This is a genomic window from Bacillus sp. SYZHCR11 (assembly GCF_057196865.1).
Genome location: NZ_JBXUND010000006.1, coordinates 1 through 54,800, shown reverse-complemented (window position 1 = coordinate 54,800; position 54,800 = coordinate 1). Strand labels below are relative to the sequence as shown.

Annotated in this window: 70 protein-coding genes, 1 rRNA gene, 1 pseudogene and 2 other annotated features (1 of these 74 running past the window's edge); of the genes and pseudogenes, 1 reads left to right on the top strand and 71 read right to left on the bottom strand. The window is 44.7% G+C overall.

Features of this window, described 5'->3' with window-relative positions; translation table 11 throughout:
• A protein-coding gene (locus AC2CGA_RS18390; protein ID WP_014304222.1) for a DinB family protein crosses the window boundary here: on the top strand, window positions 1-310 show its 3' portion. The gene continues 164 nt to the left of window position 1, outside the view; 310 of the gene's 474 nt are visible here — the last part of the coding sequence; its start codon lies beyond the left edge, outside the window; its stop codon occupies window positions 308-310.
• A gap of 13 nt (window positions 311-323) precedes the next feature.
• On the opposite strand, the gene AC2CGA_RS18385 is transcribed toward AC2CGA_RS18390, so the two are convergent.
• The 71 genes and pseudogenes from AC2CGA_RS18385 to rrf form a co-directional block, all read right to left on the bottom strand.
• Entirely contained in the window at window positions 324-1,091 is a 768-nt protein-coding gene (locus tag AC2CGA_RS18385) for a class I SAM-dependent methyltransferase (RefSeq protein WP_014304221.1), read from the bottom strand.
• Window positions 1,092-1,228: 137 nt separating this feature from the next.
• On the bottom strand, window positions 1,229-1,621 hold the full coding sequence (gene rpsI, locus AC2CGA_RS18380) for a 30S ribosomal protein S9 (protein WP_003156557.1): 393 nt from the start codon (window positions 1,619-1,621) through the stop codon (window positions 1,229-1,231).
• Window positions 1,622-1,641: 20 nt separating this feature from the next.
• Window positions 1,642-2,079, bottom strand: coding sequence for a 50S ribosomal protein L13 (gene rplM, locus AC2CGA_RS18375; RefSeq protein WP_003156556.1), 438 nt, complete (start codon window positions 2,077-2,079; stop codon window positions 1,642-1,644).
• 159 nt (window positions 2,080-2,238) lie between these two features.
• Window positions 2,239-2,982 carry a tRNA pseudouridine(38-40) synthase TruA gene (gene truA, locus AC2CGA_RS18370; protein ID WP_015388779.1) on the bottom strand — a complete coding sequence of 248 codons (744 nt, stop codon included), beginning with the start codon at window positions 2,980-2,982 and terminating at the stop codon, window positions 2,239-2,241.
• A 12-nt stretch (window positions 2,983-2,994) separates the two neighbouring features.
• On the bottom strand, window positions 2,995-3,792 hold the full coding sequence (locus tag AC2CGA_RS18365; protein ID WP_014304219.1) for an energy-coupling factor transporter transmembrane component T family protein: 798 nt from the start codon (window positions 3,790-3,792) through the stop codon (window positions 2,995-2,997).
• The gene (locus tag AC2CGA_RS18360) at window positions 3,789-4,658 is read right to left on the bottom strand and encodes an energy-coupling factor ABC transporter ATP-binding protein (RefSeq protein WP_003156552.1); all 870 of its coding nucleotides are present in this window, start codon (window positions 4,656-4,658) and stop codon (window positions 3,789-3,791) included. Before AC2CGA_RS18360 ends, AC2CGA_RS18365 begins: the two co-directional genes overlap by 4 nt.
• Window positions 4,634-5,479, bottom strand: a complete 846-nt coding sequence (locus AC2CGA_RS18355) for an energy-coupling factor ABC transporter ATP-binding protein (protein ID WP_007615256.1) — start codon at window positions 5,477-5,479, stop codon at window positions 4,634-4,636. The genes AC2CGA_RS18360 and AC2CGA_RS18355 overlap by 25 nt, the downstream gene beginning before the upstream one ends.
• Window positions 5,480-5,610: 131 nt before the next feature.
• Window positions 5,611-5,973 (bottom strand): 50S ribosomal protein L17, encoded by a 363-nt coding sequence (rplQ, locus tag AC2CGA_RS18350; protein ID WP_003156550.1) that lies wholly within the window; start codon window positions 5,971-5,973, stop codon window positions 5,611-5,613.
• Window positions 5,974-6,050: 77 nt separating this feature from the next.
• Window positions 6,051-6,995, bottom strand: a complete 945-nt coding sequence (locus AC2CGA_RS18345) for a DNA-directed RNA polymerase subunit alpha (protein WP_003156549.1) — start codon at window positions 6,993-6,995, stop codon at window positions 6,051-6,053.
• Between the two features lie 176 nt (window positions 6,996-7,171).
• Entirely contained in the window at window positions 7,172-7,567 is a 396-nt protein-coding gene (rpsK, locus tag AC2CGA_RS18340) for a 30S ribosomal protein S11 (RefSeq protein ID WP_003156547.1), read from the bottom strand.
• Window positions 7,568-7,587: 20 nt separating this feature from the next.
• On the bottom strand, window positions 7,588-7,953 hold the full coding sequence (gene rpsM, locus AC2CGA_RS18335) for a 30S ribosomal protein S13 (protein ID WP_003156545.1): 366 nt from the start codon (window positions 7,951-7,953) through the stop codon (window positions 7,588-7,590).
• A gap of 22 nt (window positions 7,954-7,975) precedes the next feature.
• Window positions 7,976-8,089, bottom strand: coding sequence for a 50S ribosomal protein L36 (gene rpmJ, locus AC2CGA_RS18330; RefSeq protein ID WP_003156543.1), 114 nt, complete (start codon window positions 8,087-8,089; stop codon window positions 7,976-7,978).
• A gap of 33 nt (window positions 8,090-8,122) precedes the next feature.
• The gene (gene infA / locus AC2CGA_RS18325; protein WP_003156508.1) at window positions 8,123-8,341 is read right to left on the bottom strand and encodes a translation initiation factor IF-1; all 219 of its coding nucleotides are present in this window, start codon (window positions 8,339-8,341) and stop codon (window positions 8,123-8,125) included.
• A pseudogene (locus tag AC2CGA_RS18320) lies at window positions 8,319-8,601 on the bottom strand (KOW domain-containing RNA-binding protein). Before AC2CGA_RS18320 ends, infA begins: the two are co-directional and overlap by 23 nt.
• A gap of 64 nt (window positions 8,602-8,665) precedes the next feature.
• The gene (gene map, locus AC2CGA_RS18315) at window positions 8,666-9,412 is read right to left on the bottom strand and encodes a type I methionyl aminopeptidase (RefSeq protein WP_003156505.1); all 747 of its coding nucleotides are present in this window, start codon (window positions 9,410-9,412) and stop codon (window positions 8,666-8,668) included.
• Window positions 9,409-10,062 carry an adenylate kinase gene (locus AC2CGA_RS18310; RefSeq protein WP_007410407.1) on the bottom strand — a complete coding sequence of 218 codons (654 nt, stop codon included), beginning with the start codon at window positions 10,060-10,062 and terminating at the stop codon, window positions 9,409-9,411. Before AC2CGA_RS18310 ends, map begins: the two co-directional genes overlap by 4 nt.
• A gap of 51 nt (window positions 10,063-10,113) precedes the next feature.
• Window positions 10,114-11,409, bottom strand: coding sequence for a preprotein translocase subunit SecY (secY, locus tag AC2CGA_RS18305; protein WP_003156501.1), 1,296 nt, complete (start codon window positions 11,407-11,409; stop codon window positions 10,114-10,116).
• 1 nt (window position 11,410) lies between these two features.
• Window positions 11,411-11,851, bottom strand: a complete 441-nt coding sequence (gene rplO / locus AC2CGA_RS18300; RefSeq protein WP_003156499.1) for a 50S ribosomal protein L15 — start codon at window positions 11,849-11,851, stop codon at window positions 11,411-11,413.
• Window positions 11,852-11,881: 30 nt separating this feature from the next.
• On the bottom strand, window positions 11,882-12,061 hold the full coding sequence (gene rpmD, locus AC2CGA_RS18295) for a 50S ribosomal protein L30 (protein ID WP_003156497.1): 180 nt from the start codon (window positions 12,059-12,061) through the stop codon (window positions 11,882-11,884).
• Window positions 12,062-12,074: 13 nt separating this feature from the next.
• The gene (rpsE, locus tag AC2CGA_RS18290; RefSeq protein ID WP_003156493.1) at window positions 12,075-12,575 is read right to left on the bottom strand and encodes a 30S ribosomal protein S5; all 501 of its coding nucleotides are present in this window, start codon (window positions 12,573-12,575) and stop codon (window positions 12,075-12,077) included.
• Between the two features lie 24 nt (window positions 12,576-12,599).
• On the bottom strand, window positions 12,600-12,962 hold the full coding sequence (gene rplR / locus AC2CGA_RS18285; RefSeq protein WP_003156492.1) for a 50S ribosomal protein L18: 363 nt from the start codon (window positions 12,960-12,962) through the stop codon (window positions 12,600-12,602).
• A 34-nt stretch (window positions 12,963-12,996) separates the two neighbouring features.
• Complete coding sequence (gene rplF, locus AC2CGA_RS18280; protein ID WP_003156490.1) at window positions 12,997-13,536, bottom strand: 50S ribosomal protein L6; 540 nt, start codon at window positions 13,534-13,536, stop codon at window positions 12,997-12,999.
• A gap of 30 nt (window positions 13,537-13,566) precedes the next feature.
• Complete coding sequence (gene rpsH, locus AC2CGA_RS18275) at window positions 13,567-13,965, bottom strand: 30S ribosomal protein S8 (protein WP_003156489.1); 399 nt, start codon at window positions 13,963-13,965, stop codon at window positions 13,567-13,569.
• A 31-nt stretch (window positions 13,966-13,996) separates the two neighbouring features.
• On the bottom strand, window positions 13,997-14,182 hold the full coding sequence (gene rpsN / locus AC2CGA_RS18270) for a 30S ribosomal protein S14 (RefSeq protein WP_003156488.1): 186 nt from the start codon (window positions 14,180-14,182) through the stop codon (window positions 13,997-13,999).
• 22 nt (window positions 14,183-14,204) lie between these two features.
• On the bottom strand, window positions 14,205-14,744 hold the full coding sequence (gene rplE / locus AC2CGA_RS18265) for a 50S ribosomal protein L5 (RefSeq protein ID WP_003156487.1): 540 nt from the start codon (window positions 14,742-14,744) through the stop codon (window positions 14,205-14,207).
• A 26-nt stretch (window positions 14,745-14,770) separates the two neighbouring features.
• Window positions 14,771-15,082, bottom strand: coding sequence for a 50S ribosomal protein L24 (rplX, locus tag AC2CGA_RS18260; RefSeq protein WP_003156486.1), 312 nt, complete (start codon window positions 15,080-15,082; stop codon window positions 14,771-14,773).
• 36 nt (window positions 15,083-15,118) lie between these two features.
• Window positions 15,119-15,487, bottom strand: coding sequence for a 50S ribosomal protein L14 (gene rplN / locus AC2CGA_RS18255; RefSeq protein WP_003156485.1), 369 nt, complete (start codon window positions 15,485-15,487; stop codon window positions 15,119-15,121).
• Window positions 15,488-15,527: 40 nt separating this feature from the next.
• Entirely contained in the window at window positions 15,528-15,791 is a 264-nt protein-coding gene (gene rpsQ, locus AC2CGA_RS18250; RefSeq protein ID WP_003156484.1) for a 30S ribosomal protein S17, read from the bottom strand.
• Between the two features lie 22 nt (window positions 15,792-15,813).
• Window positions 15,814-16,014: a 50S ribosomal protein L29 gene (rpmC, locus tag AC2CGA_RS18245; protein ID WP_003156482.1), complete on the bottom strand. Its 201-nt coding sequence runs from the start codon at window positions 16,012-16,014 to the stop codon at window positions 15,814-15,816.
• Window positions 16,004-16,438 carry a 50S ribosomal protein L16 gene (gene rplP / locus AC2CGA_RS18240; protein ID WP_003156478.1) on the bottom strand — a complete coding sequence of 145 codons (435 nt, stop codon included), beginning with the start codon at window positions 16,436-16,438 and terminating at the stop codon, window positions 16,004-16,006. Before rplP ends, rpmC begins: the two co-directional genes overlap by 11 nt.
• Before the next feature lies 1 nt (window position 16,439).
• Window positions 16,440-17,096, bottom strand: coding sequence for a 30S ribosomal protein S3 (rpsC, locus tag AC2CGA_RS18235; RefSeq protein WP_003156476.1), 657 nt, complete (start codon window positions 17,094-17,096; stop codon window positions 16,440-16,442).
• Between the two features lie 3 nt (window positions 17,097-17,099).
• Window positions 17,100-17,441: a 50S ribosomal protein L22 gene (gene rplV / locus AC2CGA_RS18230; RefSeq protein ID WP_003156475.1), complete on the bottom strand. Its 342-nt coding sequence runs from the start codon at window positions 17,439-17,441 to the stop codon at window positions 17,100-17,102.
• Window positions 17,442-17,457: 16 nt separating this feature from the next.
• A complete protein-coding gene (rpsS, locus tag AC2CGA_RS18225) occupies window positions 17,458-17,736 on the bottom strand; it encodes a 30S ribosomal protein S19 (protein WP_003156472.1) in 279 nt (92 codons plus the stop codon).
• 57 nt (window positions 17,737-17,793) lie between these two features.
• Window positions 17,794-18,627 (bottom strand): 50S ribosomal protein L2, encoded by an 834-nt coding sequence (rplB, locus tag AC2CGA_RS18220; RefSeq protein WP_484480265.1) that lies wholly within the window; start codon window positions 18,625-18,627, stop codon window positions 17,794-17,796.
• A 31-nt stretch (window positions 18,628-18,658) separates the two neighbouring features.
• Entirely contained in the window at window positions 18,659-18,946 is a 288-nt protein-coding gene (rplW, locus tag AC2CGA_RS18215; protein ID WP_003156467.1) for a 50S ribosomal protein L23, read from the bottom strand.
• The gene (gene rplD, locus AC2CGA_RS18210) at window positions 18,946-19,569 is read right to left on the bottom strand and encodes a 50S ribosomal protein L4 (protein WP_003156466.1); all 624 of its coding nucleotides are present in this window, start codon (window positions 19,567-19,569) and stop codon (window positions 18,946-18,948) included. The genes rplW and rplD overlap by 1 nt, the downstream gene beginning before the upstream one ends.
• A 27-nt stretch (window positions 19,570-19,596) precedes the next feature.
• Window positions 19,597-20,226, bottom strand: coding sequence for a 50S ribosomal protein L3 (rplC, locus tag AC2CGA_RS18205; RefSeq protein ID WP_003156465.1), 630 nt, complete (start codon window positions 20,224-20,226; stop codon window positions 19,597-19,599).
• Between the two features lie 39 nt (window positions 20,227-20,265).
• Complete coding sequence (rpsJ, locus tag AC2CGA_RS18200; RefSeq protein ID WP_003156464.1) at window positions 20,266-20,574, bottom strand: 30S ribosomal protein S10; 309 nt, start codon at window positions 20,572-20,574, stop codon at window positions 20,266-20,268.
• 248 nt (window positions 20,575-20,822) lie between these two features.
• Window positions 20,823-21,788: an alpha/beta fold hydrolase gene (locus tag AC2CGA_RS18195; RefSeq protein WP_024084801.1), complete on the bottom strand. Its 966-nt coding sequence runs from the start codon at window positions 21,786-21,788 to the stop codon at window positions 20,823-20,825.
• Between the two features lie 103 nt (window positions 21,789-21,891).
• Window positions 21,892-23,082: an elongation factor Tu gene (tuf, locus tag AC2CGA_RS18190; RefSeq protein ID WP_003156451.1), complete on the bottom strand. Its 1,191-nt coding sequence runs from the start codon at window positions 23,080-23,082 to the stop codon at window positions 21,892-21,894.
• 119 nt (window positions 23,083-23,201) lie between these two features.
• Window positions 23,202-25,280, bottom strand: coding sequence for an elongation factor G (fusA, locus tag AC2CGA_RS18185; protein ID WP_007410399.1), 2,079 nt, complete (start codon window positions 25,278-25,280; stop codon window positions 23,202-23,204).
• Between the two features lie 52 nt (window positions 25,281-25,332).
• Window positions 25,333-25,803 carry a 30S ribosomal protein S7 gene (gene rpsG, locus AC2CGA_RS18180; protein ID WP_003156447.1) on the bottom strand — a complete coding sequence of 157 codons (471 nt, stop codon included), beginning with the start codon at window positions 25,801-25,803 and terminating at the stop codon, window positions 25,333-25,335.
• Between the two features lie 40 nt (window positions 25,804-25,843).
• Window positions 25,844-26,260, bottom strand: a complete 417-nt coding sequence (rpsL, locus tag AC2CGA_RS18175) for a 30S ribosomal protein S12 (RefSeq protein ID WP_003156445.1) — start codon at window positions 26,258-26,260, stop codon at window positions 25,844-25,846.
• A gap of 115 nt (window positions 26,261-26,375) precedes the next feature.
• Window positions 26,376-26,624 carry a 50S ribosomal protein L7ae-like protein gene (locus AC2CGA_RS18170; protein ID WP_003156443.1) on the bottom strand — a complete coding sequence of 83 codons (249 nt, stop codon included), beginning with the start codon at window positions 26,622-26,624 and terminating at the stop codon, window positions 26,376-26,378.
• Window positions 26,625-26,792: 168 nt separating this feature from the next.
• On the bottom strand, window positions 26,793-30,392 hold the full coding sequence (rpoC, locus tag AC2CGA_RS18165; protein ID WP_003156441.1) for a DNA-directed RNA polymerase subunit beta': 3,600 nt from the start codon (window positions 30,390-30,392) through the stop codon (window positions 26,793-26,795).
• Window positions 30,393-30,454: 62 nt separating this feature from the next.
• Window positions 30,455-34,036 carry a DNA-directed RNA polymerase subunit beta gene (gene rpoB, locus AC2CGA_RS18160; RefSeq protein WP_003156440.1) on the bottom strand — a complete coding sequence of 1,194 codons (3,582 nt, stop codon included), beginning with the start codon at window positions 34,034-34,036 and terminating at the stop codon, window positions 30,455-30,457.
• 244 nt (window positions 34,037-34,280) lie between these two features.
• Window positions 34,281-34,886: a class I SAM-dependent methyltransferase gene (locus AC2CGA_RS18155; protein WP_003156438.1), complete on the bottom strand. Its 606-nt coding sequence runs from the start codon at window positions 34,884-34,886 to the stop codon at window positions 34,281-34,283.
• Window positions 34,887-34,977: 91 nt separating this feature from the next.
• Window positions 34,978-35,349 carry a 50S ribosomal protein L7/L12 gene (rplL, locus tag AC2CGA_RS18150; protein ID WP_003156436.1) on the bottom strand — a complete coding sequence of 124 codons (372 nt, stop codon included), beginning with the start codon at window positions 35,347-35,349 and terminating at the stop codon, window positions 34,978-34,980.
• 41 nt (window positions 35,350-35,390) lie between these two features.
• On the bottom strand, window positions 35,391-35,891 hold the full coding sequence (gene rplJ / locus AC2CGA_RS18145) for a 50S ribosomal protein L10 (protein ID WP_003156433.1): 501 nt from the start codon (window positions 35,889-35,891) through the stop codon (window positions 35,391-35,393).
• A gap of 63 nt (window positions 35,892-35,954) precedes the next feature.
• Window positions 35,955-36,097: a sequence feature (ribosomal protein L10 leader region), on the bottom strand.
• A 48-nt stretch (window positions 36,098-36,145) separates the two neighbouring features.
• A complete protein-coding gene (rplA, locus tag AC2CGA_RS18140) occupies window positions 36,146-36,844 on the bottom strand; it encodes a 50S ribosomal protein L1 (RefSeq protein ID WP_003156431.1) in 699 nt (232 codons plus the stop codon).
• 94 nt (window positions 36,845-36,938) lie between these two features.
• A complete protein-coding gene (gene rplK / locus AC2CGA_RS18135) occupies window positions 36,939-37,364 on the bottom strand; it encodes a 50S ribosomal protein L11 (protein WP_003156430.1) in 426 nt (141 codons plus the stop codon).
• 167 nt (window positions 37,365-37,531) lie between these two features.
• On the bottom strand, window positions 37,532-38,065 hold the full coding sequence (nusG, locus tag AC2CGA_RS18130; RefSeq protein ID WP_003156423.1) for a transcription termination/antitermination protein NusG: 534 nt from the start codon (window positions 38,063-38,065) through the stop codon (window positions 37,532-37,534).
• A 164-nt stretch (window positions 38,066-38,229) separates the two neighbouring features.
• Window positions 38,230-38,409 carry a preprotein translocase subunit SecE gene (secE, locus tag AC2CGA_RS18125; RefSeq protein WP_003156422.1) on the bottom strand — a complete coding sequence of 60 codons (180 nt, stop codon included), beginning with the start codon at window positions 38,407-38,409 and terminating at the stop codon, window positions 38,230-38,232.
• 32 nt (window positions 38,410-38,441) lie between these two features.
• Entirely contained in the window at window positions 38,442-38,591 is a 150-nt protein-coding gene (rpmG, locus tag AC2CGA_RS18120; RefSeq protein WP_003156421.1) for a 50S ribosomal protein L33, read from the bottom strand.
• A gap of 85 nt (window positions 38,592-38,676) precedes the next feature.
• Window positions 38,677-39,333, bottom strand: coding sequence for an RNA polymerase sporulation sigma factor SigH (sigH, locus tag AC2CGA_RS18115; RefSeq protein ID WP_003156415.1), 657 nt, complete (start codon window positions 39,331-39,333; stop codon window positions 38,677-38,679).
• Window positions 39,334-39,395: 62 nt separating this feature from the next.
• Window positions 39,396-39,908 (bottom strand): ribosome-dependent mRNA decay endonuclease Rae1/YacP, encoded by a 513-nt coding sequence (rae1, locus tag AC2CGA_RS18110; RefSeq protein WP_003156414.1) that lies wholly within the window; start codon window positions 39,906-39,908, stop codon window positions 39,396-39,398.
• Window positions 39,909-39,914: 6 nt separating this feature from the next.
• Window positions 39,915-40,664, bottom strand: coding sequence for a 23S rRNA (guanosine(2251)-2'-O)-methyltransferase RlmB (gene rlmB / locus AC2CGA_RS18105; protein ID WP_139885654.1), 750 nt, complete (start codon window positions 40,662-40,664; stop codon window positions 39,915-39,917).
• Complete coding sequence (locus AC2CGA_RS18100; protein ID WP_003156412.1) at window positions 40,648-41,079, bottom strand: Mini-ribonuclease 3; 432 nt, start codon at window positions 41,077-41,079, stop codon at window positions 40,648-40,650. Before AC2CGA_RS18100 ends, rlmB begins: the two co-directional genes overlap by 17 nt.
• A 4-nt stretch (window positions 41,080-41,083) precedes the next feature.
• The gene (cysS, locus tag AC2CGA_RS18095; RefSeq protein WP_003156411.1) at window positions 41,084-42,484 is read right to left on the bottom strand and encodes a cysteine--tRNA ligase; all 1,401 of its coding nucleotides are present in this window, start codon (window positions 42,482-42,484) and stop codon (window positions 41,084-41,086) included.
• The gene (cysE, locus tag AC2CGA_RS18090; protein WP_003156410.1) at window positions 42,481-43,134 is read right to left on the bottom strand and encodes a serine O-acetyltransferase; all 654 of its coding nucleotides are present in this window, start codon (window positions 43,132-43,134) and stop codon (window positions 42,481-42,483) included. The genes cysS and cysE overlap by 4 nt, the downstream gene beginning before the upstream one ends.
• Window positions 43,135-43,209: 75 nt before the next feature.
• Window positions 43,210-43,443: a binding site (T-box leader), on the bottom strand.
• A 2-nt stretch (window positions 43,444-43,445) separates the two neighbouring features.
• Window positions 43,446-44,897 carry a glutamate--tRNA ligase gene (gene gltX, locus AC2CGA_RS18085; protein ID WP_015388783.1) on the bottom strand — a complete coding sequence of 484 codons (1,452 nt, stop codon included), beginning with the start codon at window positions 44,895-44,897 and terminating at the stop codon, window positions 43,446-43,448.
• 91 nt (window positions 44,898-44,988) lie between these two features.
• Window positions 44,989-45,465 (bottom strand): 2-C-methyl-D-erythritol 2,4-cyclodiphosphate synthase, encoded by a 477-nt coding sequence (gene ispF / locus AC2CGA_RS18080; protein ID WP_003156407.1) that lies wholly within the window; start codon window positions 45,463-45,465, stop codon window positions 44,989-44,991.
• Window positions 45,458-46,156, bottom strand: coding sequence for a 2-C-methyl-D-erythritol 4-phosphate cytidylyltransferase (gene ispD / locus AC2CGA_RS18075; protein WP_003156405.1), 699 nt, complete (start codon window positions 46,154-46,156; stop codon window positions 45,458-45,460). Before ispD ends, ispF begins: the two co-directional genes overlap by 8 nt.
• A gap of 12 nt (window positions 46,157-46,168) precedes the next feature.
• Window positions 46,169-47,269, bottom strand: a complete 1,101-nt coding sequence (locus tag AC2CGA_RS18070) for a PIN/TRAM domain-containing protein (protein WP_003156403.1) — start codon at window positions 47,267-47,269, stop codon at window positions 46,169-46,171.
• A gap of 113 nt (window positions 47,270-47,382) precedes the next feature.
• On the bottom strand, window positions 47,383-48,465 hold the full coding sequence (gene disA / locus AC2CGA_RS18065; RefSeq protein ID WP_003156401.1) for a DNA integrity scanning diadenylate cyclase DisA: 1,083 nt from the start codon (window positions 48,463-48,465) through the stop codon (window positions 47,383-47,385).
• A 3-nt stretch (window positions 48,466-48,468) separates the two neighbouring features.
• On the bottom strand, window positions 48,469-49,848 hold the full coding sequence (gene radA, locus AC2CGA_RS18060; protein ID WP_014304212.1) for a DNA repair protein RadA: 1,380 nt from the start codon (window positions 49,846-49,848) through the stop codon (window positions 48,469-48,471).
• A gap of 93 nt (window positions 49,849-49,941) precedes the next feature.
• A complete protein-coding gene (gene clpC / locus AC2CGA_RS18055; RefSeq protein ID WP_007410388.1) occupies window positions 49,942-52,374 on the bottom strand; it encodes an ATP-dependent protease ATP-binding subunit ClpC in 2,433 nt (810 codons plus the stop codon).
• On the bottom strand, window positions 52,371-53,462 hold the full coding sequence (gene mcsB, locus AC2CGA_RS18050) for a protein-arginine kinase McsB (protein WP_003156398.1): 1,092 nt from the start codon (window positions 53,460-53,462) through the stop codon (window positions 52,371-52,373). The genes clpC and mcsB overlap by 4 nt, the downstream gene beginning before the upstream one ends.
• Complete coding sequence (gene mcsA, locus AC2CGA_RS18045; RefSeq protein WP_003156397.1) at window positions 53,462-54,019, bottom strand: protein-arginine kinase activator protein McsA; 558 nt, start codon at window positions 54,017-54,019, stop codon at window positions 53,462-53,464. Before mcsA ends, mcsB begins: the two co-directional genes overlap by 1 nt.
• 13 nt (window positions 54,020-54,032) lie before the next feature.
• Window positions 54,033-54,497: a transcriptional regulator CtsR gene (ctsR, locus tag AC2CGA_RS18040; RefSeq protein ID WP_003156396.1), complete on the bottom strand. Its 465-nt coding sequence runs from the start codon at window positions 54,495-54,497 to the stop codon at window positions 54,033-54,035.
• Window positions 54,498-54,724: 227 nt separating this feature from the next.
• Window positions 54,725-54,800 (bottom strand): 5S ribosomal RNA (gene rrf / locus AC2CGA_RS18035); the annotation flags it as partial.

Here is a 54,800-nt window from a genome sequence, read left to right as displayed (position 1 = left end):
CATTTTAGGTAAAGATGATGTTTTACCCGCTGAGTCTGACTATACGAGCATTCAGGATCTCAGAAAGCTGTCTGAACAGTATCGGGAGGATGTCATTCATGCGGTCTCCCGCAAAGGACCGGATCTTGTTAAGCCGGACTGGATGGACCAAACCTTTCCTAAAGAAGATATTCTCCGCCATATCCTTGCGCATGAGATTCACCATATGGGACAACTGTCGGTTTGGGCCAGAGAGATTGGAATAGAACCGGTTTCGGCTAATGTGATCAGCCGTCCGCAGGAAAAAGCCGCAAAAAAACAGCACCTCTGACGGGATGCCGTTTTTATATTTTAATGCTTCTTGTTACGGAGTATGTATTAATGTATTCATCCAGCACGAGGCCGCCTTTGTCCTCGTAAAAACCGGCAACCATAAAGCCTGCGTCAATCTGACCTTTAATTTGATCCTCCAGCGTATGGCCGAATTCAAGCGCTTCATGATTATCAATAAGTTCCTTTACCTTTTTCTTACTCAGATCTTTTTCATCCGAAAACGGAATGGAATACTTTACTTTTAGTACGCCTTCCTGCTCTAAATCCATATCAAATAAGAACACGACGGGATTTACAAAACCGGAGACTAAAGACCCGCCTTTTTTCAATACGCGATGAGCTTCTTTCCATACCGGAAGAACCGTATCAACAAAGCAATTCGATACCGGGTGCACGATAAAATCAAATGACTCATCATCAAAACAGCTCAGATCATTCATGCTGCCTTTGACAGTCCGAAGCGTAAGACCGTCCCGCTCGGCTACCATTCTGTCTTGCGCAAGCTGTTTTTCCGAATTGTCAAAGATGGTGACGTCCGCTCCTGCAGCAGCAAGGACCGGCCCTTGCTGTCCTCCTCCTGAAGCGAGACAAAGAACCTTCAGACCGTCTATGGGCGGAAACCAATCCGCCGGCACATCTTTTCCGGGGGTCATTCTGATGCTCCAATTGCCTTTTTTCGCTTCACCAATTGTATGAGAATCAACCGCAACCGTCCATTCATTGCCTGTTTCGACTTTTTTATCCCATGCCTTGCTGTTATGTATGACTAACTTATTCATTATAACTGCGCTCCTTATTGGTAATGAATAGAGTATAACAAACAATTCTAGAAAAACATCGGATAACCTCTTCGATATGAGAAAAAAATACAAAAAAACCACAACCAAGAAGTTGTGGTTTTTGCCATCCAAAACGATTAACGTTTTGAGAACTGAGGTGCACGACGAGCGCCTTTAAGACCGTATTTTTTACGTTCTTTCATACGGGCGTCACGAGTCAGAAGACCAGCACGTTTAAGTGTTGCGCGGTATTCTGGATCTGCTTCAAGCAAAGCACGAGCGATACCGTGACGGATTGCTCCAGCTTGACCAGATAAGCCGCCTCCATGTACGTTTACTAAAACATCATAAGTACCAGCTGTTTCAGTTAAAGCTAATGGTTGTTTGATATCTTCGATTAGAGCCGGAGATGGAATGTGCTCGCTGATTTCACGATTATTAACGACGATACGACCTTCTCCTGGAACTAAGCGCACACGCGCTACAGAACTTTTACGACGGCCAGTACCGTAATATTGAACCTGTGCCAAATTGGTAACCTCCTTTTTAATTAACCGCGAAGTTCGTAAACTTCAGGTTTTTGTGCTTCATGTGGATGCTCAGAACCACGGTATACGTTCAATTTCTTGAACATTTGACGACCTAGAGAACCTTTTGGAAGCATGCCTTTGATAGCAAGCTCAAGCATTTTCTCAGGGTAGTTTGTACGCATTTCAAGAGCTGTTCTTGATTTCAGACCGCCTGGGTGCATTGTGTGACGGTAGTAGATTTTATCAGTTAACTTTTTACCAGTTAACTCGATTTTTTCAGCGTTGATGATGATCACATGATCTCCAGTATCAACGTGCGGTGTGTAAGTCGGTTTGTGTTTCCCGCGAAGGATAGATGCAACTTCTGTAGAAAGACGTCCTAAAGTCTTGCCTGCTGCATCAACAACTAACCACTTGCGTTCAATAGTACTTGCGTTAGCCATAGGTGTTGTACGCATTTAATTCCCTCCTAAATGATCTGTCATTTTTTCATAAACTTCTGTTACGTTCTATTTCACAACACAATAAGTTCCGGGGCTTATCGTGGGGTTGAAATACATACCATATGATATCTTATAACTTTATGCAGACTCTGTCAAGAAAATGTTACACCTGGTTTAGTTGTCATAGCAAACGCTCCATAAATACAGCCCGTGCCCCGGTGCGGTGCGCCCCGCGGCTTCGCGATCCTTCGCTTCGAGCATTGCTTTTACATCATCGGGAGAAAATTTTCCAGCTCCTGTATCCAATAACGTTCCGGCAATGATTCTGACCATATTATAGAGAAAACCGTTTCCGGTGATCCGCATCTGCAGGCCGTCTCCGGTCTCAGTCCAATCCAGCTCGTAAATCGTTCTGACCTTATCCTGAACCGCGGTATCAGCCGCGCAAAAGCTTGTGAAATCATGTGTCCCGATGAGGTGCCTTGAAGCTTCCCTCATTTTCTGCACATTAAGCTGATATGCAAAATGGTAAGCGTAATGTCGTTTAAATACGTCCGGGTGTTTCTCCGTATATACAAAGTAGCGATATTCCTTTTGGACTGCGCTAAATCGTGCATGGAACCCATCATCCGCAATCTCTGCTGTTTTGACGGCAATATCATCAGGCAGCAGGGCATTGAGCGCAAACGGCCATTTCTCAGCCGGGATGGACAGCGGCGTATCAAAATGAATAACCTGCCCGGCAGCATGAACATCGCTGTCCGTGCGGCCGGATGAGATGACAGGCACCCTGCCGTCCGTTTTATGGATGACGGCCAGCGCTTTTTCCAATTCACTTTGAACGGTCCGCTTTCCAGGCTGAACCTGATATCCGTTAAATAAATGCCCGTCATAAGCAATGGTACATTTCACTCTCATTCAGCAGCACCTCTAACTTCTTAAGAAAAACAATAACACGGCTAATACGATGATGAGCAGAATGGCTCCGGTATCCTTTCCGGTCCAGACGAGCTTTCTGTATTTCGTTCTCCCCTCACCGCCCTGGTAGCCTCTCGCCTCCATGGCGACCGCAAGCTCTTCCGCGCGTTTAAAGGCGCTGACAAACAGCGGGACAAGCAACGGAACAACCGCTTTGATTCTGTCTTTCACCGGGCCGCTTGTAAAGTCCGCACCCCTCGCCATTTGCGCCTTCATGATTTTATCTGTCTCTTCCATCAATGTCGGGATAAATCGCAATGATATCGACATCATCAATGCGAGTTCGTGTACGGGCAGCTTCACCTTTTTAAAAGGATTCAAGAGCTGCTCCATTCCATCCGTTATTTCAATCGGCGTTGTTGTCAGCGTCAGCAGCGTTGTCATAAAGATAAGGTAAACGAAACGGAGGGAGATAAAAATCCCCTGTATAAGTCCGCCCTCATACACTTTAAACCAGCCAAGCTGAAAAATAACAGATCCTTCATGCGTCATGAAAATGTGTAATAAAAAGGTAAACGCCACAATCCAGATAATCGGCTTAAGCCCTTTCAGCAAAAAGCTGAACGGCACTCGTGTTAAGGCGATCACCCCGAATGTAAACAAACCGAGCAAAGCATACGTTTGTACGTTGTTTGCCAAAAAAACGATACATACAAAAAGAAAGATGCTGACAAGTTTTGTTCGCGGGTCCAATCGGTGAATAAGCGATGATCCGGGAACATACTTTCCGATAATCATGCTGTCCATCATTGGTCCTTTTCCTCCTGAAAGAAAGCCTTAATTTCGCTCGCGGCATCCTGCAGGGTCAGCATGGGTTTTTCATACTTAACTCCGAGAGCCTCCTCAAGCCGTCTCTGAAACTTCACCGACTCAGGAAGATCCAGTCCCATTTCGGCCATCTCTTCACCTTTTACAAACAAGTCACGCGGACTCCCCGTCGCTTTAATGGTGCCTTTGTGCATGACGATCATTTCGTCAGCATAGCGGGCGGCGTCCTCCATGCTGTGGGTGACGAGAACGGTAGTCAGGTTTCCCCGCTGATGAAGCGCATAGAACATGTCCATAATGTCCTGGCGCCCTCTCGGATCAAGACCGGCTGTCGGTTCATCCAAAACCAGCACTTCCGGCTCCATCGCGAGAACGCCGGCAATCGCCACTCTGCGCATCTGGCCGCCGCTGAGCTCAAACGGTGAACGATCCAAAATGTCTTCCGGAAGGCCCACAAGCCCCAGCATTTCTTTTGCTTTCCGTTCAGCGTCTTCTTTTTTTACACCGAAATTCATCGGTCCGAATGCGATGTCCTTCAGCACAGTCTCTTCAAACAGCTGATGTTCGGGAAATTGGAAAACGATTCCGACTTTTTTTCGCAGAGTCTTAAGGTCTTTATTCTTTTTACCGGCTGCCAGAATCGTGCTCCCGAGCTCAAGCTGTCCTTTAGTCGGTTTCAGCAAACCGTTTAAATGCTGCAGGAGCGTCGATTTGCCCGACCCTGTATGTCCGATGACGGCAACGTAGCTGCCCTCTTTTATCACGGCATTGATATCATACAGAGCAAGCCGTTCAAACGGTGTCTTCATTTGATAGCGGTGTTCTACATCTTTGATTTTAATGTCCACAGCTCATTCACCAGCCCTTCCTGAGTCAGATGGTTTTTCGTTAACGCCAGTCCGCTTTCTTTCAAAAGCAGGCTGAGCTGGAATGAGAAAGGCAAATCAAGACCGATGCGAACCAAGTCTTCATTTAATTTAAAAATCTCTTCAGGCGTGCCCTCTGCATATTTCCTGCCGCCGTTCATCACAATGATCCTATCCGCCCTTGCGGCTTCTTCCAGGTCATGTGTTATCGAAATGACGGTGGCCATGCCCTGATCTTTTAAGCGTCTGACAGTATCAAGGACTTCTTCTCTCCCAATCGGGTCAAGCATGGATGTCGCTTCATCCAAAATCATAATATCAGGACGCGCGGCAATAATTCCCGCGATCGCCACTCTTTGTTTTTGACCTCCGGAGAGATGGTGCGGCTCTTGATCAAGAAAATCCTGCATATTGACTTGTGTGACAGCCCAATCTACTCTCTCAATCATTTCTTCGCGCGGAACACCATTGTTTTCTAAACCAAAAGCCACATCATCGCGAACAGTCGTTCCGACAAATTGGTTATCGGGATTCTGAAAGACCATCCCTATTTTTTTTCGCACATCCCACACGGTATCCTCAGTCAGCTTGATGCCGCCGACTTCAATTTCTCCGGCCTCAGGCAAAATCAGCCCGTTCAGCGCTCTGGCCAAAGTCGACTTCCCTGAACCGTTGTGACCTACGATAGCAAGCCATTCTCCTTCATATACCTCCAGACTCACACCGTCCAGCGCCGGTCTTTCTGCATCTTTGCGGTAGCGGAATAGAATGTCTTTTACGGATATAAGCTGTTTTTGATCCACGGGCGCCTGACCTCCTCTCAGCTATAGCTCTGCTTTTCTGTCTCATGATAAAAAGTTCTGATATCTAAAAAAAGGGCATAGATCCAGTTAGAAACTGTCCCGCCCTTCTTTAGATACACAAAAATATGTGATTAAACCAATTCGATGATTGCCATTGGTGCACCGTCACCACGGCGAGGACCAAGCTTCATAATACGTGTGTATCCGCCTTGGCGCTCCTCGTAACGAGTTGCAATGTCAGAGAATAATTTTTGAAGTGCATCTTGGTTATTTTCTTCATTAGCAACCTCGTTGCGAATGTATGCAGCAGCTTGACGACGAGCATGCAAGTCACCGCGCTTACCAAGAGTGATCATCTTTTCAACAACAGAGCGAAGTTCTTTCGCACGTGTTTCAGTTGTTTCAATTCTTTCGTTGATGATCAAATCTGTTGTAAGATCACGAAGCATAGCTTTACGCTGTGAACTCGTACGTCCTAGTTTTCTGTATGACATGTGATGTCCCCTCCTTTAATGGAATGCTGTTTCTAATTAAAAAACACACGAAAATCCTAGTTCACATGGAAACTAGATCAATCGTCTTTGCGAAGGCCGAGTCCAAGTTCTTCAAGTTTCGCTTTCACTTCTTCAAGTGATTTGCGTCCCAGGTTGCGAACTTTCATCATATCTTCTTCCGTCTTGTTCGCAAGTTCTTGAACCGTGTTAATGCCCGCACGCTTCAAGCAGTTGTAAGAACGGACAGAAAGATCAAGTTCCTCAATCGTCATTTCAAGAACTTTTTCTTTTTGATCCTCTTCTTTTTCAACCATGATTTCAGCATGCTGAGCTTCGTCAGTTAAACCGACGAATATATTAAGGTGTTCAGTTAAAATCTTTGAACCGAGAGCAATTGCTTCCTTCGGTCCAGTGCTTCCGTCAGTCCAAACATCAAGTGTAAGTTTGTCATAGTTTGCAACCTGGCCTACACGAGTGTTTTCTACCTGATAAGATAAACGAGAAACTGGCGTAAAGATTGAATCGATCGGAATCACGCCGATTGGCTGATCGTCTCTTTTGTTCGAATCAGCAGGTGTATACCCACGTCCTCTTTGTGCAGTAAGGCGAACTCGGAAACTCGCATTCTCACCAAGAGTCGCGATATGAAGATCCGGATTAAGGATTTCAACATCGCTGTCGTGTGTAATATCAGCTGCTGTGACAGTTCCTTCGCCCTGTACATCAATTTCAAGCGTCTTCTCTTCATCAGAGTAGATTTTCAATGCAAGCTTTTTAATGTGCAAGATTATCGTTGTAACATCTTCCACAACGCCTTCGATTGTCGAGAATTCGTGCAGTACACCATCTATCTGGATCGATGTTACAGCGGCACCAGGGAGTGAGGATAAGAGGATACGACGTAAGGAGTTACCCAGAGTTGTACCATATCCACGCTCAAGCGGCTCTACGACAAACTTACCAAATTTGGCATCGTCGCTGATTTCAACCGTTTCGATTTTTGGTTTTTCAATCTCGATCATTACTTAAAACCCTCCTTCAAAACGTCGAAACCTCGAATAGAATCATATGAGATTCCATCCGAAATTCCCCATTGTTTAGTCCCGTATGTGCTCAGGCAACGAGTCGGTGCATTCGTTTCATAAATAACTGTATCATAACCCATTATTGACAGGGACACAAAATCTATACAAACAAATTACACGCGGCGACGTTTTGGTGGACGGCATCCATTATGAGGAACAGGAGTTACGTCTCTGATAGCTGTAACTTCAAGTCCGGCAGCTTGTAAAGCACGGATTGCAGCTTCACGGCCAGAACCTGGTCCTTTAACAGTTACTTCAAGAGTTTTAAGTCCGTGTTCGATTGAACCTTTAGCAGCTGTTTCAGCAGCCATTTGCGCAGCAAAAGGAGTCGATTTACGAGAACCTCTGAATCCTAGAGCTCCGGCACTTGACCAAGAAATAGCATTACCATGAGTATCAGTGATCGTAACGATCGTGTTGTTGAAAGTTGAACGAATATGAGCGATTCCTGACTCAATATTCTTTTTCACGCGACGTTTACGCGTGTTTTGTTTACGAGCAGCAGCCATTGTTTAGGTACCTCCCTTACTTATTTTTTCTTGTTAGCTACAGTACGACGCGGACCTTTACGAGTACGCGCATTGTTTTTAGAGTTTTGTCCGCGAACAGGCAAACCTCTGCGATGGCGAATTCCGCGGTAGCTTCCGATTTCGATCAGACGCTTGATGTTAAGAGAAACTTCACGGCGAAGGTCACCTTCTACTTTCAGTTTGTCAATAACATCACGGATTTTACCAAGTTCTTCTTCAGTAAGATCACGCACACGAGTATCTTCAGAAACACCAGCCTCTTTCAAGACTTGCTGAGCCGTTGTGCGGCCAATTCCGAAGACATATGTTAAAGAAATAACAACACGTTTGTCACGTGGGATATCTACACCAGCAATACGAGCCATTCTCTGGGCACCTCCTTATTAATTATCCTTGTTTTTGTTTATGCTTTGGATTTTCACAGATCACCATTACTTTTCCTTTTCTGCGAATAACTTTACATTTCTCGCAGATTGGTTTAACTGATGGTCTCACTTTCATGTGTTTCCAACCTCCTTCAGTTTCCGGAGTGCTTTATTTGTAACGGTACGTAATCCTGCCACGAGTTAAGTCATATGGAGATAATTCTACCGTAACTTTGTCTCCAGGTAAAATGCGAATGAAGTGCATGCGGATTTTACCAGATACGTGAGCCAAAACCGTATGGCCATTTTCGAGTTCAACTTTGAACATCGCGTTTGGCAGTGTTTCGACAATCGTACCTTCCACTTCAATTACATCGTCTTTCGCCATTCAAGTGTTCTCCCTTCTTCAAATCAGTAACTTGCTCTCTGACAAATTTCAAAAGAGAAAATCTCAGTTATCCGTTTGTCACACGCCCTGTTTCGTTTATACTGTTCTGAACTTCCGGAGATACGCAATCATAAAGGGTGAATGATTGATATTCTTTTTCTAAGGAGAATGAAATGTACGCTTTTCTCCGTCTGCTTTAGTACACGATGATGAATCTTCCTTCCGATGACAGCAGCTAGCCGGTTTTTCTTCCGACCAATTGTAAACCTACAATCTGCCCAGGTGCGGAATGAAAAACATGTGTCATGGAATTCATTTCATCATCTAGACTTTTGTCAGTATATCAAAACCCGTTTCCGTAATCGCAATCGTATGTTCAAAATGAGCACACTTTTTCCCATCTACCGTTACAACCGTCCAGTTATCAGCCAATGTTTTCACATACCGGCTGCCAGCGTTAACCATCGGTTCTATAGCGAGAACCATACCAGGCTTCAGCCTAGGTCCTTTGTTTGGCGGACCGTAATGAGGAATTTGCGGATCCTCATGCAAGTCTTGACCAACACCATGTCCGACATACTCCCTAACAACTGAAAACTGCTCATTTTCGACATACGTTTGTATTGCGTGGGAAATATTCGACAAACGTTCACCTGGTTTTGCTTCCTTCAAGCCTTTATATAAAGACTCCTCTGTCACTTCCAGCAGTCGTTTATCATCATCACTGATGTTTCCTACCGGATATGTCCAAGCAGAGTCACCATGATAACCATTTAATTTAGCACCGATATCAATGCTGATAATGTCACCGTCACGCAAAACCCTTTTACCGGGAATTCCGTGAACGAGTTCTTCATTAACTGATACACAGATGCTCCCGCGAAACCCATTATACCCCTTAAAAGATGGGATTGCACCCTGCTTCTCAATAAAACGTTCGGCAATTTGATCCAATTCTTTTGTCGAGATTCCTGGTTTAATGTGCTTTTTCATCTCTTCATGAGTCAAAGCCACGATTCGCCCTGCTTCCCGCATGATGCTAAGCTCACGAGGGGTCTTACAGATAATCATTTGCTCAATCCTCCAAGAAGCTCTTTCACATCTTTGTACACGTCGTTAATGTCCTGCTGGCCATTGACGTTGACAAGATACCCTTTCTCAGAATAAAAATCGAGTAAAGGCTGAGTCTGCTTCATGTTGACCTCAAGCCGTTTTGAGACGGTTTCCTCATTATCATCTGCCCGTTGATAAAGGTCTCCTCCGTCTTTATCACAAACACCCGGCGTTTTCGGCGGATTGAAAACCAAATGATAGGTTGTGCCGCAAACACTGCAAATTCTGCGTCCAGTCAAACGTTCCATTAAAGAGTCTTTGTCTACTTTAATGTTAATGACATAATCAATCGGCTTGCCGTATTCCTCAAGAATGTTTTCAAGAGCTTCAGCCTGAGCGACTGTTCGCGGAAATCCGTCCAGAAGAAAACCTCTTTCACAATCATCTTTGCCGAGTCTTTCTTTGACAATGCCGATTGTGACTTCGTCCGGTACGAGCTCGCCTTTATCAATATAAGACTTTGCTTCGAGTCCGAGTGGTGTTTCTTCTTTCATAGCAGCACGGAACATATCTCCCGTTGAGATATGAGGTATCCCATAATCCTCAACAATTCGTTCTCCCTGTGTGCCTTTACCGGCTCCAGGAAGTCCCATTAAGACTAAGTTCATTCGGATTTCCCCCGTCCTCTCTTATTTAGAGGAATGGTTAAAACCAGTCCTCTAATTTTTCATAAATCCTCGGTAATTACGTTTCACTAACTGGCTCTCCAGCTGCTTCATTGTCTCCAAGGCTACCCCGACGACAATTAACAATGATGTTCCGCCAATCTGTGCACTTTGAGGCAATCCAGCGAATTGAATGAAAAAGATAGGAAGAATGGAAATCACGGCTAAGAATATAGAACCCACAAACGTAAGTCGATACAAAATGCTCGTAATTCTATCTTGAGTCATTTTCCCTGGACGAACCCCCGGGATATAGCCACCCTGTTTTTTAAGGTTATCAGCCATTTGTTCAGGGTTTACCTGCACAAAAGCATAGAAGTACGTAAAGGCGATAATTAATGCGACATAAACCGTCATGCCCACCGGATGTGTATTGTCAAAGTTGGCTTGAATCCACTTTGTCACATCGTTTTCTCCGAAAAATGACGCGATAGTACGCGGCGTAATAAGGAACGCAACCGCAAAGATTACCGGAATAACCCCTGCCGGATTCACTTTAAGCGGAAGGTGAGTTGACTGGCCTCCGCCAACAGGTGAACGACCTTGCCCTTTTGCATATTGAATCGCGATTTTGCGTACGGCCTGCTGAATGAAAATAACACCAACAATAACGGCCAAAATCGCAATCACCAGTAAAGCGATTTTCACAATATGAATAAACAGCTGATCGCTGCTGCCGACAAATTGAGTCTCATAAATCTGCCCAACAGTTTTCGGAATACTAGCCACAATCCCCGCGAAGATGATGATCGAAATTCCGTTACCTACTCCATTGGAAGTAATTTGTTCTCCCAGCCACATTAAAAAAGCAGTTCCTCCAGTGAGTACTAAAGCAATAATCAGATATGTCGATATGCCGGATTTTTCAATCAGCATACCGTTTGCCAGGTTGTTAAACCCGTAAGACATACCTAATGCCTGGATAAAACCAAGCACAATCGTAAAATATCTCGTGAACTGAGCTAATTTACGGCGGCCGACTTCACCTTGCTTAGACCACTCGGTAAACTTCGGCACAACATCCATCTGAAGCAGCTGAATGATGATCGAAGCAGTGATGTAAGGTGTAATTCCCATCGCAAAAATGGAGAACTGATAAAGCGCACCGCCGCCAAATGTGTTAAGGAGATCAAAAACCCCCATCGAACTTTGTGTCTGCAACGCCTGAGCATTTACATATGGCACAGGGATAAACGCACCTATGCGAAAGACGATAAGCATGAGTAATGTAAAAATGATTTTATTCCGAATATCACTCACACGCATAAAGTTGGAGATTGTCTTAAACAAGTTAGATCACCTCAGCTGTACCGCCAGCAGCTTCAACAGCTTCTTTCGCAGAAGCAGAGAATTTATTGGCTTTTACAGTTAATTTTTTCTCTAATTTACCGTTGCCAAGAATCTTTACTCCTGCATTAAGTTTGCTAATAACACCAGTCTCAAGAAGAAGTTCAGGAGTGACTTCCGTTCCTTCCGCAAAACCGTTCAATTTGTCTACGTTCACAATAGCGTATTCCTTACGGTTGATGTTTGTAAAACCGCGCTTAGGAAGACGTTGGAATAAAGGCATTTGTCCCCCCTCGAATCCAGGGCGTACACCGCCGCCAGAACGAGCGTTTTGACCTTTGTGACCTTTACCAGCTGTTTTACCGTTACCAGAACCAATACCACGACCTACGCGATTGCGTACTTTACGTGAACCTTCTGAAGGCTTTAATTCATGAAGTTTCATTAGGACACCTCCTTAGCCTATAATTTATTTTTATTGTTCTTTAACAGAAACTAGATGAGATACTTTATTAATCATACCGCGGATCGCAGCGTTATCTTCATGAACGACAGTTTGGTTTGTTTTCTTTAAACCAAGTGTTCTTACAGTAACGCGCTGATCTTCCGGGCGACCGATTACACTGCGTTTGAGGGTAATTTCTAATTTAGCCATTAATGTTCCCTCCTTATCCTAACAGTTCTTCTACAGATTTTCCACGAAGCTTCGCAACCTCTTCGGCACGTTTAAGCTCACTTAAACCTTGAAGTGTTGCACGGATCATGTTGATCGGTGTGTTAGAACCTAAAGACTTAGAAAGGATATCAGCAACGCCAGCAAGCTCAAGTACCGCACGTACAGGGCCTCCAGCGATAACTCCAGTACCTTCAGAAGCAGGTTTCAACAAGATATTGCCTGCACCGAAACGTCCGATGATTTCGTGTGGAATCGTAGTTCCAACCATTGGTACTTCAATCAAATTCTTTTTCGCATCTTCAACAGCTTTGCGGATTGCTTCAGGTACTTCTTGTGCTTTACCAGTACCGAAACCTACGTGACCGTTTTTGTCACCGACAACGACTAGAGCTGCGAAACGGAAACGACGACCACCTTTAACAACTTTCGCTACGCGGTTAACCGTAACTAAGCGTTCTTCTAACTCTAATTTGCTTGGGTCAATACGACGCATAATCATGTGTCCCTCCTTTTTTTATTAAAATTTCAGTCCGGCTTCACGAGCTGCATCGGCCAGAGCTTTTACACGTCCATGGTATAAGTATCCGCCGCGGTCAAATACTACGTCAGAAACACCTTTCTCAGAAGCGCGTTTCGCAACGAGTTCACCGACTTTAGCAGCAGCAGCGCTGTCACCAGTGCTTTCCACGTTCAAATCTTTATCGAGAGTAGAGGCACTAGCAAGTGTAACGCCATTTACATCATCGATGATTTGAGCATAAATGTGTTTGTTTGAACGGAACACATTCAGACGAGGTCTTTCAGCTGTGCCTGAAAGTTTAGCACGAACACGGGCATGTCTTTTTTGACGAGCAGCATTTTTGCTAGTTTTCGTAATCATCCTTAGGTCACTCCTTTCTTCACTTTAAGCGGTCTTACTTAGCAGATTTACCTTCTTTACGGCGAACAACTTCACCTTCGTAGCGGATTCCTTTACCTTTGTAAGGCTCTGGAGAACGTACAGCGCGGATGTTAGCAGCGATAGCTCCTACACGCTCTTTGTCTGTACCTTTTACAACTACTTTAGTTTGAGAAGGAACTTCGATTTCGATGCCCTCTTCAGGAACGATCTCAACAGGGTGAGAGTATCCAACGTTTAAAACAAGTTTGTTTCCGGATTTAGCCGCACGATAACCGACACCGACTAATTCCAAACCTCTTTCAAATCCTTTAGATACGCCTTCAACCATGTTTCCAAGCAGACTGCGAGTCGTACCATGCAGCGCACGGTGCTCTTTGTGATCAGAAGGACGAGTAACTGTAAGCACGTTGTCCTCAATTTTGATTTCCATATCAGGATGGAAAGTACGAGTTAATTCTCCTTTTGGTCCTTTTACAGCTACAGTGTTGCCTTCGTTCAGCGTTACTGTAACTCCAGAAGGGATCTCAAGCAGTTTTTTACCTACACGAGACATACTAAAACACCTCCATTCTTGTTAAACTTCTTACCAAACGTATGCTAGAACTTCTCCACCAGCTTGTTTTGCACGGGCTTCTTTGTCCGTTAAAACACCTTGTGATGTAGAAATAATCGCGATTCCAAGACCGTTAAGTACGCGAGGTACTTCATTTGATTTAGCGTATACACGCAAACCTGGTTTGCTGATTCTTTTAAGACCAGTGATAACGCGCTCGTTGTTTTGTCCGTATTTCAAGAAAACGCGGATGATACCTTGTTTGCTGTCTTCTACGAACTCAACGTCACGAATGAAACCTTCACGCTTTAAAATGTCAGCAATTTCTCTTTTCAATTTAGAAGCAGGAATTTCAAGCTTCTCATGACGTACCATGTTTGCATTGCGAATACGAGTCAGCATATCTGCAATTGGATCTGTCATAACCATTATATAATTACCTCCTTCCCATTCTTGGGGATTACCAGCTGGCTTTTTTCACGCCAGGAATTTGTCCTTTATATGCAAGCTCACGGAAACAAATACGGCAAAGTTTAAATTTACGAATGACTGAGTGCGGACGTCCGCAGCGTTCACAGCGAGTGTACTCTTGCACTTTAAACTTTGGTGTACGTTGTTGTTTCGCAATCATTGACTTTTTAGCCACGATTTCGCCTCCCTTTCATTGATTATTTCTGGAACGGCATACCTACTTGAGTTAATAGCTCACGAGCCTCTTCGTCAGAGTTAGCAGTCGTTACGATAACGATGTCCATTCCGCGAACCTTTGTTACTTTATCGTAGTCAATTTCAGGGAAGATTAACTGTTCTTTGATACCAAGAGTGTAGTTTCCGCGACCGTCGAAAGATTTCTTAGAAATCCCGCGGAAGTCACGTACACGCGGTAAAGATACAGAAATAAGTTTATCAAGGAAATCATACATGCGCTCTCCGCGAAGAGTTACTTTCGCACCGATAGGCATTCCCTCACGAAGACGGAATCCAGCAATTGATTTCTTCGCACGAGTAACGACAGGTTTTTGACCTGCGATAAACGTTAATTCTTCAACAGCACTGTCGATTGCTTTTGCGTTTTGAACAGCATCACCGACACCCATGTTGATTACGATTTTTTCGATTTTTGGCACCTGCATAACAGAGTCGTAGTTGAACTTCGTCATTAAAGCAGGTGAAATTTCTTTATTGTACTTTTCTTTAAGGCGGTTCATGAGATAGACCTCCCTTCCTTTAAATACTATTTATCTAAGACTTGCCCAGATTTTTTTGCAACACGAACTTTTTTGCCATCTTCCACTTTGTATCCTACGCGAGTCACTTCACCTGTTTTAGGATCGAGCGGCATAACGTTTGATACATGAATTGGCGCCTCTTGATTAGAAATACCGCCTTGAGGGTTTGCTTGAGTTGGTTTAGAGTGCTTCTTCACCATGTTTACGCCCTCAACTAGAACGCGGTCCTTTTTAGGGAAAGCAGCAAGGATCGTACCTTGTTTGCCTTTATCTTTACCAGAGATAACCATTACTTTATCGCCTTTTTTCACATGCATCCTGATCGCACCTCCTTGAGTAAGGCATTTATTTCATTAGATAACTTCTGGAGCCAGAGAAACAATTTTCATGAAGTTGTTTTCACGTAATTCACGGGCAACCGGTCCGAAGATACGAGTTCCACGCGGGCTCTTGTCGTCACGGATGATAACACATGCATTCTCATCGAAGCTGATGTATGATCCGTCAGATCTGCGTGCTCCGCTTTTTGTGCGAACGATAACAGCTCTTACGACTTCACCTTTTTTGACAACGCCTCCTGGTGTTGCTTGTTTAACCGTGCAAACAATTACATCACCAATGTTAGCCGTTTTACGTCCAGAACCGCCAAGAACTTTAATAGTAAGTACCTCACGCGCACCGGAGTTGTCAGCAACTTTTAAACGAGTCTCTTGTTGAATCATTATTTGTTACCTCCCTTCGGAAAAAGAATTCCGAACTTTATTAGATAATAACAGCTTCTTCGACAACTTCTACTAGACGAAAACGCTTAGTTGCAGATAATGGACGAGTTTCCATGATCTTTACGATGTCTCCGATTTTAGCTTGGTTATTTTCATCATGTGCTTTGAATTTCTTTGAGTATTTTACGCGTTTACCGTAAATAGGATCCTTTTTGTATGTTTCAACAACAACAGTGATGGTTTTATCCATTTTGTCAGAAACAACACGGCCTTGGTAAACTTTGCGTTGGTTACGTTCGCTCATGCTCACGACCTCCCCTCAGTGATTATTTGTTGGCAGCAATTTCTCTTTCACGAATCACAGTTTTCATGCGCGCAATAGCTTTGCGCACTTCACGAATGCGAGCAGTATTTTCAAGTTGTCCTGTCGCTAATTGAAAGCGAAGATTGAAAAGTTCTTCTTTAAGAGACTTTACTTTTTGTTCAATTTCAGCAGTGGTAAGGTCACGAATTTCATTAGCTTTCATTTGATTCACCACCAATTTCTTCACGTTTTACGAACTTCGTTTTAATTGGCAATTTGTGAGATGCAAGACGAAGAGCTTCACGAGCTACCTCTTCAGACACACCAGAAATTTCAAATAAAACTTTGCCCGGTTTTACAACAGCTACCCAGCCTTCAGGAGCCCCTTTACCGGAACCCATCCGTACCTCAAGCGGTTTAGCAGTGTAAGGTTTTGAAGGGAAAATTTTAATCCAAACTTTACCGCCACGTTTCATGTAACGAGTCATCGCAATACGTGCAGCTTCGATTTGGCGGTTCGTGATCCAAGAAGCTTCAAGAGCCTGGATACCGTACTCACCAAAATGTACTTCAGTACCGCCTTTAGCGCGACCGCGCATTTTTCCGCGATGCTCTCTGCGATATTTAACGCGTTTTGGTAATAACATATTATTTTCCTCCTTCCTCAGTTTTCTTCTTAGTAGGAAGAACCTCTCCACGATAGATCCAGACTTTTACACCAAGCTTACCGTAAGTTGTGTCAGCTTCAGATGTTGCATAGTCGATGTCAGCACGTAAAGTGTGCAATGGAACAGTTCCTTCACTGTAGTATTCAGAACGAGCGATATCAGCTCCGCCAAGACGGCCGGAAACCATTGTTTTCACACCTTGTGCTCCAGCACGCATAGTGCGTTGGATTTGTTGTTTCTGCGCACGGCGGAAAGAAATACGGTTTTCTAGTTGACGAGCGATGTTGTCAGCTACAAGCTGAGCATCAAGATCTGCTCTTTTGATTTCAAGAATGTTAATGTGTACACGCTTGCCAGTAAGGCTGTTAAGGGCTTTACGAAGTGCTTCAACTTCAGATCCGCCTTTACCGATTACCATACCAGGCTTAGCAGTGTGGATCGTAATGTTAACGCGGTTTGCTGCACGCTCGATTTCTACTTTAGAAACAGAAGCGTCAGAAAGGCGTTTGCTAATGAATTCACGAATTTTTAAATCTTCGTGCAGGAAGTCAGCGTAATCTTTACCAGCGTACCACTTAGATTCCCAATCACGAATGACTCCGATACGAAGACCGACTGGATTTACCTTTTGACCCACTACTTATCCCTCCTTCTTTTCTGATACAACGATTGTAATGTGGCTCGTACGTTTGTTGATTTGGCTCGCACGTCCCATAGCACGCGGGCGGAATCTTTTTAACGTTGGGCCTTCGTCAACAAATGCCTGAGAAATAACCAGATTGTTAGCGTCCATCTCGTAGTTGTGCTCAGCATTTGCGATAGCAGATTTTAAAACTTTTTCGATGATCGGAGAAGCAGCTCTCGGAGTTAGGTTCAAGATAGATACTGCTTCGCCTACTTGCTTACCTCGAATCAGGTCCATTACTAGACGTGCTTTACGAGGAGCAATACGGACTGTTCTTGCAACAGCTTTAGCTTGCATTTAAAAGCCTCCTCTCTTAGCGTCTTGTTTTTTTATCGTCACTGGCGTGGCCTTTGTAAGTACGAGTCGGTGCGAATTCGCCCAACTTGTGGCCTACCATGTCTTCAGAAATGAATACAGGCACGTGTTTACGTCCGTCATATACTGCGATAGTGTGACCGATAAATTGTGGGAAAATAGTTGAACGGCGAGACCAAGTTTTTACAACTTGTTTCTTGTCCGTTTCATTTAATTTCTCGATTTTTGTCATCAAGTGTCCATCGACAAATGGTCCTTTTTTCAAGCTGCGAGCCATTTTGGAACCTCCCTTCGTGATTGCACTACGGTCCGAAATGAACCGTAGACAACCCCGTTATTTATTTTTACGACGACGTACGATAAATTTATCAGATTTGTTCTTTTTCTTACGTGTCTTGAATCCAAGAGTCGGTTTGCCCCAAGGAGACATTGGTGATTTACGTCCGATTGGCGCGCGACCTTCACCACCACCGTGCGGGTGATCGTTAGGGTTCATTACAGAACCGCGGACTGTAGGGCGGATGCCTTTCCAGCGAGAGCGTCCTGCTTTACCAACGTTGATAAGTTCGTGCTGCTCGTTACCTACTTGACCGATAGAAGCGCGGCAAGCAGAAAGGATCATGCGAACTTCACCAGAGTTAAGACGGACAAGAACGTATTTGCCTTCTTTACCAAGAACCTGAGCAGATGTACCAGCTGAACGTACAAGCTGTCCGCCTTTACCAGGTTTTAATTCAATGTTATGCACAACTGTACCAACAGGGATGTTGATAAGCGGAAGTGCGTTACCTACTTTGATGTCAGCTTCAGAGCCGGACATGATTTCAGTACCTACTTGAATTCCTTTTGGTGCAAGAATGTAACGTTTTTCTCCGTCTACATAGTTGATTAGTGCAATGTTAGCTGAACGGTTTGGATCGTACTCAACTGTAGCAACGCGTCCAGGTATACCATCTTTATCGCGTTTGAAGTCGATAACACGGTATTGGCGTTTGTGTCCGCCACCTTGGTGACGTACAGTCAATTTACCTTGATTGTTACGTCCGCCTTTTTTGTGAAGGGGCGCAAGCAAGGATTTTTCCGGCTGGTCAGTCGTGATTTCAGCAAAATCTGAAGTTGTCATGCCACGACGTCCGTTAGAGGTCGGTTTATACTTTTTAATCGCCATTTTGAATTTCCCTCCTTCTTTTTACAGATAATTAAGCTTCAAAAATTTCGATTTCTTTGCTGTCTGCAGTAAGTTTTACGATCGCTTTTCTGCGACGGCTAGTCATACCAGTATAGCGGCCGACACGTTTTGATTTCCCTTTGTAGTTCATGATGTTGACTTTGTCAACTTTCACTCCAAAGATACTTTCAACTGCATCTTTCACTTCTGTTTTATTAGCTCTTACATCAACTTCAAAAGTATATTTCTTTTCAGTCATTAAATCAGCAGAACGTTCAGTAATGACGGGGCGCTTAAGAACATCACGAGGATCTTTCATTATGCAAGCACCTCCTCTACTTTTTCAACCGCAGCTTTTGTAATCAGAAGCTTCTCGTGGTTGACAACGTCTAACACGTTGATTCCGTTAGCTTGAACAACTGTAACTCCAGGGATGTTGCGTGCAGAAAGAGATACTGCTTCGTTTGCATCCGCAGTTACGATTAAAGCTTTTTTCTCAACAGATAATCCTTTAAGGACAGCTGCCATTTCTTTTGTTTTAACCGTATCAAGAGTAAGATCTTCAAGAACAATAATGTTGTTGTCGTTCACTTTAGAAGACAATACTGATTTGATTGCCAAGCGGCGAACTTTTTTAGGTAATTTGTAAGAATAGCTGCGTGGTGTTGGGCCGAATACGACACCACCTCCGCGCCATTGCGGTGAACGGATTGAACCTTGACGGGCACGACCTGTACCTTTTTGACGCCATGGTTTGCGACCTCCGCCGCGTACTTCAGAACGATTTTTTACTTTGTGAGATCCTTGACGTAAGGAAGCTCTTTGCATAAGAATAGCGTCGAATACTACGCTCTCATTTGGCTCAATTCCAAATACAGAAGCGTTTAATTCGATATCACCAGCAGTAGAACCGTTTTGGTTGTATAATGCTACTTTTGGCATGATCAATTTCCTCCTTTCCTAAGAGACTTATTTAGATTTAACAGCACTTTTAACAGTGATTAAAGCTTTTCTCGCACCAGGTACGTTACCTTTAATCAAAAGAAGATTGCGCTCAGCATCTACTTTTACGACTTCAAGGTTTTGGACAGTGATTTGATCTCCGCCCATGCGTCCAGGTAATAGTTTACCTTTGAATACACGGTTAGGATCTACAGGTCCCATTGAACCAGGACGACGGTGGTAGCGTGAACCGTGAGACATAGGTCCGCGAGATTGTCCGTGGCGCTTGATTGCACCTTGGAAACCTTTACCTTTAGATACTCCTGTTACATCTACGATTTCTCCTGCAGAGAAAATTTCAACCTTGACTTCCTGACCAATTTCATACGCATCCATATCCACGCCGCGTAATTCTTTAACGAAGCGCTTAGGAGCAGTTTCCGCTTTTGCAACGTGTCCTTTTTCCGGTTTGTTTGAAAGCTTTTCGCGCTTATCGTCAAAACCAAGCTGGATCGCTTCATAGCCATCATTTTCAGCTGTTTTCTTTTGAAGAACAACGTTTGGAGCTGCTTCAATAACAGTTACCGGGATAAGATCACCGTTCTCTGCGAATACTTGCGTCATACCAATTTTTCTTCCTAAGATTCCTTTGGTCATTCGTCACACCTCCTATTAAGATCATTCTATATTTTAGAATTAAAGTTTGATTTCGATATCGACACCAGATGGTAAGTCTAATCGCATGAGAGCATCAACAGTTTGTGGTGTTGGGTTCACAATGTCGATTAAACGTTTATGTGTACGCATTTCAAATTGCTCACGAGAATCTTTGTATTTGTGCACCGCACGAAGGATTGTGTAAACTGATTTTTCAGTTGGCAACGGAATCGGACCAGATACGCTGGCACCAGAACGTTTTGCCGTTTCAACAATCTTCTCTGCAGATTGATCAAGGATTCTATGATCATATGCTTTTAAACGAATACGAATTTTTTGTTTTGCCATTATTTTCCCTCCTTTTCGCCTACATCACGTTAGACAGTTCTCCGTGAGAAAAACCTGATCACCTTGCCATGGCAAAGCGGCCGGGTGTGTCAGCAACCTCTCACTTCATCGCAGTCAAAGACCAACATACACTATTATACAGAAAATAGACGCATGTTGCAAGGTTTATTTAAAGAACCTTGTGGTTTTCACACTTTGATTATTATACAGGTGATACCATGATTAATCAAGGATATGACTGTTTTCTTTCAGAGATGGAACGATGCGAACCGGCTGACAACTTCGGCAAAGCGATCCGGTTCCTCCAAGTGAGGCGAATGGGCTGAGTTCTCAAACCAATGCCATTCTTTATACGGCGCATCAACCTTCTGATAATATTCATAAGACGTCGTCCCCGGAACCGTCAAATCGTATCTCCCTGACATAAAACAGCACGGTATTACAATAGAAGAAACTGATTCCCCTGCATCAAAGGAAATGAGATCCTCCCACAGGTGTTTCAGGCTGAACATTTGTCCCCGCGCGGCTAAGAAGCTCCCTCTCACACCGTACGGTTCACCAAACAGCATTCGCCCCCCTGCTTTAAGAGCGCCGATCGGATGATGGGTAAAGCCCCCTCCCCTCATTTCAATACAAAGCAGAAACAGCGTTCGCTGCAGCTGTTTCTCCCATGGAGGTGCTCCGATAAAGCTCAGCGTCTTGCCCAGCAGGATATGTTTGTGTTGCCTGCTCCATTCCATCATCAACCGGTAGGCTTCCGTTTCTTCCTTTTGAATATTAACCACCTGACTGATACCGATATACGCATAATACAAATCAGGTTTCTCTTGAAGAACTTGAAGCGCCAAAACTGAACCCCACGAATAGCCGGCGATATATATTTTTCTCCTGCTGAATTGCTTGCATAAGCGTTCGGTCAGATGAATGGTGTCAGCTGTCAGCTGATCCAAAGTCATAGATGAACCCGGAATTTCCTTTGAATAAGAGAGACCCGCCCCTCTCTGATCCCAGTTCACAACGGTGAAATGCTTTTCCAGCTCATTCTGGTATTTTCTCGCATAACCGATTTGAGGCGTGCCGGGACCGCCATGCAAAAACAAAAGCAGCGGACTACTCCTGTCATCACCATTAATCATAATGGTTTGTTCACTGCCATTAATCTGCAATTGCTGAAGCATTGAAATACGATTGGTTTTCTTGAAGTTATCGTTCATCGGTCTGCTCCTAAAATTTGTATACGTTCTATTATACATGGAATCAGCAGGGAAACAAAAAAACGAGGCCCCATAAGGGACCCCGCATTATTGAACGAGTCGATTACTCAGTGATTGTAGAAACAACGCCTGAACCAACTGTACGTCCGCCTTCACGAATAGAGAAACGAGTTCCTTCTTCGATAGCGATTGTAGAGATAAGTTCAACGATCATTTCAGTGTTATCTCCAGGCATAACCATTTCTACGCCTTCTGGAAGATTGATGATACCAGTTACGTCAGTTGTACGGAAGTAGAACTGAGGACGGTAGTTAGAGAAGAATGGAGTATGACGTCCACCCTCTTCTTTAGAAAGAACGTAAACTTCAGCTTTGAATTTGCTGTGTGGAGTGATTGTACCTGGTTTAGCAAGTACTTGTCCACGTTGGATGTCTTCACGAGCTACACCGCGAAGAAGTGCACCGATGTTGTCTCCAGCTTCAGCGTAGTCAAGAAGCTTACGGAACATTTCAACACCTGTAACAGTTGTTTTGCTGTTTTCTTCTTGAAGACCGATGATTTCAACTTCGTCACCGACTTTAACTTGTCCGCGTTCTACACGGCCAGTAGCAACTGTACCACGACCAGTGATTGAGAATACGTCCTCAACTGGCATCATGAATGGTTTTTCAGTGTCGCGTTCTGGAGTTGGGATGTACTCATCAACTGCAGCCATAAGTTCAAGAATTTTTTCTTCGTACTCAGCATCGCCTTCAAGAGCTTTAAGAGCAGAACCTTTAACAACTGGTACATCATCACCAGGGAAGTCGTATTCGCTAAGAAGATCGCGAACTTCCATTTCAACAAGCTCAAGAAGCTCTTCGTCGTCTACCATGTCGCATTTGTTAAGGAATACTACGATGTATGGTACACCAACGTTTTTAGAAAGAAGGATGTGCTCACGAGTTTGTGGCATTGGGCCATCAGCAGCAGATACTACAAGGATAGCTCCGTCCATTTGCGCAGCACCAGTGATCATGTTTTTAACATAGTCAGCGTGTCCTGGGCAGTCAACGTGTGCATAGTGACGAGTGTCAGTTTCGTACTCAACGTGTGCAGTAGAGATTGTGATACCGCGCTCACGTTCTTCTGGAGCACCATCAATTTGATCGTACGCCATAGCTGTACCTTTACCAGATTTCTTATGAAGTACTGTTGAGATAGCAGCAGTTAATGTTGTTTTACCATGGTCAACGTGTCCAATTGTACCGATATTGGCATGTGATTTGGAACGGTCGAATTTTTCTTTAGCCATTCTAAAATCCTCCTTAAGAGCTTTTAATTAGTAATGTATAGAGTGATAGAAAGTGAAAGCAAGCTCTCACTTCCTCATCTTACAATAGTAGTTATACTTGAGTTAAGTGGCAAAATCAATTATTCGCCTTTATTTTTTTTGATAATTTCTTCAGCGATGCTCTTCGGCACTTCTTCGTAGTGATCCATGAACATTGTGAACGTACCGCGTCCTTGCGTGTTAGAACGAAGGGCAGTAGCGTAACCGAACATTTCAGCAAGAGGTACCATCGCACGCACAACTTGAGCGTTACCGCGAGCTTCCATACCTTCTACGCGTCCGCGACGAGAAGTAACATCACCCATGATGTCCCCCATGTATTCTTCAGGAATAACAACTTCAACTTTCATGATTGGTTCAAGAAGAACTGGGTTACATTTGCTGACTGCATTTTTCAATGCCATAGAAGCAGCGACTTTAAACGCCATTTCGTTTGAGTCAACATCATGGTAAGATCCATCAAAAAGTTTCGCCTTGATGTCGATTAGCGGGAATCCGGCTAGGACACCATTTTCAAGAGAGTCTTCAAGACCTGCTTGTACGGCTGGGATGTATTCACGAGGAACAACACCACCGACGATTGCGTTTTCGAATTCAAAGCCAGCGCCTTCTTCGTTCGGTTCAAATTCGATCCAAACGTGACCGAACTGACCGCGTCCGCCTGATTGACGTACGAATTTACCTTCAACTTTTGCACCGGTACGGAATGTCTCACGGTACGCAACTTGAGGAGCACCAACGTTAGCTTCAACTTTGAACTCACGCTTCATACGATCAACAATGATATCAAGGTGAAGCTCACCCATACCAGAGATGATTGTTTGACCCGTTTCAGGGTTAGTTTGTGTACGGAATGTAGGATCTTCTTCAGCAAGTTTCGCTAAAGCGATACCCATTTTATCTTGGTCAGCTTTTGATTTAGGCTCAATCGCTACGTCGATAACAGGCTCTGGGAATTCCATTGATTCAAGGATTACAAGATCCTTTTCATCACATAGAGTATCTCCAGTAGAAGTATCTTTTAGACCTACAGCAGCTGCGATGTCTCCAGCGTAAACAGTAGAGATCTCTTCACGGCTGTTAGCGTGCATTTGAAGGATACGTCCTACGCGCTCACGCTTGCCTTTTGTAGAGTTCTTTACATATGAACCGGAATCAAGTGTACCGGAATATACGCGGAAGAATGTCAGCTTACCGACATAAGGGTCAGTCATAACTTTAAATGCAAGTGCAGAGAACGGCTCTTCATCAGAAGAATGACGAACGATCTCTTCATCTGTATCAGGACGTACACCTTTGATTGCAGCAACATCAGTTGGCGCAGGAAGGTAGTCAAGAACAGCATCAAGTACAAGCTGAACACCTTTGTTTTTGAAAGCAGAACCAACAAGTACAGGGTAGAATTCAACATTCAGTGTACCTTTACGGATAGCAGCTTTCAGTTCAGGGATAGTGATTTCTTCACCTTCAAGGTACTTTTCCATAAGCTCTTCATCAAGCTCAGCTACAGCTTCAATCAGGCTGCTGCGAAGCTCTTCAGCTTGCTCTTTGTACTCTTCAGGGATTTCTTTCGCATCTGAACGAGTTCCAAGGTCATCTTCGTAGAAATACGCAACGTTTTCTACTAAGTCGATGATACCTTCGAAGTTGTCTTCAGCGCCGATCGGCAATTGAATTGCGTGAGCGTTAGCTTGAAGACGGTCTCTTAAAGTGCCTACAGAGTAAAGGAAGTCTGCGCCGATTTTGTCCATTTTGTTGACAAATACAACGCGCGGTACTCCGTAAGTTGTTGCTTGGCGCCATACTGTTTCTGTCTGAGGCTCAACACCTGATTGAGCATCAAGTACGGCAACCGCACCATCAAGTACACGGAGTGAACGTTCAACTTCAACTGTGAAGTCTACGTGTCCCGGTGTATCGATGATGTTTACACGGTAACCTTTCCACTGTGCAGTCGTTGCTGCAGAAGTGATTGTGATACCGCGTTCTTGTTCCTGCTCCATCCAGTCCATTTGCGAAGCACCTTCGTGAGTTTCGCCAATTTTGTGGATACGGCCTGTGTAGAACAAGATCCGTTCTGTAGTAGTCGTTTTACCGGCATCGATGTGAGCCATGATCCCGATATTACGAGTTTTTTCTAAGGAGAACTCTCTTGCCATTGGGTAATTTCTCCTTCCTTATTAGGGAATTATTATTTTGATTATATGAATCCTACCAGCGGTAGTGAGCAAATGCTTTGTTCGCTTCTGCCATCTTGTGAGTGTCTTCACGTTTCTTAACGGCAGCACCAGTGTTGTTAGCTGCATCAAGAATTTCGTTAGCCAGGCGCTCTTCCATTGTTTTTTCTCCGCGAAGACGCGCATAGTTAACCAACCAGCGAAGACCAAGAGTTGTACGGCGTTCAGGACGAACTTCTACAGGCACTTGGTAGTTAGCTCCACCTACACGGCGTGCTTTTACTTCAAGTACAGGCATGATGTTTTTCAATGCTTGTTCGAAAACCTCCATTGCATCATTGCCAGTGCGTTCTTTAATGATATCGAATGACTTGTATAGGATTGTTTGAGATTTACCTTTTTTACCGTCGATCATCATTTTGTTGATCAGGCGGGATACCAGCTTAGAGTTGTAAAGCGGATCAGGTAAAACATCTCTTTTTGCTACAGGACCTTTACGTGGCATCTGAATATCCTCCCTTCATAGTTTTAATGATTTATTATTATTACTTTGCTTTAGGACGTTTCGTACCGTATTTAGAACGGCCTTGCGCACGGTTTTCAACTCCGGCAGTATCAAGCGCGCCACGAACGATGTGGTAGCGTACCCCCGGTAAGTCTTTTACACGTCCGCCGCGGATCAGTACAACGCTGTGCTCTTGCAGGTTGTGACCGATACCAGGAATGTAGGCAGTAACCTCGATTCCGTTAGTCAAACGAACACGAGCATATTTACGAAGTGCTGAGTTCGGTTTTTTCGGTGTCATTGTACCGACACGAGTACATACCCCGCGTTTTTGTGGAGAAGATACGTTAGTGTGCTCTTTTTTAAAGCTGTTGTATCCTTTGTTTAGTGCAGGTGACTTAGAGTTTTCAACTTTGCTCACGCGTCCCTTGCGAATTAGCTGATTAATTGTAGGCATGTTGTGTTCCTCCCTTCATTACGTTTTATAACCCACATACCCAGGTGGTTCATCATTAGGCAAAAAACAATGTCTTTACATAAGATTGATATCTTATATAAAAACAAAAAGTACGCTATAACATAATGGCAACAGCTGCTGCTCCCACTTCAATTCCGCAGGCTTTGCCGAGCTTTTTCATGGAATCCACCATACAGACAGCGGTATTTTGGTTCTTTGCAAGCTGGATAACCCCAGCCGTAAGAACTGAATCCGCGTCTTTTGCCACGACGACTTCCTTCACTGAACCTCGTTTTAGAGCTTTCACTGTTTGCTTCGTACCAATAATAATTGATTTGGCCTGTGATACTTTATCATAAGACATAAACATATCCTCCAAAGTAACAGGTTTTATTTCGAGCACCTTGGTTATATTATCACTCTGCGGGACGGATGTCAACAACGTATGACATTTTTTAGTGCAGTCCCCCGCCAGAATAATTGTAATACTGAGGAAAAGCTGTCGAAACAGCCTTTCCTGCAGCAGTTTCTGTTATTCAGCCGGAACCATATCTTCCGAAGGCTGAACGTTTGAAACAGGTTTTACTTTTCTGTAATTCATCATACCTGTACCGGCCGGAACCAGTTTACCGATGATGACATTCTCTTTCAGGCCGAGAAGTTCATCACGCTTGCCTTTAATCGCAGCATCTGTAAGAACGCGTGTTGTTTCCTGGAATGATGCGGCAGACAAGAATGAATCCGTCTCAAGTGAAGCTTTCGTGATACCGAGAAGGACAGGACGGCCTGTAGCAGGTCGATTGCCTTCAAGCAGCACTTTTTTGTTCGCTTCTGTAAATTGGTGAATATCAAGCAATGTGCCAGGGAGAACATCAGTATCTCCGGCATCGATTACACGGACTTTGCGAAGCATCTGGCGAACCATTACTTCTACGTGTTTATCGCCGATTTCAACCCCCTGCATACGGTAAACCTTCTGAACCTCATGCAGAAGATATTCCTGAACCGTTGTCAGGTCAGTGACTTTAAGAAGTTCTTTCGGATCGATTGAACCTTCCGTCAGCACTTGACCGCGGGTAATCTGATCACCCTCAGTCACTTTCAGGCGTGAGTTGTAAGGTGCCGTGTATGAACGGGTCTCAACAGCGCCCTGAACAACAATCTCCTGCTGTTTGTCGCGGACTTCATTGATTTCGGCAATTGTACCGTCAATCTCAGAAATCGTCGCTTGACCTTTCGGATTACGCGCTTCGAAAAGCTCTTGGATACGCGGAAGACCTTGTGTGATATCGTCTCCGGCAACCCCGCCTGTGTGGAACGTACGCATCGTTAACTGTGTTCCAGGCTCACCGATAGATTGAGCGGCGATAATACCTACTGCTTCGCCGACTTCAACATCAGTTCCGGTTGCAAGGTTTCGTCCGTAGCATCGTTTACATACACCATGAGGAGTGTTACATGTGAACGCAGAACGGATCCACACTTCTTCGATTCCGGCTTCAACGATTTCCAGCGCTTTATCTTCATCGATCAATTCATTTTCGTTAATGAGCACAGCACCCGTTTCAGGATGTTTGATCTGTTTTCTGGCGAAACGTCCGATCAGACGCTCTTCCAGACGCTCGATGATTTCCGTGCCTTCTTTGAGCGGTTTTGCAAGAATACCGCGGTCTGTTCCGCAATCTGTTTCACGAATGATAACATCCTGCGCAACATCAACAAGACGGCGTGTAAGGTAACCTGAGTCAGCTGTTTTCAGGGCGGTATCGGCAAGACCTTTACGCGCACCGTGAGTGGAGATAAAGTACTCCAATACTGTCAGACCTTCACGGAAACTTGATTTAATCGGCAATTCAATGATTCGTCCAGCCGGGTTGGCCATCAGACCGCGCATACCCGCAAGCTGTGTAAAGTTAGATGCGTTACCACGGGCTCCTGAATCACTCATCATGTAGATCGGGTTGACTTCGTCTAATGATTTCATCAGTTTGCCTTGGATAACATCTTTCGCTGAACTCCAAATTGAAATGACTCTTTCATAACGTTCTTCTTCGGTGATTAAACCGCGTCTGAACTGTTTCAGAACATTATCTACTTTGCTTTGTGCTTCTTCAAGGATTTCCTGTTTATCATCGAGAACGACGATATCAGAAACCCCTACTGTGATGCCGGCTTTCGTTGAATATCTGAAACCAAGGTTTTTCATGCGGTCAAGCATTTTAGACGTTTCCGTGATATGGAATCGTTTAAAGATTTCCGCGATGATTTTACCCAAAATACCTTTTTTAAACGGTGCGTTGATCGGCTGCTCAGCAATCACAGCTTTTACGTCAGCACCTTTATCTAAGAAGAAACGGTCAGGTGTCTTCTCTTCAATGTTGCTCTTCGTTGGTTCATTCATGTAAGGGAATGATTCCGGAAGAATTTCATTGAAGACGAGCTTACCGACAGTTGTAATTAACAATTTTGAACGCTGTTCTTCAGTAAATGTCACATTCTTAAGGGAGTTCGCTGCAACAGCTACTCTCGTATGAAGGTGAACATAACCGTTTTGATAAGCAAGAAGCGCTTCGTCCGTATTTTTGAAAACCATACCCTCGCCGACTGCTCCGGCGCGCTCAAGCGTCAGGTAGTAGTTTCCTAATACCATATCCTGAGACGGCGTAACAACCGGTTTACCATCTTTAGGGTTCAAGATGTTTTGGGCCGCAAGCATCAGAATGCGCGCCTCAGCTTGAGCCTCAGCTGATAAAGGTACGTGAACCGCCATTTGGTCACCGTCAAAGTCAGCGTTATAAGCTGTACATACTAACGGGTGAAGACGGATGGCGCGTCCTTCAACAAGCGTCGGTTCGAAAGCCTGGATACCTAATCTGTGAAGAGTAGGGGCACGGTTCAGTAAGACCGGATGCTCCTTAATGACAGATTCAAGTACATCCCATACTTCAGGCTGCACGCGTTCGATTTTGCGTTTTGCGCTCTTGATATTGTGAGCAAGGCCTTTTTCAACAAGCTCTTTCATGACGAAAGGCTTGAAGAGCTCAAGCGCCATTTCCTTCGGCAAACCGCACTGATACATTTTCAGATGCGGACCTACGACGATAACGGAACGGCCTGAGTAGTCTACACGTTTACCGAGAAGGTTCTGACGGAAACGCCCTTGTTTCCCTTTCAGCATGTGAGAAAGAGATTTAAGCGGACGGTTACCCGGTCCGGTAACCGGACGGCCGCGGCGTCCGTTGTCAATCAGAGCGTCGACTGCTTCCTGAAGCATACGTTTTTCGTTCTGAACGATGATGCTTGGCGCGCCGAGGTCTAACAGACGTTTTAAACGGTTATTACGGTTGATGACACGACGGTAAAGGTCGTTCAGGTCAGACGTTGCGAAACGTCCGCCGTCAAGCTGAACCATCGGTCTTAATTCAGGCGGAATAACCGGAAGCACGTCGAGAATCATCCAAGACGGCTTGTTTCCTGAATTACGGAAGGCTTCAAGCACTTCAAGGCGTTTGATCGCACGTGTACGGCGCTGTCCTTGAGAAGTCTTCAGCTCTTCTTTTAACATATCAACTTCTTTGACAAGGTCGATGTCCTGCAGAAGTTTATTAATGGCTTCCGCACCCATAGAGGCTTGGAATTTGTTACCGTACTTATCCAGATACGCACGGTATTCCTTTTCAGATAAAAGCTGTTTCTTTTCGAGCGGTGTATTGGCCGGGTCAGTTACGACGTAAGAAGCAAAGTAAATAACTTCTTCCAGCGCACGCGGTGACATATCCAATACAAGACCCATACGGCTCGGAATACCTTTGAAATACCAAATGTGAGAAACCGGGGCAGCCAGTTCAATATGCCCCATTCTCTCACGACGGACTTTAGCCCGCGTTACTTCAACTCCGCAACGGTCACAAACTACGCCTTTATAACGAACCCGCTTGTACTTGCCGCAATGACATTCCCAGTCCTTAGTCGGTCCGAAAATGCGTTCGCAGAACAGGCCGTCCTTTTCAGGTTTCAACGTACGATAGTTTATCGTTTCAGGCTTTTTCACTTCACCAAAAGACCATGAACGGATTTTATCCGGTGAAGCAAGACCGATGTTCATATACTCAAAATTGTTCACATCTAGCAAGGGGCCTACCTCCCTTTTTATCTTCGGATTAACCGATGTCACTTGCCTTTATCAATCAGAGACTATTCTTTCGTTACTGCGTCACGTTCAACGTCTGGAGATGCTGTTTCTTCCGGCGCTTCATCACCTGATAATGCAAGGCCGTCAGCCTGTTTCGCATCTTCCTCGTCTTCTAGATCTCTCATTTCTATTTCTTCTTCATCGCCTGAGAGGATTTTTACGTCCATACCTAAGCTTTGAAGCTCTTTGATCAATACTTTGAATGATTCCGGAACACCAGGCTCTGGAACATTGTCGCCTTTGACGATGGCTTCATATGTTTTCACACGTCCGACCACGTCATCGGACTTCACAGTCAGGATTTCTTGAAGCGTGTAAGCTGCGCCGTAAGCTTCAAGCGCCCAAACCTCCATCTCACCGAAACGCTGTCCGCCGAATTGGGCTTTACCGCCGAGAGGCTGCTGCGTAACAAGTGAGTAAGGACCTGTAGAACGGGCATGAAGTTTATCGTCAACCATGTGTGCCAGTTTGATCATGTACATGATTCCGACTGATACACGGTTGTCGAACGGTTCTCCCGTACGGCCGTCATAAAGAACTGTTTTAGCGTCTCTTGACATGCCTGCTTCTTCAAGTGTTTCCCACACATCTTCTTCACGCGCGCCGTCAAATACAGGTGACGCGATGTGAATGCCGAGGTAGCGGGCAGCCATACCCATGTGAAGTTCTAATACCTGACCGATATTCATACGTGATGGTACACCCAGCGGGTTAAGCATGATATCGATCGGCGTGCCGTCAGGAAGGTAAGGCATATCTTCTTCAGGAAGAATCTTCGAGATAACCCCTTTATTTCCGTGACGTCCGGCCATTTTATCACCTTCAGAAATCTTACGTTTCTGAACGATATATACGCGTACAAGCTGGTTCACTCCCGGAGGAAGTTCGTCGCCGTCTTCACGGTTGAAGACTTTTACGTCGTGGATAATTCCGCCGCCGCCGTGAGGCACACGGAGAGAAGTATCACGGACTTCACGCGCTTTTTCTCCAAAGATCGCATGAAGAAGGCGTTCTTCAGCCGTAAGCTCAGTTACACCTTTAGGCGTTACTTTACCTACGAGAAGGTCTCCGTCGTTGACTTCCGCACCGATACGGATAATTCCGCGGTCATCAAGGTTGCGAAGCGCGTCTTCCCCTACGTTTGGAATATCGCGGGTGATCTCTTCCGGCCCAAGCTTTGTATCACGTGCTTCTGATTCATATTCTTCAATGTGAATAGATGTGTATACATCATCTTTCACAAGGCGTTCACTCATGATGATGGCATCCTCATAGTTGTAACCGTCCCATGTCATGAAGCCGACCATTACGTTGCGGCCGAGAGCAAGTTCACCAAGCTCCATTGAAGGTCCGTCAGCAAGGATTTCTCCTTTGACTACTTCATCGCCGACACTGACGATCGGACGCTGGTTGTAGCACGTACCTTGGTTGGAGCGGACAAATTTCAGCAAGCTGTACTTATCCAGGTTGCCTTTTACTTTTTGGCCGTCAATTTCTTCATAGCGGCGCACCCATACGTTTTTCGCTTCCACCCGTTCTACGATACCGGGGTGTTTACAAATAACGGCTGCACCGGAGTCTTTACCGGATACGTATTCCATACCCGTTCCGACGATCGGAGCTTCCGGCTGCATCAAAGGCACAGCCTGACGCTGCATGTTCGCTCCCATAAGGGCGCGGTTCGAGTCATCGTTTTCCAAGAACGGAATACATGCTGTCGCAGCAGAAACAACCTGTTTAGGAGATACGTCCATGTAATCCACGCGGTTGCGGGCTACAACGGTGTTTTCCCCTCTGAAACGCGCTACGATGCTGTCATCCAAGAAAGAACCGTCATCGCTCAGCTTAGCATTCGCTTGGGCTACGACATAGTTATCCTCTTCATCAGCAGTCAGGTAGTCGATTCTAGGCGTTACTTTTCCTGTTTCAGGATCAACGCGGCGGTATGGCGTCTCAATGAAACCAAAGCGGTTTACTTTCGCAAATGATGACAATGAGTTGATCAAACCGATGTTCGGGCCCTCAGGCGTTTCAATCGGACACATACGGCCGTAGTGAGAGTAGTGAACGTCACGTACTTCCATACCTGCGCGCTCACGCGTCAAACCGCCCGGTCCGAGAGCTGACAGACGGCGTTTGTGCGTCAATTCAGCAAGCGGGTTCGTCTGATCCATGAATTGAGAAAGCTGTGAGCTTCCGAAGAACTCTTTAATAGACGCAATAACAGGTCTGATGTTAATCAGCTGCTGCGGCGTAATTGTATTCGTGTCTTGAATAGACATTCTTTCACGTACGACACGTTCCATCCGGCTTAAACCGATACGGAATTGGTTTTGCAGGAGCTCACCTACAGAACGCAGACGGCGGTTTCCGAGATGGTCGATATCATCAGTGTCGCCCACTCCGTGCAGGAGGTTGAAGAAGTAGCTGATAGAAGAAATAATATCAGCAGGCGTAATGTTTTTAATCGCCTCTTCGATGTAAGCATTGCCGATCACATTGATCGTCTGCTCTCCTTCTGCATCAGTAGGAGCATAGATTTTAATGGATTGAAGCATCACTTCATCCTCGACAACGCCGCCGTTAGGATAAAGTTTTCTGAAGCCGATTCCATTTTCTAAGTATGGCAATACTTTATCAAGTGTTCTTCTGTCAAGAATCTGCCCTTTTTCAGCGAGAATTTCACCGGTTTCCGGATCCACCAGTGTTTCTGCAAGGCGCTGGTTAAACAGGCGGTTCTTGATATGAAGCTTTTTATTAATTTTATAGCGTCCTACATTCGCAAGGTCGTATCGCTTCGGATCGAAGAAACGGGAATCCAGCAAGCTTTTTGCGTTTTCTACTGTAGGCGGCTCTCCGGGACGAAGGCGCTCATAGATTTCAAGAAGCGCTTTGTCACTGTTTTCGGTGTTGTCCTTATCCAGTGTATTGCGGAGATATTCGTTCTCACCAATGAGATCGAGAATCTCTTGGTCGGAACCGAAGCCGAGAGCACGCAAAAGAACCGTAACCGGCAACTTACGTGTGCGATCAATGCGGACATACACAACATCTTTCGCATCAGTTTCGTATTCTAACCATGCGCCACGGTTTGGAATGACAGTCGCGGTAAAACCTTTTTTACCGTTTTTGTCTACTTTACCACTGAAATATACACTTGGAGACCGAACAAGCTGAGATACGATAACACGTTCTGCACCGTTGATGATAAAAGTACCGGTATCTGTCATAATAGGGAAATCACCCATGAAGACATCCTGGTCTTTTACCTCTCCAGTTTCTTTGTTAATTAAACGAACCTTCACTCTTAGCGGAGCTGAGTAAGTCACATCACGTTCTTTTGACTCTTCAACGGGATACTTAGGATCTCCTAAACTGTAGTCAATGAACTCTAGAGAGAGGTTACCAGTGAAATCCTCAATTGGTGATATGTCTTGAAACATCTCTCTAAGACCCTCATCAAGAAACCACTGATAAGAAGAGGTTTGAATTTCAATGAGATTTGGTAATTCTAACACTTCGCTAATGCGAGCATAGCTTCTGCGCTGGCGGTGTCGTCCATACTGAACTAGTTGACCTGTCAACTGATTCACCCCTCAAATCATGCGTATTATATGTGTAATAAGCATCTCTTACGATAAAGAAATACTTTTACAAGACAAAAGAAAAAAGGGTTTCTAATTAAGAAAACCACATCCAAAAACAAATACCGATTTTATTAGCATTCCCATGTTTGTATAATTTATACATGCACTATGATTATTTGAGCATATCATGCAAAATATATACATTGGCATTTTACAATATTAACATAGCTGAAAATTCAAGTCAAACTTTTTTTGCTTTTATGATATAATAGCCTTTCTTTTTTTGAACCACAGAAACTTCGTCAAAAAGCTCCTTCAGTTTTTCAATGGCAGAAGGCCCGCCCTGTTTTTTCTGTATAACGATCCACAATTCACCTGAAGCCCTTAAATGCTCAGCGCTTTTTTCAAAAATGGCATGGACAACTTTTTTTCCGGCGCGGATTGGGGGGTTTGTAAGAATAGAAGCAAATGTTTGAGCAGAATCAATATTTGAAAATAAATCACTCTGATAAATCCGAACGTTTTTTATTCCGTTTTTTTCTGCATTTTCATTTGACAGCTCTACGGCTCTTTCATTCACGTCAATCATGTGCACGGTCCGGTCTGTAAATGCACCGGCGAGCGACAGACCGATCGGGCCGTAACCGCAGCCTGCATCCAGGAAGTCACCATCGATCTCCGGCTCTTCAAACGCTTCAATTAAGACACGCGAACCGAAATCAACTTCCTTTTTCGAGAAAACGCCGCTGTCACTTGTGAATGTATAAGATCTGTTCCGCAGTGTAAATGACCATGTCTGTTTATCGCTTTTAACTGAAGGTTTTTCTGAATAATAGTGTTCACTCATTATTAGAACCTCCTTTTTTAATTGCACTTAAAGAAAAGCAAAGAAAAAGCCCGCCTCATAAAAGCGAGCTTCCCCTACAGGCAAGTGAAGATTACTTAACTTCTACAGAAGCGCCAACTTCTTCAAGTTTAGCTTTAAGCTCTTCAGCTTCTTCTTTCGCAATACCTTCTTTAAGTGGTTTTGGAGTGTTGTCAACAAGTTCTTTAGCTTCTTTCAAGCCAAGACCAGTGATTTCACGAACAACTTTGATAACTTTGATTTTCTGAGAACCTGCACCAGCAAGGATAAGGTCGAATTCGCTTTGCTCTTCAGCAGCGCCGCCAGCAGCAGCTCCGCCAGCTACAGCTACAGGAGCAGCAGCAGTTACGCCAAATTCTTCTTCGATTGCTTTTACTAGGTCGTTCAATTCAAGTACAGTTGCTTCTTTAACGGAAGCAATGATTTCTTCGATATTTAAAGCCATTTGAAATTCCTCCATTTGTTTTATTTTAGGGTAAAATCAGATTAAGCGCCTTGTTCTTCCTTTTGGTCTGCAACTGCTTTAGCTGCAAGTGCAAGGTTGCGAACTGGAGCTTGAAGTACGCTAAGCAACATAGAAAGTAAGCCATCGCGTGAAGGAAGTTCAGCAAGAGCTTTCACTTCTTCAACAGAAGATACTTTTCCTTCGATAACGCCCGCTTTGATTTCCAGAGCTTCGTGATTTTTCGCGAACTCGTTAAGAACTTTTGCCGGAGCGACAACATCTTCAGTACTGAATGCGATCGCATTCGGTCCAGTTAAGACATCATTCAAACCATCAAGTTCAGCTTGTTCAACCGCACGGCGAGTCATTGTGTTTTTGTACACTTTGAACTCTACGTTAGCTTCGCGAAGCTGTTTACGGAGTTCAGTTACTTCAGAAACGTTAAGTCCGCGGTAGTCAACGATGATCGTTGATTTGCTTTCTTTCAGTTTAGAAGCAATCTCTTCAACAACAACTTTTTTTGTATCAATTGCGCTGCTCATGGTTACACCTCCTGTAGATTTTGTGTAACACTTATACCGCTAGGTGATCACGACTGTGACGACGATTTCATATAAAAAGCCTCCATGTGGACATGGAGGCTGTATATACAAGCATACGTAACGTAATAGCTGTGATATATATACACCTCGGCAGGATATTAAGCCTCAACGGCCCCTGCTGTCTACGGTATAAATGACATATTATATTTTACAACATTTTGAATCATATCAGAATGCTGATCTAAAGTCAAATATTATTTTACGTTGAAAGTAGAAGCGTCTACTTTGACACCAGGGCCCATAGTAGAAGTAACGGCAACGTTTTTCACGTAAACACCTTTAGCCGCAGCCGGTTTTGCTTTCAGGATTGTATCATACATTGTTGTGAAGTTCTCAACAAGTTTTTCATCCTCGAAAGAAACTTTTCCGATCGGAACATGGATGTTACCAGCTTTGTCAACGCGGTATTCTACTTTACCAGCTTTGATTTCGCCGATTGCTTTTTCTACTTCGAATGTAACAGTTCCTGTTTTAGGGTTTGGCATAAGACCTTTTGGTCCAAGCACACGGCCGATTTTACCGACTTCACCCATCATGTCAGGAGTCGCAACGATTACATCGAATTCGAACCAGCCTTGCTGGATTTTCGCGATGTAATCAGAATCGCCGACGTAGTCTGCACCGGCAGCTTCAGCTTCTTTTGCTTTTTCGCCTTTAGCGAATACAAGCACGCGCTGAGTTTTACCAGTTCCGTTAGGAAGTACAACTGCACCGCGGATTTGCTGATCGTTTTTACGAGGGTCAACCCCTAAACGAAAAGCAACTTCAACTGTAGCGTCGAATTTAGCTGTGTTTGTTTTTTTAGTAAGCGCCACTGCTTCAGCGACGTCGTAAGCTTTCGCACGGTCTACAAGCTTCGCAGCTTCAACGTACTTTTTACCTTTTTTAGCCATTTTAAAATTTCCTCCTTATGTGGTTATAGCGGAATAACCTCCCACGAATAAGGGTTGCGAACTTGTGAAAACTCGCAACCCGACAAGAAACAAATTAATCCTCGATAACGATACCCATACTGCGGGCAGTACCTTCAACCATGCGCATTGCCGCTTCAACGTCTGCTGCGTTTAAGTCAGGCATTTTCGTTTCAGCGATTTCGCGAACCTTATCGCGCTTAACGGTTGCCACTTTATTACGGTTTGGTTCACCAGAACCAGACTCAATTCCAGCTGCTTTTTTAAGCAATACTGCAGCAGGCGGAGTTTTTGTAATAAATGTAAATGAACGGTCTTCGTAAACCGAAATTTCAACAGGAATGATTAAACCAGCTTGGTCAGCTGTACGAGCGTTAAACTCCTTACAGAATCCCATGATATTTACACCGGCTTGACCTAGTGCAGGTCCAACTGGCGGCGCTGGGTTAGCTTTTCCAGCAGGAATTTGCAATTTTACAACTTTTACTACTTTTTTAGCCACGAGACACACCTCCTTAAGTCCGTGATGTGGTAATAGGGTAAACCCTCCCACTCAAGGTTTCATTCTTTATATGAATGACGAAATATCAAGCTAGCTGCCTTGGATTAGTCCAAGACGTACCTTTGCTATATTATCATTAATATATAGCAATTTCAAGTTTTTTCACATTACAATTTGTCGATCTGGGTAAATTCCAGCTCAACCGGCGTTTCACGGCCGAACATGTTAACGAATACTTTCACTTTGCTCTTATCATAATCAATCTCTTCAATTGATCCTGTAAAGTTGGCGAAAGGTCCGTCTATGACTTTGACTGTCTCATTCAATTCAAAATCAATGTCGGTTTTCCGCTCATCCATGCCCATCCGCTTTAAGATGGTTTCCGCTTCGCCAGGAAGAAGCGGAGTCGGCTTTGAGCCTGAACCGGCTGACCCGACGAATCCGGTAACGCCCGGCGTGTTGCGGACCACATACCAGGAATCATCAGTCATGACGATTTCAACAAGCACATAACCCGGGAACACTTTCTTTTTGACTACTTTTTTCTTGCCGTTCTTAATATCAGTCTCTTCCTCTTCAGGGACGACAACGCGGAAAATTTTATCCTGCATTCCCATTGATTCCACACGTTTTTCAAGGTTCGCTTTTACTTTGTTTTCATAACCGGAATACGTATGAACAACATACCAATTCTTTTCCATTCTATCAGGACTCTGCAGTCCTTCCCTCCCCGCATTTAAAAATGAAGTGTAAAACAAAAAATAGGCTCAGAGCCTATGAATCCTTTTTTCAACACAATAAAAAACCCGCTGAACGGGTTTTGGCAAACGATATTATGATCTATTATAGCACGTATTGCTGATCATTATTCAACTATTAAACGAATTAATTGAGAAATTCCTGTATCAAGGAGGGCAAAAAAGATAACAAAAAAGATAACCGTTGAAATCACCGTGATCGTATAGCGCGTTAACTCTTTGCCTTTAGGCCAGCTAACCTTTTTCATTTCTTTCCCAACATCTTTAAAGAAACTCATCATGCGCATGTAAAAGACCTCCACAATTTAAAAAGCGAACACTATTTTGTTTCTAAATGAGCTGTATGTGAATTGCAAGTGCTGCAGTACTTCTTAACTTCTAACCGCTCAGCCGCTGATGCAGAGCTTTTCATTGTCGTATAATTACGATTTCCGCATGTTTTGCATGCCAGCGTAATCTTTTTTCTCATGTCGTTACACCTTTTCCTAAACAATCATTTATCTTAATAAAATAGCACAGTCAGAAAAATTCTGTCAATATGACACAGAAACCCGCTACAGACTGATTTCTCTTATTTCCAAATACTTTTCAAGCTTGCGCTTCACGCGCTGCAGGGCATTATCGATTGATTTTACGTGTCGGTTTAAATCATCTGAAATTTCCTGGTAACTTCTTCCGTCCAAGTACAGAACAAGCACCTTTCTCTCCAGATCGCTCAGCAGTTCTCCCATTTTCATTTCGATATCATCAAATTCTTCCTGATTAATAATCATCTCTTCAGGATTTAACGTTTTAGCGCCTGAAATGACATCAAGCAGTGTTCTGTCAGATTCTTCATCAAAAATAGGTTTGTCTAAAGAAACATAGGAATTTAAAGGAATGTGTTTCTGACGGGTAGCTGTCTTTATTGCGGTAATAATCTGGCGGGTAATGCATAATTCTGCAAAAGCTTTAAATGAAGTAAGCTTGTCCTCTCTAAAGTCTCGGATAGACTTATATAAGCCTATCATCCCTTCCTGTACAATATCTTCTCTGTCGGCCCCTATTAAAAAATAAGACCTTGCTTTCGCCCGTACAAAATTACGGTACTTCGTAATCAAGTAATCTAACGCATCACTATCCCCAACATGAACCTTTTCAATGACCTGCTCGTCCTCCAACTGGCAAAATTGCACTTTGTTGAACTTTCCCTTGCTGTTCTGTAGATTCACTGCGATCCCCCCGGCGCACGTAGATAGAAATATTATACATTAATGGGCGAAAAAGCGTCAACCTAATCCAGACCGCCTCGGCGCCACTTTTCAAACGTTTTCAAAACCTCTTCGGACAGCTCGATTTTACCCGGTGGTTTTTCAGAAGTGATCTTTGAAACCCGCCTTTGAATCCGCCGTTCTATCGTATCCACTTCCCTCAGAAGCTCCCGGGCGGATTTACGGAGAGCCCCTTGTCCGAAAATCGCCCACTGCTCCGTATAATCGGAGGTTGCGACATGAATCTGTGTCGCAATATTATTCAGCGCCTGGGCAAGCTTCTCGATCCGCTCATCCGCCGTCTCATTCTCCCGTGTAAAAATCACTTCGACTCTGTGATTCGTTTGTTTTTTCTCTATGCCTTTTACCAGATGTGCGTCAAACACCACAATGACTCTGATTCCCGTGTAGGACTGATATTCCGCCATCTTCTGGATCAGTACATCTCTCGCTTCTTCAAAACTGTTCGCTTTTAAATCCTTTAGCTGCGGCCAAGCTCCAATCATGTTGTATCCGTCTACTAACAGGATGTCCATCTGTCTTCATTCCCCTAAAGGATTGCGCTTCCGGTAGACTTCATACATGAGAAGGCCGGCCGCTACCGACGCATTCAGAGACGTGACTTTTCCGGCCATCGGAAGTTTAATGAGAAAATCACATTTCTCTTTCACAAGCCGGCCCATTCCTCTGCCTTCGCTTCCGATAACGAGCGCCAAAGGCATCTTGCCGTCCATAGAGCGGTAGTCTTCCCGGGCGGATGCATCCGTTCCGACGACCCAAATCCCCCGCCCCTTCATTTCATCAAGTGTCCGGGCAAGGTTGGTCACCTTCACGACGGGAATGTGTTCAATCGCACCGGTCGAAGCTTTTGCGACCGTCGATGTCAGTCCGACCGCTCTGCGTTTCGGAATCACAATGCCGTGTGCACCGACAGCGTCAGCCGTTCTCATGATGGAACCGAGATTATGAGGGTCTTCCAGCTCGTCCAATATGAGAAAGAAAGGCTGTTCGTTTCTCTCTTCCGCTCTTTTATATAATTCGTCTAATTGTGCATATTCATATGCCGCCACCTGGGCGACAACACCCTGATGCTGCCCCTCCACCATCTGATCGAGTTTTTTCCTCGGTACAAATTGAATGGTGACGCCGCGCTTTTTAGCAAGCTCCATAACTTGCTGCGCCTGTCCTTTTACTGTGTTTTCCGCCATCCATAACTTATACAGCTTGCGATCTGACTTTAACGTCTCAATCACAGCGTTTTTTCCTATGACGTAATCATGTTGCTGACTCATTTGTTTTCCTCCCTGACGTCCCGACTTGTATAGCCTCAGCAATCAGCTGATTCAGTCTTTCTTCTCTTTTCTCAAGAAAAAGGTATCCGAGTAAAGCCTCAAAAGCTGTACTATGGCGGTACGTCTGTACATCTGTGTTTTTAGGCGTCGTCCCTGATTTCGCGTTTCTGCCTCTTCTCAGCACGGCTTCCTCTTCCTCCGTGAAAAAGGATTCGTCCTGAAGGCGGAACAATATGTCTGCCTGTGATTTTGCCGATACAATCCGGCTCGCCTTCTTATGAAGGTCATTCGGTTTCGTAAAGCCCTGCTTAAGCAGGTGATGCCGGACGTATATTTCAAAAATGGCATCACCCATATAAGCAAGCGCAAGACCGTTTAACTGCTTTGAATCTTTGATTTGTTCAAATTGAAGCATCCGCTTATTCTCCCCGCTTCCAGCGAGTTCCCTGGGCTGTATCTTCAAGAATGATATTCATGCTTTTCAGCTGATCGCGAATCTGGTCTGACAAAGCGAAATCGCGATTGCGGCGGGCTTCATTTCTCTTCTCAATCAACTCTTCAATCTCTTCGTCGACAAGCTCTTCTTCGCCGAGCGTAAGTCCGAGAACAGATCCGATTCTGTCAAACATGCTGATAAAGGCTTTAATGACGTGATCCGCCGTATTGTCTTCCTGCATGTAGTAATTGGCGAGCTTTGCCAGATCAAACCAAACGGAAATCGCATTCGCCGTATTAAAATCATCATCCATTGCTTCTTCAAACGCAGTGCGGTGCTCTTCGATTTTAGCGAGCCATTCCTCATCATTGTCAGTCAGATTCGTGCTGCTAATCAAACGATGGTTTAAATTACTGTATGCCGTCTTCAGGCGGTTAAACGCGTTTTTTGTTTTCTCAAGCAGCTCTTCCGAATAGTTGATCGGGTGGCGGTAATGAACGGACAGCATGAAAAATCTCAAAAGCTGCGGGTCATATTGCTTAATGATATCGTGCACCAAAACAAAGTTGCCGAGCGATTTTGACATTTTCTCATTATCGATATTGATATATCCGTTGTGAAGCCAGTATTTTGCGAATGTCTTGCCTGTTAATGCTTCAGATTGCGCGATTTCGTTTTCATGGTGCGGGAATGTCAGGTCCTGACCGCCGGCGTGAATATCGATTTCGTCACCCAAATACTTTTTCACCATTGCGGAGCATTCAATATGCCAGCCCGGGCGGCCTTTTCCCCAAGGGCTATCCCATGAAATTTCTCCGTCCTTAGCAGCTTTCCAAAGCGCAAAGTCCAGCGCATCCTCTTTCTTCTCGCCGACACGGATACGCGCGCCTGATCTGAGTTCATCAATTGATTGTTGAGATAGCTTGCCGTAGCCTTCGAAGGCCCTTGTTTTGAAATAGACGTCGCCTTCTGATTCATAAGCGTAGCCTTTTTTAATCAGCTCGCTGACAAATTCAATAATGGCGTCCATGTTTTCCATGACCCGGGGGTGTAGATCCGCTTTCCGGCATCCGAGGGCGCCCACGTCTTCAAAATACGCTTTAATGAACCGTTCAGAAACGGTCGGGACGTCCTCGCCGAGCTCGTTGGCCGCCTTAATCAGTTTGTCGTCAACATCGGTGAAATTCGATACGTATTGAACATCGTATCCTTTATACTCCAAATAGTTGCGTACGGTATCATACACAATCGCCGGACGGGCGTTTCCGATATGAATATAGTTGTATACAGTAGGTCCGCACACGTACATTTTTACTTTGCCTTCCTCAAGAGGAACGAATGTTTCCTTTTTCCGTGTCAATGTATTATAAAGTGTAATGGTCATTTTTGGTTGATCCTTTCTTTTTTATCTTCCAGTTCAGCCTGCAGTTCAAAAATCTGCTGCTCCAATGCTCTAAACCGGTCAGCAACCGGATCGGGCAAGTCTTGGTGATTGAGATCGCGTTTGATTTTTCTTCCGTTCTGAATGACGACTTTCCCCGGTATGCCGACAACGGTCGAAAAGTCGGGAACATCACGAAGCACAACGGAGCCGGCCCCTACTTTAGAACCCTGCCCGACCGTAATAGAGCCGAGCACCTTCGCTCCGGTTGCAATTAAAGCATCATCTTTTATGGTCGGATGCCGCTTCCCCTTTTCTTTTCCCGTTCCCCCGAGAGTGACACCTTGGAATACCGTCACGTTATTGCCGATTTCACACGTTTCCCCTATGACGACCCCCATACCGTGGTCAATGAAAAACCTTCTCCCGATGGTCGCGCCGGGATGGATTTCAATTCCGGTAAAGAAACGGGCAATCTGTGATATCAGGCGCGCCAGGAAGAAAAATCTCCGTTTATATAAAGCATGTGCAATCCGATGCGCCCATATAGCATGTAAACCAGAATAAGTTAAAACAACTTCGAAATAGCTTCTTGCTGCCGGATCTTGATCGAACACTGTATCTATGTCTTCTTTTAGCATTTTAAAAAACACATGCTTCCCCCCATTCTCTCCCCGCTCCAGTCTGTTTTTCCGCCTATAAAAAAAAGCGCCTCTGCATGTAAACATGACAGAGACGCTTTTACCGCGCGGTTCCACTCTGTTTGAAAAACAAGTCACTGTTTTCCCAACTTAAAAGCCGGTAACGGCGGCGGCCGCCTTTAAATACTGATTTCCGCAGAAATGTTCTTCAAAGGTCTTAAGGGCGCACTTCTAAAACATGACGCATGAATCTCTCTCAGCCGATGAAGATTCTTTCTGTAATGGTCATTGTTTTATACTCTTCCCTGTCAACAATCGTATATTTAAATGCTTTTCAGGCGTCTGACGGCTGTTTCTCTGCCGATCAGCTCAATGGCCTGCGGAAGCTCCGGACCGTGTGTCTGACCGGTAACCGCTACACGAATCGGCATGAACAGCTTTTTGCCTTTATGGCCTGTTTCTTTCTGAACAGCTTTGATTGAGGCTTTGATCAGCTCAGGCGTAAATTCTTCAAGCTCTTCAAGCTTCGCAGCAAATACGCTGAGCACTTCAGGCACCTGTTCTTCTTCCAGAACGGCTTTTGCCTCTTGATTATACTCGATCTCATCTTTAAAGAACAAATCAGTAAGCTCGACAATTTCAGCGCCGTAGCTCAATTGCTCATGGTAAAGAGAGATTAATTTACGAACCCATTCCTGTTCTTCGGCAGAAAGCTCAGTGCCGACTTTTCCTGCTTTTTGCAGGTGCGGCAGGGTCAGCTCAACCACTTGATCAAGATCCAGCGCTTTGACGTATTGGTTGTTGACCCATTTCAGTTTATGCATATCAAACAGAGCCGGTGACTTAGACAAACGATTTACATCAAAAATTTCAATGAATTGTTCTCTTGTGAAAAGCTCTTCTTCACCGACGGGAGACCAGCCGAGAAGTCCGATAAAGTTAAACAGCGCTTCAGGCAGGTAACCCAGCTCATCATACTGCTCAATAAACTGGATAATTGATTCATCACGTTTACTTAATTTTTTGCGGCTTTCGTTTACGATAAGCGTCATATGTCCGAAGACAGGAATATCCCAGCCGAATGCCTGGAAAATCATGATCTGTTTCGGTGTATTTGAAATGTGATCCTCACCGCGGAGCACGTGCGTCATTTTCATTAAGTAATCGTCAATCGCGACGGCAAAGTTATACGTCGGTGTTCCGTCTTTTTTGACGATGACAAAGTCGCCGATGCCGTCTGATTCAAAAGAAATCTCGCCTTTTACGATATCGTTAAATGCGATGATTTTCCCTTCCGGCACGCGGAAACGGATGCTCGGCTGTCTGCCTTCGGCTAAAAACTGCTCCTGCTCTTCCTGAGTCAGGTTTCTGTGTTTGCCGGAATAGCGCGGCATTTCCCCGCGGGCGATTTGCTCTTCACGTTCTTTTTCAAGTTCTTCTTCCGTACAGAAACATTTATAAGCAAGCCCTTTTTCAAGAAGCTCTTCATAGTACTCTTTGTAAATGTCGTTACGCTCAGACTGGCGGTACGGGCCGTATTCTCCGCCGACATCCACACTTTCATCCCAGTCCATGCCGAGCCATTTCAAATAGTTAAGCTGACTTTGCTCTCCGCCTTCAATATTTCGCTTTTTGTCCGTATCCTCAATCCGGATAATAAACTTTCCGCCTTGGCTGCGGGCAAATAAATAGTTAAAAAGCGCCGTTCTGGCGTTACCGATATGCAAATGTCCGGTCGGACTCGGTGCATAACGAACGCGTACTTCATTTCCCATGTTCAAATACTTCCTTTCATCTCGTCTGTAGCCTCTAGCCGAATATATGTATCTATTCTACCACCAAATAGACCCGGCATCAAAACAATGATCAGGCTTTTTGAATCAGAACGGTTGCCTGAGCGGCAATTCCTTCGGCTCTTCCGGTAAACCCGAGCTTTTCAGTCGTCGTCGCTTTTACGTTTACTTGAGAGACGTCCGCCTCAAGGCCTTCCGCTATCCGTTTTCTCATAGCATCAATATGCGGCGCCATTTTCGGCTTTTGCGCAATAATCGTGCAGTCTATATTTCCGAGTACGTACCCTTTTTCTTTTACAATGTTCCAGACATGCTGAAGCAGCTTAAAAGAATCAGCATCCTTGAATTCCGGATCAGTATCCGGGAAATGCTTGCCGATATCTCCTTCACCTGCCGCTCCGAGACACGCGTCTGCGACTGTATGCAGCAATACATCAGCATCTGAATGTCCGAGCAGTCCCTTTTCATAAGGAATTTCAATTCCGCCGATGATGAGCGGACGGCCTTCCGTTAATTGATGCACATCAAATCCTTGTCCGATTCTAAACATTATGATTCCCACTTTCCGCTTTCATGATTGCTTCCGCAAATATCAGGTCATCCGGCGTTGTCAGCTTAATATTGGTATAGCTGCCTTCAACGATACTCACCTGATATCCATCAAGACGCTCGACGAGGCTGGCGTCATCCGTACCTAAGAAGCCTTTGTTTTCCGCTTCCATATGCGCCGTCTTCAATAAAGAAAGACGAAAAGCTTGCGGCGTTTGAACGGCCCACAAGCTTGAACGATCAAAGGTCTCCGCAGCCCGGGAGCCTTCCGCCCGTTTTATCGTGTCTTTCACAGGAACAGCCAGGACAGCCGCTCCCGCCTCCTCTGCTGTTTCAACGAGCTTATCGATATGCTGATGTGTGACAAACGGGCGCGCTCCGTCATGAACAAGCACGACCGATTCCTTATCAATCACTTTCAGTCCTTCGTATACACTGTGCTGACGCTCCGCACCTCCGGTAACAAGCTCAATTTCCGTCTGAATCGGAAATTGGGCCAGCAGCTGGCGAAAATCTTCCCGTTCACTCTCGTTTATCACCAGGATTATTTTCTGACAGGGTGCGTGGCTTTCAAAAACCCGCAGTGTGTGTATAATAACGGGCGCACCTTTTAAGCTGATGAACAGCTTATTTTTCCCGGCCTTCATCCGTTTTCCTTGTCCGGCAGCCGGAATAACGACAACATACTCCATATGAACTCCCTCTTAAAGAGCTTTCTCAAGCAGCTTGGGCTTGGCAAAAATCATTCGTCCCGCCGCTGTCTGCAGTACGCTGGTTACGAGCACATCAATATGTTTCCCTATATAATTGCGGCCTTCTTCCACAACAATCATTGTGCCGTCATCTAAGTAAGCCACACCTTGATTATGCTCTTTCCCGTCCTTAATCACCTGCACATTCATCTCTTCGCCCGGAAGCACAACCGGCTTCACCGCGTTTGCAAGGTCATTAATATTCAGTACCGCAACCTTTTGAAGCTCGCATACTTTATTTAAATTAAAATCATTCGTCACAACGACACCGGATGTCAGCTTCGCAAGTTTGACAAGCTTGCTGTCAACCTCCTGAATGTCTTCGAAGTCGCCTTCATAAATTTCAACCGTAATATCCAGTTCCTTTTGAATGCGATTCAAGATATCCAGTCCGCGGCGTCCTCTGTTACGTTTTAAAACATCTGAAGAATCAGCGATATGCTGTAATTCCTCCAGCACAAATTGAGGAATGACAATGACGCCTTCTAAAAAGCCCGTCTGACAAATATCTGCAATTCTCCCATCAATAATAACACTTGTATCCAAGATTTTCAGCCTTTTATCCTGTTCTTCCTGCTCCTCATCAGCACTTCCCTTTTTCTTCTGCATTCTTGCAGAAATGGAGAAAAGACTGATCAGTTCATCCTTTTTCTTAAATCCGACTTGGAAGCCCAGATAACCGAGAAAGAAAGCCAGAAAGACCGGAATGATGGTGCTGAATATACGGTACGGAATATTGTCCAGCGGAATCACGTTTACAATGAGATATGCGATGATAAGTCCAAAAACCAATCCGAGACTCCCGAATAACAGATCCGGCACCGGAGCTCTCAGCAAAGAATCTTCAATCCATTTTACCCAATTAATCACATATTCTGTCGTCCATATACTGATGAGAAAAAAGATAATAGCACCAATTGCAGCAGACGTATATGCGTTTGTTATTAAAGGTATGTCCTGTATATTTGACAGCACAAACAATTCAGGTATTAAAAAGATACCGACAACGCCGCCCACAATAATGAAGAACGCCTGAACTATTCGTTTTAACATACCTCCACCTCCTTTTAAGTAGCATTTTTTCAGCAGACTGTCAGAGCCTACAAATTCAGAATAAACAAAAACTAACAATAATATACCCGGATTCCGACAGGTTTAAGCGATACTTAAAGCTGTCTATCTATATAGTGTTTTTCCTGAAGGCGTTTTAAGCCTTTTTTGATCTTTTGGGCGCGCACTTCGCCGATACCCTCGACATCATCAAGCTCTTCTACAGTGGCTTCCGTTATGCTTGGCAAAAATCCGAACGCCTCAACCACATTTTCAACAATCGGCATCGGCAGACGCGGAATTTTGTTCAGCAGCCTGTAGCCTCTCGGGAGCACATAATCATCAAGATTCGTAGAAGCCGGGTATCCAAGCAGTTTAAACAGAATGGAATCATCCAGCAGATCATAGCTGGACATATCCTGGAGCTCTTTTAACAGCACGAACGGATCTTTGATTTTTTCTTTGACATAGTCTTTGATGAAAAGTGCCGCCTCTTCTTCCATGTCCGTAATCAGTTCAATCACCTGCAGACGGATTAAGTGGCCTTCCGTTCCGAGTTCTTTAATATACATATTGATTTCATTTTTTATTCGGAGCACCATTTCATACCGATGCATGACAGACAGCACGTCACTGAATGTCACAAGCTCCTCAAACTCTAATGCGTTTAGAGCCGTAATTGTTTTGTCTAAAATGGTTTTATACTTCTCGAGCGTTTGAATGGCCTGATTTGCCTTTGTTAAAATAAAACCTATGTCCTTTAGTGTGTACTTCATGCTGTCCTGATATAACGTAATGACATTTCTGCGCTCAGAAATGGCGATGACGAGACAGCCGGTCTGCTTCGCCACCCGTTCCGCCGTACGGTGCCTCATTCCCGTTTCTGAAGAAGAAATGGTCGCCTCCGGCATAAGCTGCGTATTCGCATAAAGAATTTTCTGGCCGGAATCACTTAAAATAATGGCACCGTCCATTTTGGCCAGCTCGTATAAGTGAGCGGGCGCAAATGATGTATTAATATGAAAACCGCCATCCACGACTTGCTTTACCTTATCATTGTACCCGACAACAATCAGGCCGCCTGTATTTGCCCGAAGTACATTCTCTATCCCGGCTCTGAGCGGGGTGCCCGGTGCAACGAACTGCAGAATTGCAGACAGGTCAAGCTCTTGTTTCGCCCCTTTTTTCTCTTTTTCCATCTATTATGATCCTCCTAATGAAGTACGAAGCGCTTCTGCAACATTTGCTACTCCGACAACCTCAATCCCTTTTGGTATTGTCCACCCGTCTGCATTCGCCTCAGGTATGATCATGCGCTTGAAGCCGAGTTTCGCCGCTTCTTTTACGCGCTGTTCGATTCTTGACACCCTGCGGACTTCTCCTGTCAGTCCCACTTCACCGATAAAGCAATCTGCGGGATTCGGCGGTGTATCTCTGAAGCTTGAGGCAATGCTGACGGCTACTGCCAAATCAATCGCCGGTTCATCCAGTTTGACCCCGCCGGCGACTTTTAAATATGCATCTTGATTTTGAAGCAAAAGACCCACCCGCTTCTCAAGCACAGCCATAATTAACGATACCCTGTTGTGGTCAATGCCTGTAGCCATGCGGCGCGGGTTTCCAAAACTGGTCGGTGATATGAGCGCCTGGATTTCAACCAGAATCGGTCTCGTTCCTTCCATTGACGCAACGATACTCGAACCCGATGCCCCGGCAGAACGCTCTTCCAAGAAAATTTCAGAAGGGTTGAGCACTTCCGTAAGCCCCTCTTCCCGCATTTCAAAGATGCCCATTTCATTTGTTGAGCCGAAACGGTTTTTTACGGCCCGCAAAATACGGAATGTATGATGCCGCTCTCCTTCAAAGTATAGAACGGTATCGACCATGTGCTCAAGCAATCTCGGCCCTGCGATCGATCCTTCTTTTGTGACGTGTCCGACGATAAAAATAGGTATGCCGTTTGTTTTCGCGATTTTCATCAATTCGGCCGTACACTCTCTTACTTGTGATACACTGCCGGGAGCTGAGGTGATATCACTTTGGTAAACGGTCTGAATGGAGTCTACGACAACAAATGCGGGTTTCATCTCTTGTATAGCAGACGAAATATACTCCATATCGGTTTCAGATAAAACATGTAACATTTGGCTGTTGATTCCAAGTCTGTCGGCGCGCAGCTTCGTTTGCTTCACGGATTCTTCCCCTGAAATGTAAAGCACGCTGCCGGCCGTATCTGCTAATTGTGCGGATACTTGGAGAAGGAGCGTGGATTTTCCGATTCCGGGATCGCCGCCGATCAATACTAACGAGCCTTTCACAACGCCGCCGCCAAGCACTCTGTTGAATTCTTCGAGCTTTGTTTGAACGCGGGGTTCTTCTGATGTTTCAATTGATGTAATGGGTGATGGTTTCTGGACGGTTTGAACGGAGTGGGAGAAAGCCGCCCGCCGATTCGCCGGCGCTTTTTTTATGGTTTCTTCCACCATTGTATTCCAAGCCCCGCAGCCCGGGCACTTTCCCATCCATTTTGCGGATTCATAACCGCATGAGTGGCAGATGAATTTTGTTTTTGATTTAGCCATATATGTTGTAAGACCTCTTCCTTATCGAATATTTCTCTATATAACAAAGTGAGGCATACACTCGCTTACGTATGCCTCATGTTTGTCACTATATTAGTTCGTTTTAGCAGTTGTTTTTACGACAAATTCGCCGTCCTCAACATCAAGAACAATGTGCTGGCCTTTATCAATATTGCCTCTGAGGAGTTCTTCTGATAATCGGTCCTCCACATGCTTTTGAATCGCTCTTCTTAACGGACGTGCGCCGTATTCCAAATCGACGCCCTCTTCTGCTACTTTTGCTTTGGCAGCATCCGTCAGCTCGATAGAGAGATCTTGTTCTTTCAGACGTTTTGTTAACTGATCAGACATAAGCGACACGATGTCTGTAAGATGTTTTTTCTCAAGGGAGTGGAAGACGATAATTTCGTCAATCCGGTTGATAAACTCAGGTCTGAAGGCACGCTTCAGCTCTCCCATGACTTTGTCTTTCATGTCTTTATGGTTTTGTGATTCATCCTGGACATTGAAGCCCACATATTTGTTGCGCTTCAGCTCGCTCGCCCCGACGTTTGACGTCATAATCAGGATCGTGTTGCGGAAATCCACAGTGCGTCCTTTTGAATCAGTCAAGCGTCCGTCTTCAAGCACTTGCAGGAGAATGTTAAACACATCAGGGTGTGCTTTTTCAATTTCATCAAGCAATACGACAGAGTAAGGTTTTCTTCTCACTTTTTCTGTCAGCTGGCCGCCTTCATCATAGCCGACATATCCCGGAGGAGAACCGACAAGACGCGAAGTCGAGTGTTTCTCCATGTATTCGGACATATCCACTCTGATCATCGCTTCCTCATCACCGAAAATGGATTCCGCCAGCGCTCTTGCCAGCTCTGTCTTCCCAACGCCTGTAGGGCCTAAGAAGATGAATGAACCAATCGGACGTTTCGGGTCCTTCAGTCCGGCTCTTGCACGTCTGACAGCCTTTGCCACGGCTACAACGGCTTCATCCTGGCCGATGACGCGGGAATGCAGAATGCTTTCCATATTGAGAAGCTTATCTGTTTCCGTTTGGGCAATTTTAGATACGGGCACCCCGGTCCAGCTGGATACAACCATCGCGATATCCTCTACAGAAACTTCGGAGTTCTCCTGGCCTTGTTTTTCTTTCCAGGTTTTTTTCGTGTCTTCCACCTGTTCTCTCAGGCGCTGCTCCGTATCACGAAGGGAAGCCGCTTTTTCAAACTCCTGGCTCTGAACGGCAGCGTCTTTTTCCTTGCGAACTTCATCGAGTTTCTGCTCAAGCTCTTTTAAGTTCGGAGGCGTTGTGAAAGAACGGAGACGCACTTTTGAACCGGCTTCATCAATTAAATCGATCGCTTTATCCGGAAGGAAGCGGTCAGAAATATAACGGTCGGACAATTTAACCGCGGCTTCGATCGCTTCATCGGTAATGGATACGCGGTGATGCGCTTCATAGCGGTCACGGAGCCCTTTTAAAATTTGAATGCTTTCATCGGCTGACGGCTGATCCACCTGAATCGGCTGGAAACGGCGCTCGAGAGCCGCGTCTTTTTCGATATATTTACGGTATTCATCAAGCGTTGTGGCACCGATGCATTGAAGCTCTCCGCGGGCCAGTGAAGGTTTTAAGATATTCGATGCGTCAATCGCACCTTCTGCTCCCCCCGCTCCGATCAGTGTATGCAGTTCGTCAATGAATAAAATAATATTGCCGGCCTGACGTATTTCATCCATTACTTTTTTCAAGCGGTCTTCAAATTCTCCGCGGTATTTCGTACCGGCTACAACCGTACCCATGTCTAACGTCATTACGCGTTTATCACGTAAAATTTCCGGCACTTCATTATTGATGATCTGCTGTGCGAGGCCTTCAGCAATCGCAGTTTTACCTACACCCGGTTCTCCGATAAGAACGGGATTATTTTTCGTTCTGCGGCTTAATACCTCAATAACACGCTGAATTTCTTTGCTTCGCCCGATAACCGGATCAAGACTGTCTTCCTTCGCAATCGCAGTTAAATCACGCGCCAGACTGTCAAGCGTCGGCGTGTTTGCATTGCTGTTGGTACCGGATGCAGAAGACCCCGTCTCATTGCTTCCCAGAAGCTGCAGCACTTGCTGTCTCGCTTTATTCAAGCTGACACCGAGATTATTCAGAACTCTCGCCGCCACGCCTTCTCCTTCACGGATCAATCCGAGAAGTATGTGTTCTGTTCCCACATAAGAATGTCCTAGCTTTCTGGCTTCATCCATGCTGAGCTCAATGACTTTTTTTGCTCTTGGCGTATAATGAATCGTTTGAGACATTTCCTGTCCCCGTCCGATTAAGCTCTCCACTTCTTTCTGAATTTTATCCGAACCGAGTCCGAGTGCTTGGAGTGCTTTAGCCGCAATCCCTTCTCCTTCACGAACCAGACCTAATAAGATATGTTCAGTTCCAATATTGTTATGGCCTAAGCGCAGTGCTTCCTCCTGTGCCAGTGCCAATACCTTTTGAGCTCGCTCTGTAAACCTTCCAAACATCATATCGAATCATCCTCCTGTCTATTTGCACTCATTTCTAAATGCAGCCTTTCCCTGATAAGCGCCGCTCTTCTCGCGTCTCTTTCGTTCGGCCGTAATGCACCGCCCGAATATTGCTGGAGAAAACCCGGCTGTGTCAAAATCATCAGTTCATTAAGTATATTGCTTGATAGCCCTTTGATGATCCCAAGGTCTATCCCCAGCCGAACGTCAGAAAGGCATTTCGCCGTTTCCTTTGATTCAATCATACGGCAGTTGGATAAAACGCCGTAAGATCTGAATACCCGGTCCTCCAATTCAATTTTCGAAGTTTGGTAAAGCGCTTCTCGGGCTGAACGTTCCTGCTCAATCAGCTGGGCAGCCACACTGTTTAAATCATCTACAATGTCCTGTTCTGATTTTCCGAGTGTGATTTGATTTGAAATTTGAAAGATATTTCCTAATGCTTCGCTGCCTTCACCGTAAATTCCTCTAACAACTAAGCCTAATTGGTTAATTGCCGGGATAATTCGATTCATTTGCCTAGTTAATACAAGGCCCGGCAAATGCATCATGACTGAAGCCCTTAGTCCCGTCCCTACATTTGTAGGACAGCTTGTTAAGTACCCTCTCTTCTCTCCAAAGGCGTAATCCACTTTCTCCTCAATCCAGTCATCAACCTGGTTTGCCGCTTTTATGGCATTGAGAAGCTGGAAGCCGGGGAAGAGGCATTGAATTCTGATATGATCTTCTTCATTTAACATAATGCTGACTTCTTCATTTTCAGAAAGCAGACAGCCGCCAAAAGGAGATTCCGTTAAATTCGGGCTGATCAGATGTTTCTCCATCAGCACCCGTTTTTCCAAAGGCTGAGCTTCACTCATTCTGATTAAATGAAATTGACCGATATCAGGCAGTTCCTTACCTGAAAAATGATCTTCGAATTGCTGAATGATGGATGAGGCTTCTTCATTCGTATACCGGGCGGGAAACTTTATATTTTCAAAGTTTCGGGCCAACCGTATACGGCTGCTGAGTACAATGTCACTTTCAGGTCCCTTTTGCTTCATCCAATTGCTTAGTGCGTCCTGAATAAAATGCTTGAGCGACATTACCCTTGTTCCCCCTCACTGTCTGTACTTTTTAATTCCTGCTCTAACGATCGGATCTGATCCCTGACCTCCGCTGCTCTTTCAAACTCTTCGTGGTGTATTAAAGATTCAAGTTCTTTTTTTAACATTTCCATTTGCCGTCTTACATGCAGGTTTCCGCCTATTCGTTTTGGAATTTTCCCGGCATGCACCGTATTCCCGCTGTGAACTTTTCGCAAGATCGGCGTAATTTGGCTGTAGAACGTATCGTAACATTCCGCACAGCCGAAACGCCCTGTTTTTCTCAGCTGCTGAAACGTCATACCGCATTTCTTACAAGCTGTGCCTTGCTCTGAGTAGCCGAACATTTGAGAACCGGTGTTTTGAAATGAGGACTCCATATTCAGCAGCCCTGATAATAAATTATGAATCGAGAACCCTTGGTTTCCACTTATACTGTATGAATCGCTATTTTCTTTTGCACATTGTTCACAAATATGAACTTCTTGCTTTTCTCCATTAACAACTTTCGTAAAGTGAAAAGTGGCCGGTCTCTCATTGCATTCTTGACAAATCAATCTTTTCACCCGCTTACTTTAGTTTTAAAGATGTGAGCATTGCTTTCATCATTCTGGCTCTTAGTTCATCCCGTTCGGGCAAATCAATATATAGAACTGAACGATCCATTACACTCACCATCATTTTAGCTTCTCTTTCCGAAATAACTCCGTCCTCTAACAGTCTGAGAATAATGTCATCAGAGGCTGCCTGGGACAAGTGGGTATGAATCTGCGAAATAATATTATTGATGAGGACGACTTCGTTATTCATTTTAATTTTGATAATACGAATATAACCGCCGCCTCCCCGTTTACTTTCAACAATATATCCTCTTTCACTTGTAAATCTGGTGTTGATGACATAATTTATTTGGGAAGGAACACATTGAAATTTATCAGCGATTTCACTGCGTTTGATCTCTAAAATTTCTTTGCCATTTTGATCTAATACTTGTTTCAAGTACTGTTCAATGATGTCAGAAATATTATGTCCCACTCAACCCCCTCCTTTATTGACTTTGACTATATTTGACTTTAATCTTACTATAAGGTGTTTCGCAAAATTTTTCAACTGTATCGCTCTATCTCTATTATTTCCACTTTACACAAGCATAAAACCTGCTTTTGCAAAAAGCCATATCGTTACTTTTCTCATACTATATAACGTATGCAGAAAAACACAAAAAAGGCAGCTCATGATGAGCTGCCTTTACCGTAATGATAGCTTGGCGGCGTCCTACTCTCACAGGGGGAAACCCCCGACTACCATCGGCGCTGAAGAGCTTAACTTCCGTGTTCG

Bases quoted from the DNA above. Each gene is read 5' to 3' on its own strand.
- AC2CGA_RS18385 (WP_014304221.1), bottom strand. From the start codon at position 1,091: ATGAATAAGTTAGTCATACATAACAGCAAGGCATGGGATAAAAAAGTC.
- rplM (WP_003156556.1), bottom strand. From the start codon at position 2,079: ATGCGTACAACACCTATGGCTAACGCAAGTACTATTGAACGCAAGTGG.
- truA (WP_015388779.1), bottom strand. From the start codon at position 2,982: ATGAGAGTGAAATGTACCATTGCTTATGACGGGCATTTATTTAACGGA.
- AC2CGA_RS18365 (WP_014304219.1), bottom strand. From the start codon at position 3,792: ATGATGGACAGCATGATTATCGGAAAGTATGTTCCCGGATCATCGCTT.
- rplQ (WP_003156550.1), bottom strand. From the start codon at position 5,973: ATGTCATACAGAAAACTAGGACGTACGAGTTCACAGCGTAAAGCTATG.
- AC2CGA_RS18345 (WP_003156549.1), bottom strand. From the start codon at position 6,995: ATGATCGAGATTGAAAAACCAAAAATCGAAACGGTTGAAATCAGCGAC.
- rpsK (WP_003156547.1), bottom strand. From the start codon at position 7,567: ATGGCTGCTGCTCGTAAACAAAACACGCGTAAACGTCGCGTGAAAAAG.
- rpsM (WP_003156545.1), bottom strand. From the start codon at position 7,953: ATGGCTCGTATTGCTGGTGTAGATATCCCACGTGACAAACGTGTTGTT.
- rpmJ (WP_003156543.1), bottom strand. From the start codon at position 8,089: ATGAAAGTGAGACCATCAGTTAAACCAATCTGCGAGAAATGTAAAGTT.
- infA (WP_003156508.1), bottom strand. From the start codon at position 8,341: ATGGCGAAAGACGATGTAATTGAAGTGGAAGGTACGATTGTCGAAACA.
- map (WP_003156505.1), bottom strand. From the start codon at position 9,412: ATGATTATCTGTAAGACCCCTCGTGAGCTTAGCATCATGCGGGAAGCA.
- AC2CGA_RS18310 (WP_007410407.1), bottom strand. From the start codon at position 10,062: ATGAACTTAGTCTTAATGGGACTTCCTGGAGCCGGTAAAGGCACACAG.
- rplO (WP_003156499.1), bottom strand. From the start codon at position 11,851: ATGAAACTTCATGAATTAAAGCCTTCAGAAGGTTCACGTAAAGTACGC.
- rpmD (WP_003156497.1), bottom strand. From the start codon at position 12,061: ATGGCTAAATTAGAAATTACCCTCAAACGCAGTGTAATCGGTCGCCCG.
- rpsE (WP_003156493.1), bottom strand. From the start codon at position 12,575: ATGCGTCGTATTGACCCAAGCAAATTAGAGTTAGAAGAACGCTTAGTT.
- rplR (WP_003156492.1), bottom strand. From the start codon at position 12,962: ATGATTACGAAAACTAGCAAAAATGCTGCTCGTCAAAAAAGACATGCC.
- rplF (WP_003156490.1), bottom strand. From the start codon at position 13,536: ATGTCTCGTGTAGGTAAAAAACTGCTTGAGATCCCTTCTGGAGTTACA.
- rpsH (WP_003156489.1), bottom strand. From the start codon at position 13,965: ATGGTTATGACAGATCCAATTGCAGATATGCTGACTCGTATTCGCAAT.
- rplE (WP_003156487.1), bottom strand. From the start codon at position 14,744: ATGAACCGCCTTAAAGAAAAGTACAATAAAGAAATTTCACCTGCTTTA.
- rplX (WP_003156486.1), bottom strand. From the start codon at position 15,082: ATGCATGTGAAAAAAGGCGATAAAGTAATGGTTATCTCTGGTAAAGAT.
- rplN (WP_003156485.1), bottom strand. From the start codon at position 15,487: ATGATTCAACAAGAGACTCGTTTAAAAGTTGCTGACAACTCCGGTGCG.
- rpsQ (WP_003156484.1), bottom strand. From the start codon at position 15,791: ATGAGCGAACGTAACCAACGCAAAGTTTACCAAGGCCGTGTTGTTTCT.
- rpmC (WP_003156482.1), bottom strand. From the start codon at position 16,014: ATGAAAGCTAATGAAATTCGTGACCTTACCACTGCTGAAATTGAACAA.
- rplP (WP_003156478.1), bottom strand. From the start codon at position 16,438: ATGTTATTACCAAAACGCGTTAAATATCGCAGAGAGCATCGCGGAAAA.
- rplV (WP_003156475.1), bottom strand. From the start codon at position 17,441: ATGCAAGCTAAAGCTGTTGCAAGAACAGTCCGTATTGCTCCTCGTAAA.
- rpsS (WP_003156472.1), bottom strand. From the start codon at position 17,736: ATGGCTCGCAGCTTGAAAAAAGGACCATTTGTCGATGGACACTTGATG.
- rplB (WP_484480265.1), bottom strand. From the start codon at position 18,627: ATGGCGATTAAAAAGTATAAACCGACCTCTAACGGACGTCGTGGCATG.
- rplW (WP_003156467.1), bottom strand. From the start codon at position 18,946: ATGAAAGATCCTCGTGATGTTCTTAAGCGCCCCGTCATTACTGAACGT.
- rplD (WP_003156466.1), bottom strand. From the start codon at position 19,569: ATGCCAAAAGTAGCATTATACAACCAAAACGGTTCTACTGCTGGTGAT.
- rplC (WP_003156465.1), bottom strand. From the start codon at position 20,226: ATGACCAAAGGAATCTTAGGAAGAAAAATTGGTATGACGCAAGTATTC.
- rpsJ (WP_003156464.1), bottom strand. From the start codon at position 20,574: ATGGCAAAACAAAAAATTCGTATTCGTTTAAAAGCATATGATCATAGA.
- AC2CGA_RS18195 (WP_024084801.1), bottom strand. From the start codon at position 21,788: ATGAACGATAACTTCAAGAAAACCAATCGTATTTCAATGCTTCAGCAA.
- tuf (WP_003156451.1), bottom strand. From the start codon at position 23,082: ATGGCTAAAGAAAAATTCGACCGTTCCAAATCACATGCCAATATCGGT.
- fusA (WP_007410399.1), bottom strand. From the start codon at position 25,280: ATGGCAAGAGAGTTCTCCTTAGAAAAAACTCGTAATATCGGGATCATG.
- rpsG (WP_003156447.1), bottom strand. From the start codon at position 25,803: ATGCCACGTAAAGGTCCTGTAGCAAAAAGAGATGTTTTACCTGATCCG.
- rpsL (WP_003156445.1), bottom strand. From the start codon at position 26,260: ATGCCTACAATTAATCAGCTAATTCGCAAGGGACGCGTGAGCAAAGTT.
- AC2CGA_RS18170 (WP_003156443.1), bottom strand. From the start codon at position 26,624: ATGTCTTATGATAAAGTATCACAGGCCAAATCAATTATTATTGGTACG.
- AC2CGA_RS18155 (WP_003156438.1), bottom strand. From the start codon at position 34,886: ATGAGTGAACACTATTATTCAGAAAAACCTTCAGTTAAAAGCGATAAA.
- rplL (WP_003156436.1), bottom strand. From the start codon at position 35,349: ATGGCTTTAAATATCGAAGAAATCATTGCTTCCGTTAAAGAAGCAACT.
- rplJ (WP_003156433.1), bottom strand. From the start codon at position 35,891: ATGAGCAGCGCAATTGATACAAAAAAAGTTGTTGTTGAAGAGATTGCT.
- rplA (WP_003156431.1), bottom strand. From the start codon at position 36,844: ATGGCTAAAAAAGGTAAAAAGTACGTTGAAGCTGCGAAGCTTGTAGAC.
- nusG (WP_003156423.1), bottom strand. From the start codon at position 38,065: ATGGAAAAGAATTGGTATGTTGTTCATACGTATTCCGGTTATGAAAAC.
- secE (WP_003156422.1), bottom strand. From the start codon at position 38,409: ATGCGCATGATGAGTTTCTTTAAAGATGTTGGGAAAGAAATGAAAAAG.
- rpmG (WP_003156421.1), bottom strand. From the start codon at position 38,591: ATGAGAAAAAAGATTACGCTGGCATGCAAAACATGCGGAAATCGTAAT.
- rae1 (WP_003156414.1), bottom strand. From the start codon at position 39,908: ATGGACATCCTGTTAGTAGACGGATACAACATGATTGGAGCTTGGCCG.
- rlmB (WP_139885654.1), bottom strand. From the start codon at position 40,664: ATGAGTCAGCAACATGATTACGTCATAGGAAAAAACGCTGTGATTGAG.
- AC2CGA_RS18100 (WP_003156412.1), bottom strand. From the start codon at position 41,079: ATGCTTCAATTTGAACAAATCAAAGATTCAAAGCAGTTAAACGGTCTT.
- cysS (WP_003156411.1), bottom strand. From the start codon at position 42,484: ATGACCATTACACTTTATAATACATTGACACGGAAAAAGGAAACATTC.
- gltX (WP_015388783.1), bottom strand. From the start codon at position 44,897: ATGGGAAATGAAGTACGCGTTCGTTATGCACCGAGTCCGACCGGACAT.
- ispF (WP_003156407.1), bottom strand. From the start codon at position 45,465: ATGTTTAGAATCGGACAAGGATTTGATGTGCATCAATTAACGGAAGGC.
- ispD (WP_003156405.1), bottom strand. From the start codon at position 46,156: ATGGAGTATGTTGTCGTTATTCCGGCTGCCGGACAAGGAAAACGGATG.
- AC2CGA_RS18070 (WP_003156403.1), bottom strand. From the start codon at position 47,269: ATGTTAAAACGAATAGTTCAGGCGTTCTTCATTATTGTGGGCGGCGTT.
- disA (WP_003156401.1), bottom strand. From the start codon at position 48,465: ATGGAAAAAGAGAAAAAAGGGGCGAAACAAGAGCTTGACCTGTCTGCA.
- radA (WP_014304212.1), bottom strand. From the start codon at position 49,848: ATGGCTAAATCAAAAACAAAATTCATCTGCCACTCATGCGGTTATGAA.
- clpC (WP_007410388.1), bottom strand. From the start codon at position 52,374: ATGATGTTTGGAAGGTTTACAGAGCGAGCTCAAAAGGTATTGGCACTG.
- mcsB (WP_003156398.1), bottom strand. From the start codon at position 53,462: ATGTCGCTCAAGCATTTTATTCAGGACGCACTAAGCAATTGGATGAAG.